The sequence below is a fragment of the Mycetocola sp. 2940 genome (assembly GCF_040548835.1).
Taxonomy (GTDB): domain Bacteria; phylum Actinomycetota; class Actinomycetes; order Actinomycetales; family Microbacteriaceae; genus Mycetocola_A.
Map to the genome: position 1 here is coordinate 57,453 of NZ_JBEPSK010000008.1, position 56,217 is coordinate 113,669.

Genomic DNA, 56,217 nt, shown 5'->3' on the forward strand with positions numbered 1-56,217 from the left:
TGTCGGGAGCCGGCGCGAACGGCACCTGGAGCGATGCAGAGATGCACGACGCGATGCAGACCTACTGGTCGCGGTTCTCGAACGCTCCGAAATGGTCGATGTGGGTGTTCTCGGCGGCACTGCACGACATGGGCGAGTCGCTCGGCGGGATCATGTTCGACGACATCGGACCGAATCACCGCCAGGGCACGGCGATCTTCACCGAGGCATTCATCAGCGTCGCACCTTCCGCTGACCCGGCACCAGCCGCCTGGGTGCGGCGGATGCGGTTCTGGACCACGGCACACGAGATGGGCCACGCGTTCAACCTGGCTCACTCCTGGCAGAAATCGCTCGGGACCGCCTGGATCCCGCTCGTGGACGAGCCTGAGGCTCGATCGTTCATGAACTACCCCTACGCGGTCAGCGGAGGAGAAGCCGCCTTCTTCGCCACCTTCGACTACCGGTTCAGCAACGCGGAACTGCTGTTCCTGCGGCACGCCCCGGCCCGGTTCGTGCAGATGGGGAACGCGAACTGGTTCGACAATCACGGCTTTGAATCCCCGGATGCCGCACTGCAGGCCGCGGAGTACCGGCTCGAAGTGCGCGCGAACCGGGAACGCGCTGAATTCGAGTTCCTCGAGCCCGTCGTTCTGGAGGTGAAGCTCACCAATGAAGGGCGCGACCCGAAGATCGTCGATTCGACGACCCTCGACTCGGCCGGGCTCGTCGTGATCATCAAACCGGACGGGAAACCCGCCCGTCAGTGGATTCCCTACGCCACCGCCTGCGTCGAACCGAGGGCGGAGGTCCTGGAACCGGGATTGTCTTCGTACGAGTCGCTGCCCCTGTTCGCCGGGCTGAACGGCTGGGACGTCGCAGAGCCGGGCGTTTACGACGTCCACGTCGCCGCGGCGGTGGACGGGGCGATCGTCTTCAGCACCCCGCTCCGTCTTCGGATCGCTGCTCCGCAGAACGCAGAGGAGGAACGTCTGGCTGGAGAGTTCTTCACCGAGGACGTCGGGCGGGCGCTGACGTTTTCCGGCACCGTCGCTCTTGTTGACGCGAATGAGACCCTCCGGAAAACGGTGGACCGGCTCCCGTCGAGCGCCGCCGCCGTCCACGCGGCGGTCGCGCTTGCCCAGCCGCTGGCGCGGGACTTCAAGTCCCTGACGATTCCCGAGACCGATGTCCCGATGACATCCGTCGCTGACGCCGACGGGTCGGTGGCCCTCCGCCGCGCGAAACCGGACCAGGCGCTCAGCGTGATGTCTACCGCGACCAGCGCATCATCGGTCGATGCCGCAGCCGAGACCCTCGGGCACATCGGGTTCCGCCGCGAAGTCGAACAGTTCGCCGTCGCCCTCTCGGATGCGGGAGACTCGGCGGGCGCGGCCTCACTGCAGACCGACCTCGCGAAGGTCCTCTCGGACCGCGGGGTTCTGCCGCGGGTCGTGGACGAAGTCGCAGAAAAAGCGGGTACGTTCGCCGGGCCGAAGTCGAAGCGCTCGGCATCGACGAAGTCCGCCGGCGCGACGTCGGCAAGAGGTGGCCGAACCAAGCCGGCCGGAAAGTGATCTCGTGAGCATCCTGCACGTCGAATTTCAGGAAGGGTGGACCGGTGAGCCCGTCGCCCTGGTGGTGAACGGGGAGGTCCGCTTTCACGGATCTCCCCGAACCCGAACGCAGATCGGGTTCGCCGAGTCGGTCACGGTCGAGGCCGATGAGGCAGCGGTGCTCGAACTCGAGGGCCCGGAGGGCACGCGGACCGAGCTCCCGGTTCACGAGCCGGGCGAGGCATGGCTGGGGCTGTCCCGGGAGGACGACGGATCGATTCGCGTGATCGAGCAATCGACGCCGTTCGGGTACGTGTAGCCCCACACAGGGCGAGACGTTCCACGGTGCGGATGCCGGCGCTGGCGTCGGGCGCGTGCGATCGTTCCTAGGATGAATACGTGATCACCCACCCGTTGCAGGACCCAGCCCGGAGAAACCGGTGATGGCCTCAGCCGAAACGGTGCCGCAGGAGTCCGGGCGCAAGCGCGACGAGATGAAGGCGGCGGCCCGGAAGGCGAACCGTGACCCCAAGGTGCGTGGCTTCGGCCGTGCCGGCCTGATCGCGAACGGCATCATCCACGTGCTCATCGGAGGTATCGCGATCGGGGTGGCCTGGGGCAGCAAGGGTGAAGCGGACCAGTCGGGCGCGCTGCGCGCGGTCGCAGACACCCCCGGGGGAGTGTTCCTGCTCTGGGCGGCCACACTCGCGCTGTTCGGTCTCGCCCTCCTGCAGTGGACGGAGGCCTCCCAGGTCGAGTCGGCCAAGCGCCGCCTTGTGCTCATGCGCCGGATGACCAATGTCGCCAAGGCGCTCGGCTACGCGGCCATCGGAGTCGTCGTGGGGTTCTACGCCCTCGGCGGGCGCTCGGATGCATCGGAGACCTGGCAGGGCTTCAGCAAAGCGTTGCTCGGAACCCCCGGTGGGGTGTTCGCCCTCGCCGCCGTCGGCGTTCTCGTCGGGACCGTCGGGGGAACCCTCGTGTTCCGGGGCGTCACCCGCAACTTCCGGGAAGAGCTCGAACCGCTGGAGGGGGGCTTGTCCTGGTTCGTCGGGGCGCTCGGTGTCGCCGGCCACGTCGCCAAGGGACTGGCCATGGTCGTGACCGGTGCCCTGTTCCTCGCCTCGGCCGCGTTCACCGACCCCGGACCGGCCCGCGGACTCGACGGAGCCCTCAAATGGGTGGAGAGCCTGCCGTTCGGCGGCGCCCTGCTACTCACGATGGCTGGCGGGTTCATCGCCTACGGCTGTTACCTCTTCGCCCGCGCCCGGTTCCTGCGCAAGGGCCCGATGGTGGTGACCTCCGTTAACGAGCGGTGACGAGGCATCCGCTCGCAGGCATGGACGTGGCCCGGTCTCCGCAAAGGCAGCGGAGCCGGGCCACGGGTGAAGTCGCGTTACTTGAACGCGTCCTTCACGTTTTCGCCGGCCTGCTTGAGGTTGGCCTTGGCCTGGTCATCCTGACCTTCGGCCTGAAGTCGTTCATTGTCGGTCGCTTTGCCGATGCCTTCTTTGGCCTTACCAGCAGCTTCTTGAGCGGCGTTCCCGATCTTGTCATCGAGTCCCATATGGTCCCTCGCTTTCTGTGTTTGCGACCCGCGGAAGTCCGCGGCCGAACAAGTCAAGGCTAGGCAGGCCCCCTAAACGGCTCAAGGCCCTTGACAATCACCGTGGCCTCGAGAAGGTGACTTAGAGACCACCCTGGCGGAACCGCTCGTCCGCGAGCTGGGTCGACCCCGTCCCGTCCGGGTCGAGCGGCGGAATCGTCTCGTCCTCGCCTGAGCCCTCCACCGGGTCCTGCGACGTGCCGCCGCCGGTTGCTGTGCTGCCCGGGCCGAGCAGCGCCTCATCAGGGGCATCCGCATTCTGGTCGATCGGGTCACTCATGCCATCTCCTTCGGTCGGACGCTCAGTCTGCCCGCGCGCGTCGCGCCGGTCAAGTCGTGTCGGCTGAGGCAAACCGCAAGGCCGTGACCGGCTCAGCGCGTCGCCGGTCACGCTGTCAGGGCTCGGCGTCGCCTCCTGCTCAGCGGTGACTCCCTGAGCACATTCAGGGCAACGGTGACGACGCCGCGCATCACCCGGCGGCCCATCGCCTGCCCGCCGGCGAAGGGGCGCGCCGACACCGCGACGTGCAGTGCCGGCTCGAACAGCACCGTCATGCCGGGCTGGAACTGAAAGCTCAGGTCGAGGTCGTCGTGCACATCGAGCCGGTCGAGGTGGGCGGTTTCCCGAACGACGAGCCAGGCCTCAGACCGGATCGCATAGTTGGATCCGAATAGCGGAGGATGACCGAGCAGCATCCCCATCGCGCTGAAGTAGGCAGGCAGGTAACACGAGCGGCCGAACCAGCGTTGCACCCTGTTGCCGCCGTAGAAGTCCGCCGTCCCAGTCACGGCGGATGCTTCCGGATGCGCGCCGAACGAGGCCTCCACCTGGTGCAGCCAGTCCTCCGCGGGTATGGAGTCCGCGTCAAGCCGGGCGAGGATTGCACCCGGCGCGGCATCGAAACCGGCGCTCGTGGCTGCCGCGATACCGCGCACGGGCTCGGTGACCACGCGGGCGCCGGCCGCGTGGGCGACCTGCGCGGAGGCATCCGTGCTTGCGTTGTCGACGACGATGATGTCGTCGGCGGGGCGGGTCTGCCGTGCGAGGGCGTCGAGGCAGACGGCAAGCTCCGCAGCGTCGTTGTAGACGGGGATGATGACGGAGAGGCGGGCCACGAGATCAGGATAGAAGGTCCTCCTGCGTGGCTGGAGGGGTTGCGCAGCGAGGGAAGTTCGGGGTGCGCGGGCAAGCCCCTAGCTCCATTTCGCGGCCGAGGAATATGGTGAACAACATGGCTGATCAGACTGGCGTCACGATGACGCTCCCCACCGACCGCCGCGAGCGCGCGGAAGGTATGGGCGAGCAGGTGCGGAACCTGAACCTGGAAGAGATCCGGGAGGACCTGGCGTCGACGGTGGGGGAGATCCGGCGGCGGGTGTCGATGGGCATGGTGATCGCCGTCGTGGCCTGCTTCGTCGGAATCCTCATCGCCTCGATCGTCGCCGTCGCAACGGGCGACCACGGCGCGGACGGCCACCATGGCTCGCGATAGCGTCGACACCGACCGCGACGAGGAAGCGAGGAACGCCGAGGACACCGCCGTCGCCGGTGCGCCCTCGGATGTCGAGCTGGCAGAGGAGGCGCCGTCGGAAGCCGAAGTCCGCACACCTCCCCACCTGCGCGGCAAGGATTACCTGACGGTGTACCGCCGGGCGCTGCGGGAGTTCGGTAAGGACCAGTCGACCGACATCGCCGCGGGGCTGACCTATTTCGCGGTTCTGGCGCTGTTCCCCGCGCTCCTGGCGATCGTCTCACTCCTCTCGCTCGTCAACCAGGACTCGAACGTGACCGAGCAGTTGCTCGCCCTGTTCTCGTCGATCGCCCCTGCGGACACTGTCGAAGCGCTCGAAGGTCCCATCGAGGACCTCACCGCCACCCCCGCCGCCGGTCTCGGGTTCGTCATCGGTCTCGTCGGCGCCATCTGGTCGGCATCCGGCTTCGTCGGCGCTTTCTCGCGCGGCATGAACCGGATCTACGGGGTGAAGGAGGGCCGCCCGTACCTGAAGTTCCAGCCGGTGATCCTGCTCGTGACCGTCATCGCCCTGATCACCCTCACCACGATGGCGCTCATCATCGTCCTGAGCGGAGACGTCGCCGAAGCCGTCGGCAGGCTCGTCGGGATCGAGGAGACGACCATTCTCGTCTGGAACATCGCCAAGTGGCCGCTGGCTGCCGCCCTCGCGGTGCTGATCCTCGCCATGCTCTACTACTTCACCCCGAACGTGAAGCAGCACAAGTTTCGCTGGCTGACGGTCGGGTCGGTGACCGCGCTTGTCGTCTGGGCGGCAGCGACCTTCGGCTTCTTCTTCTACGTCTCCAACTTCGGCAACTACGACGAGACGTACGGCACCCTCGGTGGCGTGATCGTTTTCCTGTTGTGGTTGTACATCAGCAACATGGCGCTCCTGTACGGCGCCGAGGTCGACTCCGAGATCGAGCGGGTGCGTGAACTGAGGGCCGGTATCAAAGCGGAGTACTCGGTTCAGTTGCCGCTTCGGGGCTCCGCACGGATCGACGCGGCGATCGAAGCCGAGGCGAAGGCCGTGCTGGAGGCGAAGCAGTTGCGCCAGGAGCACTGAAGCCGGCGGGCCGTGTGTCGCCGCCGCCCTCGTCGCTCGGTCACAAAGGGTTGTTCCGACCTGCGTGGCCAAAACGGCTGGAGTTCTCGCGGCGAGACGCGGCCTTTCTTGGCGGCGCAACGATGCCGTGGTCGCTGCCGCGGCATCCATCAGGCGGCGGCGGCCTCCCGGGCAAGTAGCGATTTCTTCACGTCGACGCCCCAGGCGAAGCCGCCGAGGGTGCCGTCGGTGCGGAGCACCCGGTGGCACGGCACGAACAGGGCCGGCGCGTTGGTGGCACAGACGCTCGCCGCCGCCCGCACCGCCCGCGGATTGCCGATCGCCGCAGCGAACTCGGTGTAACTCTGCGGGTGGCCGGGGCGGATGCGACGCAGCTCGGCCCATCCGCGCATCCGGAACTCCCCGCCATGCTGGGCGACCGGGACGGCGTCGATCGCCGCCAGGTCGCCGTCATAGTACGCGCAGACGGCGTCGGCCGCTGCGGAGTGACCGGGCTCGAGGGCCGCAGGGCGCAGGTCCGGCGCGATCCGGGCGAGCAGGGTGTCGACGGATGCCGTCCAGCCCGACGCGAGGACGGCCCCGTCGGCGCGGGTCACGATGCTGAACGGACCGTCGGGGGTGGCCACTGTCTCGTGGGTGGCCATTGTGCGGGTGGTCATGGGATCTCCTGGGGGATCGGGGCCTGCTGGGCCGGCGGAAGAGTCGTGGGGGGCAACCCGGCGGCGCGCCAGAGGTGCAGGCACAGGTAAGACCGCCAGGGCGAGAGCCCCGCGGCGTAGACGGTGAGCGGCCGGGGATCGGCCGGCAGGCCGAGGGCGCGCGCTCCGGATCGGACGGCGACATCGCCGGGCAGGAAGACGTCCGGGTTGCCGAGGACGCGCATCCCGACATACCCGGCGGTCCAGTCGCCGATGCCTGCGATCGCGGTCAGCCGGGCATGTTGTCCGGCCGGGTCGTCGCCGAGGCCGAGGCTGAGTTCCCCGGCGGCGAGGGCCTCGGCCACGCGCATCACAGTGTCGATCTTCGCTCGCGGCCCGACGAGCACATCGCGGCCGGTGGCGGCGATCTGGGCGGCGGTGGGGAACAGGCGGGTGAGCTCGCGCCTGGCGCCCGACGGCTCGAGGTCGGTGCTGCAGGCCGCAGCGAGCCGGTTGAGCTGGGTGCGCGCAGCAGCGACCGTGATCTGCTGACCGACGATGGCACGGAACAGCATCTCCTCGGCATCCACGGCGCCGGGAAGACGGATGCCGGGAACCGCCGCAACGCGCGGAGCCAGCGCCGGGTCGGCGCTGAGGGCGGTGTCGACGGCGACGGGGTCGGCGTCGAGGTCGAACAACCGTCGCACCCGCGAGGTCAGCACGGGAAGGTCGCCGAGGTGCGTCAGCTCGGCATCCAGGCGCAGCGCGCTGCCGTCGAAACGCACTTCGAACCGGGCCGGGCCACCCGGCAGCTGCAGGGTGCGGGCGTAGGAGTCCGCCGCCGCGATCTCCACGCCGGACACCGCGCGCGGGGCGAGCCAGCCGAACACCCCGGCGGCGTCGAACGGCGCCCGGAACGGAAGGGAGAGCGAGAGGGAGCCCGGTGCGGAGGATCGCCGCGACCCTCTCGACCGGATCTGCCCGGGCGTGAGCTCGAACACTTCGGCGATGGTGTCGTTGAACTGGCGGATGCTCGCGAACCCGGCCGCGAAAGCAATGTCGGCGACGGGCAGGTCGGTCGAGGTGAGAAGCGTCCTGGCCGTCTGCGCCCGGTGAGCCCGCGACAGAGCGAGCGGACCGGCCCCGAGCTCGTCATGCAGCACGCGGGTCAGGTGCCGCGATGAGTAGCCGAGCCGGCCGGCCAGCCCGGGTACACCCTCGCGTTCGACGACGCCGTCGCCGATCAGCCGCATCGCCCGTGAGGCGAGGTCGTTGCGCAGGTTCCAGGCCGGGGTGCCCGGTACGGCTTCGGGCAGGCAGCGTTTGCACGCGCGGTAGCCGGCTTCGTGCGCGGCAGCGCTGGTCGCGTAGAAGGTGACGTTCTCCGGCTTCGGCGTCCGGGCCGGGCACGAGGGGCGGCAGTAGATGCCCGTCGAGCGCACCGCAGTGATGAACTGCCCGTCGAAGCGGGAGTCCTTCGCCTGGATGACGCGGTACCGCTCGGTGAAGTCCATGCGTTCAGCCTGACACAGCGGATCACAGTCGGCTAGCGGAAATCGGACATAGCGGTCCAGGGGTGAGGTGGCTGGGGATCGCCGTCGCGTCCCGCAGATTTCCGGGTCAGGGCTGCCGCCTTTCACGTGGCTGGCGCCACGTGCCCTCGGCACATCATGCGGTCGCCCGCCTCGTGTCGTAAGCGTCAGCAGGAGATAAGGAAAAAGGCGCGACGTAAGGATGAAAAGTGCCCGATCGTCCTTGCCCGGCGCTTTCTTCCTTGCCCCGGGTCGAACGCGGGAGTGCTCAGACCTGGACGGGAGCGGCGTGCGGATCCGGGCCGGGGCACAACATCAGCACGGCATAAGGAAATAGGCGCGAGGTAAGGATGAAAAGTGCCCGATCGTCCTTGCCCGGCGCTTTCTTCCTTATCCGGGGGTCGATGCGGGAGGGCTCAGTCCGCGACCGGAACGGGGTGCGCTTCGTGGGTCGGACGCAGCTTCGACGTCAGGTGGGCGAGCTGACGGAGCTCGTCATCGCTCAGCGCAGCGCCCATCAGTTCCGTGATGGCATCCATGTGCAGCCGCGCGACGTCCCGGTACTGGGCGAAGCCGGCATCCGTGATCGCTACGATCGTGCCGCGTCTGTCGGTGGGATCCGGATGCTTCGACACGAGACCGCGGGCGACGAGCCGGTCGATGAGGCGGCTGACACTGGGCTGGCTCAGCAACACGAGCTGGTTGATGTCGCGCAACCGGGCACGGTTGCCCGGCTGGAGCGACAGGTTGAACAGCACGTCGTACTCATTGAGCGACATCGTGCGGGTGGGGAATTCGGCGGCGAGCACCCGGATGACGCCGACCTGCGCACGAAACAGCGACTCCCACGCTGTTACCGCCAGTTCACGATCCGTCATCGGGGCCTCCTTGAGCATTCAGCCTAGGGGTTCCTGTTCCTGATACCCGTCTCCTGACCGGGGCGCGTCACGCCGCGGTAGATCAGGACCAGGCCGGTGATGTTGATGCCGATGCCGACCAGCGCGACGAGTAATCCCAGCAAGATGTTCACCGGGCTGGCGGTGACTAACCCCGTGGCGGTCAGAACGACACCGCCGGCGACGGCCAGCAGCCCGACGGCGAAGCAGACGACGCCGAGCAGCGTGGCGCGGGAGAACATGTGGGGAGGATGCGGCGGGGGCGCGGCGTCCGAATTCTCGGAGCTCATCCTCACAGGCTAGCGGCCCGGCGTCGAGTTGCCGGTTAACGGATTGAAGGCCGGTCGTAGAGGCTTACGACCGGCCTTCCCCTTGCACCAAGAGTGTCCTGCAATCACATTCCGCGGTAGCTGCCACAGCAAACAACTAACGCTCTATGAATATATAACGGAAAGGTAACGGCGTCTAGTTATCCAAACGTTATTTTCGGAATTGTTTTTCAGAGCGAGCACCGCGAAGGCAACGCCCCTCCGGTGTTCAGGTCCCGCACCTAGGGTGGGGATGGTGTCGACTTCACTGCAGGACCCCGCCCCCGTACACTTCGAAGCCCCTGGAGACGGATTCGTCCGGGTGAGGGGAGCCCGTGAAAACAACCTCAAGAACGTCGACGTCGACGTTCCGCGTGGCAGCATCGTCGCTTTTACCGGGGTGTCCGGGTCGGGCAAGTCGTCGCTGGCATTCGGCACCATCTTCGCCGAAGCGCAGCGCCGCTTCCTCGAATCCGTCGCGCCGTACGCCCGCCGGCTCATCGCCCAGGGCCACACGCCGCACGTCGACGCGATCACCGGGCTGCCTCCCGCTGTCGCGCTGCAGCAGCGTCGCGGCGCACCGAGCTCCCGGTCGACGGTGGGAACACTGACCACGCTGTCGAACTCGATGCGGATGCTGTTCTCGCGCGCCGGCACCTACCCGGCCGGCGCCACCCGACTGGAGTCCGATTCGTTCTCGTCGAACACGGCCATCGGCGCGTGCCCGGGCTGTTCCGGCCTCGGCATCGCCCACACGGTGACCGAGTCGTCGGCCGTGCACGACGCGTCGCTGAGCATCCGCGATGGAGCGATCACCGCGTGGCCCGGCGCATGGCAGGGAAAGAACCTGCGCGATATCGTCGCGGAACTCGGCCACGACATCGATCTTCCGTGGCGCGACCTTCCTCGCGCCACCCGGTCCTGGCTCGTTTCCACCGACGAACAGCCGGTCGTTGAGGTGACGCCGCAGCGCGACCGGGTCGCGAAACCGTACAAGGGGAGGTTCTGGAGCGCAAAGAGCTACATCCTCCATACCCTCGCCGACTCGAAGAGCGAGACGGCTCGAACGCGCGCGCTGCGGTTCGTCGACACCGGCCCGTGCGAGCTGTGCGGCGGCAGCGGCCACACCCGGGCGGCGCTCGCCGTCACCTTCGCCGGCCACACGATCGCCGCTCTCAATGGGATGCCGCTCAGCGACCTCGCCGACATCCTCCGGCCGACTGCCCGGCTGGCCACCGCGACCGCCGCCGTGTCGTCTGCGGCATCCGGCGAGGTCACCGAAGTCGCCGTCACGCTCGCGGCTGATCTCCTCGCCCGCATCGAGGTGCTTCGCGGCCTGGGGCTCGGCTACCTCAGCCTCGCCCGCAAGACCCCGACGCTGTCTCCGGGCGAGATGCAGCGGCTGCGCATCGCCACCCAGTTGCGCTCCGGGCTGTTCGGCGTGGTCTACGTGCTCGACGAGCCGTCCGCGGGCCTGCACCCCGCCGATGCGGAGCCGCTCCTCGTCGTGCTCGAACAGCTCAAGGCGTCGGGCAACACGGTCTTCGTCGTCGAACACAACATGGACGTCGTCCGCCATGCGGACTGGCTCGTCGACGTCGGGCCGGGCGCCGGTTCGAGTGGTGGACGGGTGCTCTACAGCGGGCCGGTGGCGGGACTCGCCGAGGTCGAAGCCTCCGTCACCCGGCCGTTTCTTGCCCGCGACGGGCGCCGCGCCGCGCGCCCGGTTCCCCGGCCGGTCGGGGACCTGCTCGAGCTCACCGGCGTGAGCCTCCACAACCTCCGCGACCTCGACGTGGCCGTCCCCCTCGGCGTGCTGACCGTCGTGACCGGGGTGTCAGGGTCCGGCAAGTCGACGCTGGTCAGCCGGGTCCTGGCCGACACCGTGCGGGCGGGGTTGCACGACCGCGGTTCCGCTGCGGGGAGCGTGCCGGCGGCGACCGGCGAGAGTGAGGCAACCGGTGCCGACGATGCTTCCGGGCTCCCGGCCGCCACCGTCGCGGGGATGACCGGGCTTGCTTCGGTCGACCGCCTGGTGCGGGTCGACCAGCGGCCGATCGGCCGCACGCCCCGCTCGAACCTCGCCACCTACACCGGACTGTTCGACGCCGTTCGCGCCACGTTCGCGGCGACTCCGGATGCTGCCGGTCGCGGCTACGACGCCGGCCGGTTCTCGTTCAACGTGGCCGGCGGTCGCTGCGACACGTGCCTCGGCGAAGGATTCGTCACCGTCGAACTCCTGTTTCTGCCGGGCAGCTATGCGCCGTGCCCGGCCTGCGACGGGGCGCGCTACAACGCGGAGACGCTCGAGATCCGGTACCGCGACCGGAACATCGCCGAGGTGCTCCGGATGACCGTCGACGACGCCGCGGCGTTCCTCGCCGACGTTCCCGCGGCCGCACGCAGCCTCACGACACTGCGCGACGTGGGACTCGGTTACCTGCGGCTCGGCCAGCCCGCCACCGAGCTGTCCGGCGGAGAGGCGCAGCGGATCAAGCTGGCCACGGAACTGCAGCGCGCGCGCCGGGGGCACACCCTCTACCTGCTCGACGAACCGACCACCGGGCTGCACCCGGCCGACGTGCGACTGCTGATGGCCCAGCTCAACCGGCTCGTCGATTCAGGCAACACCGTTGTGCTCGTTGAGCACGATATGGGCGTGGCGGCCGCAGCCGACTGGGTCATCGACATGGGCCCATCGGGTGGGAACGCCGGTGGGCGCATCCTGGCGGCCGGTGTCCCCGCGACGGTGGCGGAGCATCCGGAAAGCCGGACGGCACCGTACCTCGCGGCCCGCCTCGTGGACTTCGCGACCTGAGCCCATGGCGGCCCATCCGACCCGGTGAACGCGCCAAGGGCCGGCCGTCTCTCGACGACCGGCCCTTGGCGTCCGCGTACCCGACGGACTGGTGGCTCCTGCTTTCAGACCGCTCAGTGTGCGTGAGGCGTGGTGTCCTTGAGGTACTGGTACGGGTTCGTGAGAATCTCGACCTCAGGAATCTCCGGGTTCATTCCGGAGTGCCAGGTTTCTTCGCCCATTTCTGAGCGAAGGTACTCGACGGTGTTCTCCAGCTTGGTGCGCACCGAGGGCAGGTCGCCCGCGACGAGCTTGCCGTTGAACTTGACGGCTTCTCCTCCGACGAGCACGGTGTGAACATCGCCCCGGCCGCTCTGGTAGACGACATGTCCGTAGGGATTGATGATCGGGGTCATGGTGGGGGAGTCGTCATTCTTGATGAGGACGATGTCCGCCAACTTGCCGGCCTCGAGGCTGCCGACCTCGTCCCATTTTCCGAGAGCCTTGGCGCCTCCGCGGGTTGCCCAGTCGACGACATCCTCGACGCGGAGCGACGCATGAGTAACCGTGTCGCCCTTCTGGTGCGCGAGCATGTGTTCGAACGAACGGTCTGCTCCGATCGTCGAGCGCATCGAGGCGAACATGTCAGCACTGAACCACACGCTGGTGTCGACCGAGAGGGACGCCTGGATGCCGTGCTTGCGCAGGGCGTGAGCGGGCGGATAGCCCTGCCCGCAGGTCTGTTCGCTCTCGGTCGAGAGTGAAACGGTTCCGCCCGTTGCGGCGATCATCTGGTACGACTCGTCGCTCAGGGTGGCAGCGTGCACGTACACATTGCCGGGGTCCATCACCCCGTTCTCGTACATCAGGCGGATGCCCGTATCGTTCGTCGCGCCCCAGACTCCTGCGTGGGTGGTGACCTTCACGCCGAGTTCGCGGGCGGCCTGGAACGCGGCGAGCTCAGGGAACCCCTCCTCGCCGGGCACGTCGAAGGCGAGTTGAGCGCCGAAGAGTCGTGAGTCGTCGCGCGCGCGTTCGATCACGCGCCGCACGGCGGCATCCTGCGTCCACTCCCACGGCGCACCGGCGAGGTTTCCGTAGGCGAACACGAACCGGCCGGGGGAGCTGGCCAGGGCCTCGAGTGCTGCTTCGGCGTGGTCCACCGTGCGGAGCCCGTGTGACCAGTCGACGCTTGTCGTCACACCGGACTCGACGGCATCGAGTGCTGATACGAGGTTGCCCGCCTCGATGTCTTCGGGCCGGAACTTCATTCCGTGCTCGAGGTAGTACCAGACGAAGTACTGCGTGAGCGTCCAGTCCGAACCGTAAGCGCGCATCGCGGTCTGCCACATGTGGCGATGCGTGTCGATCATGCCCGGGAGAAGGATTCCGCCCTTCGCGTCGATCTCGAACGCGCCCTCCGGTGCCGGCAGGTCGCGCCCGACCTGGGCGATCTTGCCGTCGATGACAAGAACGTCGCCATCAGGGATGACGGTGTGGGAGTCGTTCATGGTGAGAACGATTCCGTTGCGAAAAACGATGGGCTGGCCTGGCCTGGGCTTCTGGATGTCGGGCATGTGACGCTTATCCTCCTTGACTTGCGATGGGTCTCACTCGGGTACACCTGCATCTGCGCGCCGCCACCGGTGCTTGACTTTTGATGGGACGGCAGACTTGACTCAGGTTAAGCAATGCTGCACACGTTGTCCAGTGTTACTTTGTTTCCATCCCTCGGTCACCGGTTGGTCCGGACAGCGGCGCGAGGCACATTCTCACCGGAAGGTACGCAACATTGAGCGAGCGGACGATCATTGTCATCGGCGGCACATCAGGCATCGGGTTGGAAATTGCGAGGGACTGCATCGCGCGCGGTGACCGTGTCGTCATCACGGGGCGGGACCAGGCACGCAGCGAGGAGATCGCCGCATCGCTGGGCCCGACGGCGAGTGCGGTCGCCCTCGACATCTCGGAGCCGGAGACCATCGCAGAGCAGTTGAAGCCGGTCGGCCAGATTCACGGCCTCGTGCTCGCGGCGATCGAGCGCGACCAGAACACGATCCGGGACTACAACATCCAGCGTGCCGTTCGGCTGGTGACCCTGAAGCTCGTCGGCTACGCCGAGACGGTCCACACGCTGCTCGACCGGCTCGATCCCTCGGTCGACACGGGCATCGTGCTGTTCGGCGGGCGCGCAAAGGACCTGCCATACCCCGGATCAACGACCGTGTCGTCGATCAACGGTGGCGTGACAGGTCTCGTCAACACGCTCGCTCTCGAGCTGGCGCCGATTCGCGTCAATGCGCTCCACCCCGGGATCATCGGAGACAGTCCGTTCTGGGCAGGGAAGCCGGACGGTGTTCTTGAGCAGTACGAGAAGCGCACTCCCGGCGGGCAACTCGCCACGATGGAGGATGTTGTGGGAGCCACCCAGTTCCTGCTGCGAAACCGGGGCGTGTCGGCCGTGAACCTGTACGTCGACCGAGGCTGGGCCATCACCTGATCGGGCGATCGCCTCGCCGGGGGATTTCGGAATCCGGGAACACTCGCGAATTGTTAGATTGTATGATGGACTTACGAACTTAGGGATGAGAGTCGCTCGAGTCCTCGGAGCCTTTTCAACGACGAAGGGAACACCATGACAGACACCCGCACGGTAAGCGCGCTGCGGACACGCGAGGACGAGATCGCTCTCGAAGACCGCCTCGTTCAGGCGGCGCGGGACATGCGCGATGAGATCGTGGCGAGCTCTGAGGAGGCAGGAGAGCTCACCCACATCCCGCGGGCGATCCACGAGAAGTTCGAGCAGGCCGGGTTCTACAAAATGTACATCCCGCGCGCTCACGGCGGTCTCGAGGTGCCTCCGGTGACCTTCTTCAAGGTCGTGCAGGAGATCGCGCGGGCTGACATGGGAGTCGCCTGGTGCTTCTGCCTCTCGGCCAACCATGCACTCATGTTCGCCAACTGGTTCCCCGCCGAGATCCACGAAGAGGTCTACGACGGTGGCAACTTCAAGGCAGCGTCGATGTACGCCCCGACCGTCAAGGCAACTCCGGTCGAGGGGGGCTGGGAGATGAACGGCGTCGTCAATTACTGCTCAGGGATCCCCTACTCGAGCTATTTCATCGGGCAGGCGATCCTGCCGGGCAAGGCCGAGAACGGTGGCCCGCGGTTCGGCCTGTATGTCGCTCCCAAGAGCACCTTCGAGATCATCGATGACTGGGGCAACATGATCGGCCTCAGCGCCTCCGGATCGAACAGCATCCGTTTCGACGGCACCCTGCTCGAGTCCCGCTTCATGGTGGAGGACGCAAACCTTATAGATTATGCCTTTGTCGGCGACAGCCCGGGATCGGCGGCGTACGGCAATTCCATGTACTCGGGCCGCCACATGAGCTCCTTCGGCCTCGCGCTGGCCGTACTGTGTCTCGGCGGCGCCTACGGCGCCCTCGACGAGTACGCCGAGCTGATGACGACTCGCAAGACGACTGTCCCGCCTTTCAGCCCGCGCAGCGAGGACCCCGATTTCCTGCGCTACTTCGGTGGCGCGATCGTCAAACTTGCAACCGGTGAGGCTGCCACTTTCAAGGCGCTGGAAATGTGGCAGGATGCCGCGCGCGACAACGTAGCGGGCGTCGAGCCGTTCACGCCCGCCAAGGACAACATCCTGGGCGCCATCGGACGCGAAGTGCTGCTGCAGGCGTGGGAGGTCGTCGAGAAGGACCTCTACCGCACCATCGGCGCGTCCGCCTCGAAGAAGGGCGAGCGTTTCGAGCGTGTGTTCCGCGACATGGCCCAGGCCGCCGGTCACCGCAACCCGCAGCTGCGGGACTTCGCGTTCCAGCTCATCGGGCGCGAGAGCCTCGGCCTCGCATGAGCGCGGCCGCAACGCTACCCGAGGAATTCGCGCACTATCCCATGCGCGCCGTTCGCCGCGGTCACTTCTGGATCGCTGGGGAACGGGTCGAGAGTGCACGGGGCACGGTCCAGCGAGCGCCCATGTTCGTTGAATGGGAGGCGCCAGAAGAGATCACCCGACCGTATCCGCTCATCCTTGTGCATGGCGGCGGTGGTCAACTCACCGACTGGCGCGGTACGCCGGACGGGCGGCCGGGATGGGCGGACCTCTTCGTCGATGCGGGCTACCTCGTCTACCTGGTGGACCGGCCGGCACACGGGCGCTCCTGGGCGCATCCGGATGTCGTCGGCGCGCCGGGGGATCAGTTCAGCTACGAGATGGCCATCGGGCTTTTCGACACTCCCATCCCAGGCCACGACCAGTCCGCCTGGGGCGGTGGCATCGGGGACCCGGGGCTCGACCAGCTGATCGCCGGGATGGGATTCCTCCCGCAGGATCTCGCCGAGTCGCAGCGCCTGGACCAGGACCGCATCGCGAGGCTTCTTGACCGTACCGGGCCCGCCGTTCTCGTGACGCACTCCGCCGGCGGACCGGCCGGCTGGCTGGCGGCGGACGCGCGACCTGACCTCGTCAAGGCGCATGTCGCCATCGAACCGATGGGCCCACCGTTCTTCGAATTCGGCCCGGGGGTTCGCCTCGACTGGGGCCTCGCCGCCGCTCCGCTCCAGTACTCGCCCACCGTCGAGCACCCCAGCGCGCTCGAGGAGGACCCGAGCGCGTATTCCCTGCCGTCCCTCCAGGGATTGCCCGTCGTCGTCGTGGTGGGTGAGACGTCTCCCTTCACCGAGTGGGAGGAGCAGGTCGTGAACTACGTCAACGCTGCCGGCGGGTCAGCCGAATTGCTCAACCTCGGCGACGAAGGGCCACGCGGTAACGGTCACGCGATGATGCTCGAGCGAAACTCGGACGAGGCCATCGTTCCTATCCTGGACTGGATTGCCCGCGTTTCGTAGGCGAATGAATCGGTCAGGAGGCCAGCCCGTCGCGACGCGACCGGCTGGCCTCCTCTTTTACATCGTGAGAGGTTGCCCGAGCAGGACGCGGCCGAGGGAGGCGAGCAGCACGTCGTGCTGTGCGCCGATGTGCGTGCGGTACATCGCGGCGTCCAGGTAATACTTGCCCAGCTTCGTGCCCGCGAGACCGGCCGACGTCGTACCGGCAGTGGAGAATGCGACCTCGATGGCCTCCTGCGCGAGCCGGGCGGCCTGCACGATCTGCCCGCGGACTCGAACATCGTCAGCCGTCGTGAACTCCGCACCCCCGTCGACCCAGGCCTGATTGCGCTCCTCGAACTCGTGGATGGCTCCGAGCAGCAGCGTCTGGGACGCCTCGGCGAGCGAGACCACCTTGCCGTACCAGAGTTGGTACTCCGGCGACTCCGCACGCGGGACGCGGGGAGGGAAGCTGGAGCCGCGCTCCATGAGCCGCTCGTATTCGTCCATGGAGGCGAGAGCTGCTCCGACCATGGTCTGTGTGAGGCCGGCGATGAAGATCGAAGAGGTGCGACCGAGGTAGAGCGGATTCTCATGGAGCTGGTAGCCGGGCGTGCCGTCGGTGCCCCACTCGATGTCCTTGAAGTTAAAGGGAACGACGTTGTATGCGGGCACGAACGCATTCTCGATCTCGATCGAATTCGAGCTGGAGGCGTGCAGTCCGATGGTGCGGCCCTCGCCCCAGTCGTCGATGATCGTGAAGTCCTTGCGAGGAAGGATGAACATGTAGGGCTTCTTGCTGCCGTCCTCCTGCGTGATCAGTGCGACGGGCATGAAATGCGTACTGTAGGTGCATCCTGAGTTGTAATCCCAGCGCCCCGTCAGCCAGTAGCCGCCGTCGGCTTCGGTGACGTCTGCCTTCTGAGGGAATGCCCGGGAAGCGGAGACGAATGGCGCCGACGCGAATGCCTCGTCCTGTGCGCGCTCGGGGAAGTGCGAACTGAACTGGTATGCGTGGCTGGATCCGAGTTCCCACGACCAGCCGACCGCAGGGTCGCCGCGAGAGATCTCGATGGCGACGCGGAAGTAGGCCTCGAGGCTCAGTTCCAGTCCGCCGTACTTTTTCGGCCTCAGGATGTCGTAGAGCCCAGCGTCGGTGAACGCTTCGTGGATCTCGGGCGAGTAGGTGCCCAGCTTCGCGTGCTCCGGTTGCAGCTCCCGAAGCCGTTCACGAAGGGCGCGGGCACGGCCGACGAGTTCGTCGCTTGTGGGAGCCTCGGTCGCCGAGGTCTGCTGTGTCAGGGACATGGGTTGGTCTCCGGTTTCGCGTCGTTGCGGGTGCGGTGTCGGCCTGGCCGATGCAAGGTGTTTATACGTACTATAACAATATGGGCTTCAGGCGTCTTTCGCAAGGCGCGGGTGCGGCCGCGGCGGTAGACTTCACAGGTGCCTGGGACATCGAATCGCGCCGACCTGCTGGGGCAGCTCGGCGAACACATCATCGATTCGTTCCGGTACCTCCAGCGCGAGGTCACAGTGCCGCGCGAGGGCCTCATTCACGTCACCCGGTCTGAGGCGGACATCATGCGCATCCTCATGGAAGAGCCGGGCACGACGGTGACGGAGATCGCCCGCACCTTCGGTCAGCACAAGAGCAACACCAGCACACGGATCGCTGCTTTGGTGGAGAAGGGACTCGCGAAGAAGGTCTCCGCCGTCGATGACGGCCGCGAAGTCCGCGTCTATCCGACCCAGGCGGCGCTCGACAACCTGGCCGGCTACCGACACGTCTGGGCTCAGCAACTCGACGGCCTGTCGACACAGGATGAGGAACGGCTCACGGTTGCGGTCGCGGTGATGAGCGAACTGGCCGAAGGTCTCGCTGCCAAGTCCCGGGACCCCCTGGAATCTGCGGGGAAATAGCCGCTGGGTCAGAACGACGTGAACACGCCGGTGACGTCCTCGAGAAGCATCGACCGTGAGAGCACCTCGGAGATCTCGTCGAGTCCGTATTCCCGAGTCACGAAAGCTGAGGCGTCAAGCTCGCCCCGCTCGAGCATGCCCAGCCACCGCGGAATATCGACGTCGGGTGTGATCTGGCCGTTCTGGCAGCCAACGATCCGCTTGCCGTGCACCGTGAGCTGGAGCTGCGGCAGAACCACTTCGGTGGCGGCGTCCGCGACCCCGGTGAGGACGACCGTGCCCGCCCGGCGTGCCATGAGCACCGCCTGTCGCGTAGCCAGCCCGGGGCCGGCTGCCTCGATGACGACGTCGGCTCCACGATCGCTCGTGAGGGTACGGACTGCTGCCACGGCATCGACGCTCGACGAGTCGATCACGTCGCTCGCACCGAGGTCAGCCGCAAGGGCCCGGCGCTTCGGATGCCCGTCGATGGCGATAATTCGCTCCGCCCCCGCCAGCCGGGCTCCCTGAACGGCCCAGAGCCCGAGGTGCCCGAGCCCGAGGATGGCGACGGACTGGCCCGGCTGCACCTCACCGATGGTGAAGACGGCGCCCAAGGCGGTCGTGATCCCGCAACCGACCAGGCTCGCTGTTGAATCGGGGATCGAGTCCGGCAGCCGGTGCACCTGAATGCGGTCGACGAGCAAGCGTTCGGAATAGGCGCCGACCCGGCCCGCCGCCCGCACCTCCCTGCCGTCCGGGAGGGTGGCGACCACGGGGTCGCTGCCGTCCATCAGCACTGAACACTGGTCTGGCCGTCCGGCGGTGCAGTAGAAGCAGCTCCCGCACTGAGGTGTCCCTGACACGATCACACGATCGCCGACGGTGAGGTCGCTGACCGCTGACCCGACCGCCTCGACCCGGCCGACGGCGGTATGGCCGAGGATGACGGGAGGGGTTTTGCGCCGCATGCCCTTCCACCCCATCCAATCGGTGGAGCAGAACGGCGCGGCGCTGGTGCGAACAAGAAGCTGGTTGGCGTCCGGCGCGCGGAGCTGAACGGGCCCGACGGCGAACGGGCTGTCGAACTGGGTGAGTACGGCCGCCCGCGTCTCGAACGTCGGCATGGTCAGGATCAGCCCTCGGGTGTTCCGCCGTGCACCAGGCGGGCGACGCGGCTCCGCAGGTGCACGAAGTCCGGGTTCTCGCGGGTGGTGATCTGGTCCCGCGGCTCCGGCAGCTCGATGCGAAGGTCCTCGACGATGTGAGCCGGCGGGCGGGAGAGAACAAGCACGCGATTGGCGAGGTAGACGCTCTCGTCGATGTCATGGGTGACGAAGAGGATCGTCATGTCGTAGCGGTCGCGGATCTGCAGTACGAGGTCCTCGAGACCCTCCCGGGTCTGGGCGTCGACTGACGCGAACGGCTCGTCCATGAGCAGCAGCTTCGGCCGATAGGCAAGTGCTCGGGCGATCGCCACCCGCTGCTGCATCCCGCCGGAGAGCTGCCACGGGTAGCGCTTGCCGAAGCCGTCGAGGCCGACCGCCTCCAGGGATTCGCGAACGATCTCGTGGCGTTCCGCCGTTGAGTGCTTCGAGCCGCCGAGCGGAAACGCGACATTCTTCTCCACCGAAAGCCACGGCAGAAGGGAGCGGCTGTAGTCCTGGAAGACCATGGCCATGTCGTCAGGAACGCCCGAGATCCGCTTCCCTTCGACCCACACACCGCCGGAGCTCGGGCTGAGGAGGCCGGCCAACGTGCGCAACAGCGTTGTTTTGCCGGCTCCGGAGGGCCCCACGATGGACACGAACTCGCGGGGCTGTACCGAGAAGGCAAGGTTCCGGATGGCGTTGTGGGCGGTGGAGCCGCTGCCGTAGGTGTGGGAGACGTTGTCGACCACAACGAGGGCGCCGGGGTCCCCGGGGACGGCGTGGGTCGATTTCGGCTGTACGTCGGTCATGTCGATACCGTTTCTCAGATTCGTGCGCGAGAGAGCTTGTGCCAGGAGAGCACACGCCCCTCGACGTAGTCGAGCAGTGAGTTGATGAGAAGGCCGAGGATCGCGAGGGCGAGCATCCAGGACCACATGGTGAGCAGTTGGAAGCGCCCCTGCGCCTGGATGAGCTGGAATCCGATCCCGTTGGTCGCGAGGATGAACTCCGACACGATCGCAAGCAGAAGGGCGGCGGTGCTCGCAATGCGGATGCCGGCGAAAATTTTCGGCATCGCGGCAGGGAGCACGATCGTGAAAAGCTGCCGAGTCCTCGAGACCTTGAAGACCTGCCCGAGGTCGAGCATCGTCTTGTGGATCGACCCGACGCCGGCGGCGGTGTTGATGAGCACGAACCACGAGACCCCGTAGGCGATGAAGACGACTCGCATGTCGTCGCCGCCGCCGAGCAGGATGATGAAGAGCGGGAGCGTCGCCGTCGCGGGGATCGACCGCAGGAGTTCGACGATGGGGGTGACGGTCTCCCGTGCAGCCCGGCTGCGGCCCATGATGGTGCCCACCACGATGCCCCACGCTGTGCCGATGGCGAAGCCTGCGAGCATCCGGCCGACCGTGGTGAGGAAGTCGGTGAAGAAGAGTTCCGTGACGAGGGCGTCGCCGCCGAAGAGGAGCTTCCACAGGTTTTCGGCGATCGCGAGCGGCGGGGGGAAAAACGGTGACGGGTTGAGGGTGGTCGCGAGCTGCCAGAGCGAGACGAGCACGACGAGCGGAATGACGAAGTAGCCGAGGCTGATGAGCGCCTTCCTGCTTCGACGTGGTCGTCGTGCGATCGGGATGCCGTGGGTCTCAAGCGATCGTGTTGGCGTGGGCATCAGATACTCCCTCGGGTGGTGGCTTCCCAGCCGAAGTAGCGTCGCTCGACCCACCCGATGACCAGGTTGATGAGGAGCCCGAGAAGGCCGGCGGTGAGCGTCGCAGCCAGCACCGCAAGGTAGGACTCCGAATCGCCGTACGCGCGTTCCCGGGAGATGAAGGCGCCGATCCCGGCGGCGCCACCCGCGATGAGTTCCACCGTGATGATCACAATGAGCGCGATCGATGAGGCGATCCGGATGCCGGTCATGACGAACGGGGCAGCAGACGGCACCACGATTCGCCGGACCACGCCCGAACGGCCGACGCCGAAGCTGCGTGCCATCTCTTTCGTAGCGGGATCCACGTCGTGCACGCCGTAGAGGGTGTTGAACATGATCGGCCATACCGCGGCGAACACGACGATGACGAGCTTCATCTCGATCCCTGCGCCGAGGACGAGAAGCACCAGGGGCACGAGCGCGACCGGAGGGATGGGCCGCATGAGTTCGACGATGGCCCGCGACGCGCGGTAGGCGGGGCGGGACATGCCGAGGAGGACGCCGAGTGGGATCGCGATCGCGATCGAGATCAGCATGCCCAAGACGTAGGTGAGGAGGGTGGCGAGGACATCCGTGCGGAAGACCGGATCCCCCCACAGGAGAACGGCCTCGGTGATGACCGCGGAGAAGGGCGGGAGGAAGGCGGAACTGACGATCCCGGCCCTCGACACCACCTCGAGGATCAGGGCGAGACCGAGGACCCCGCCGATTCCGCGCCAGATGGCTGTGTTTCGACCCTTCGGGCGGGAGCGCGCCGGCCCTGTGGGCGGGGACGTCGGCCTGGGGCGGGCGGGTGTGGCGATGGCCAAGCTCGGCTCCTTGAGTGAGTGTGGCGAGTGTGTGGAAAGGAGACCGGGGTGTTCCTGCGGAGCCGCAGGAACACCCCGGTCCGCGGGGTCAGCAGCTCTCGGGTGCCGGGATCACGAACTCGGAAAAGTCGAACTCTTCCGTGAGCCGACCGCTCGAGAAGTAGATGTCGGCATTCCGCTGAATCTCCGACTCCCGGTTCTCGGTCTGGTAGTCGAGCATGACTTCCTGGGCAGCGACGGCGGGCGGCGCTCCGAGGAACGCGGTGAACTGCTCCTCGAAGAACGCCCGGTCCTCGACGAGCGCACCCTGCGCCGCGAAGATCTCGCACTGGATCGCGGCGATCGTGTTGGGGTTCTTCTCCACGAAGGACCGCGAGGCCACCCAGCCGGACTCGGCCATGCCTTCATACGGCTCGTCGCCGTAGTCGAAGACGGGGGCGCTGCCCAGGCCGCGTACCGCGGCCAGCGTGGGCCCGACCGCGCTGGAGGCGTCAACCGTGCCCTGCTCGAGTGCTGCGGCCACTTCGCCGTACGGCAGCTCCACCCAGTCGACGGCGTCGGGGTCGAGGTCTTCCGCCAGCATGGCGTCGCGGAGCTTGATGGCGTGGCTGCTCGTCAGCGAGATGACGTTGACGGTCTTGCCCTCCAGGTCTTCGAGACCCTCGATTCCCGACGCGGGCAGGGCCTCGAGGGAACTGGTCTTCGGCGTGCTCGCCCATCCTTCCGCGATGACGACGAGGTCGAGCCCCTCGTTGATCGCGTCGATGACACCGAAATAGCTTGTATTTGCTGCTGCGGCATCACCGGAGATCACCGACGTCACCGCGATGCCGCTGTTGTCGACGAAGAACGGGGAGATCGTGAGGTCCTCGATTGTTCCGTTGTCTGCTGCAACCTGCAGCGGGATGGTGCCAGGACCCTTGATGCCCGCGAGTTTGACTTCGCTGACCTCAGGGGCCGACGGATCGCCGCCCTCGAGTTCTTTAGCGGCGTCGGGCTCGGCTCCCGCCCCTGAGCCGCAGCCTGTCAGCAGTACCGTGAAGGTGAGCGCTGCTCCGGCCAGAAGGGTTCGGGTTGATCTCCGGCGGTGCTGTGTGTGGACAATCATGATGTATTCCTCTCCGTTGAGATACGAATCATGTGTTTGTCGGACAGTATTATGATCTGACGGCTGGGTCAAGTCGAATACCGGAGTTGGACATCTACTCCGGTGCGTCGGAGCCTTCCGCTTCACGAAGGTTCTTGAGTGCCGTCTGCGCCGCGTTCCGAACGTGCAGTGCACACAGGCGGGCTGCCTCAGCGGCGTCCCGCTCGCGGGCTGCTGCGACCATGAGCCGCAGCTCTGCTGCGGCTACCTCGGCGCGACCGGGCTCCCCCATGCTCGTCGCCCTGAGGATCCGAACGCGAGCCTGGATTCCTTCGATGATGTTTTTGAGGGCCGGGCTTGCCGCGCCTTCGATGAGAACCTCGTACAGCACGTCCTTCGAATCGAGGACGACCCGGATGTCTTTCGAGCGTGCGCTCGTCTCAGCGAAGTGCTCCACGGCGTCGCCCAGGCGGTCGATCTGGGCGTCGGTCGCACGCAGCACGAAGCGCTCGACGAGGATCGATTCGAGCACGGCGCGGATCTCGTAGAGATCCTCCGCCTCCGCAAGCGAAGGCGCGCTCACTACAGCGCCGCGCTGGGGCACGACGGTCACCAGGCCTTCGCTCGTGAGTTCGCGAAGTGCCTCGCGCACGGTCGTGCGCGAAACCCCCAGTTGCTCGATGAGTTCGCGCTCCACGAGCCGCTGTCCCGGCCGCAGCTGGAAGTTTAAGATTGCTGTACGGAGCGCAGTGATGACCTGTTCGCGCAGCGGTGCGGCTACGCGCTCCATCGGATCGCTCGCCCACGCGCCGGCGAGAGTGTTGGTTGTCGTCATTGTCAATCCTTACTGCTCGAATGGAACCGATCTTAGTGCCGCACCGAGGCCCTCCCCGGTGGGAGGTCGACTCACGCGCTTGTGCTGGCCGAGTCGCCCCTGCGGTCGAATGTGTGTAATACTGTCCGACAATTCTTATTCCAGTCTACCCCGAAGCGAAGGCGCGTGGGGCTGGCTCGCCGCGGTAAAACGAAGGGTGGAACAATGACGTACACGGGAATCGACGGGAAAGTAGCGGTTGTCACCGGGGGGACCGGTGGCATCGGATCGGCCGTCGTGCAGACCCTCTCCAGGGCCGGGGCGAGGCTGGTCGTCGTCGACCTTGACGAAGACCGTGCCCGGGCAGCGGCTGAGGCCCTTCCGGGGCCGGCGATCGGCATCGGCGCCGATGTCTCCACCGAATCAGGTGTCGAGAGTTACATGGACGCCGCGATCTCTGAATTCGGATCCGTCGACCTGCACCATCTGAACGCCGGCATCGCAGGCAAGCCAGGACAGCAGCTCACCGAGGCGTCGGTGGACGAGTGGGATGCCGTCATGGGCGTCAACCTCCGGGGGCCGTTCCTCGGCGTCCGGAGCGCCATGCGGCATTTCGTGGCGAGAGGAACGCCAGGTTCCATCGTCGTCACGGCGTCGATCGCCAGCCTCAGGGGAGCGGCGGACCTGCTCGCTTACACGACGTCGAAGCACGGGGTCGTCGGGCTCGTGCACGGCGCCGCGGTATACGGGGGTCCCATCGGCGTGCGCGTCAACGCGGTCGCTCCCGGCATCGTCCCCACGCCGATATTCGGCGAGGCGGGCATGCAGGACATGCGCAAGCGCGCCAGCACCTCACCTCTCCGGCGCGCCGGCGAGGCGGACGAGGTGGCTGCGGCGGTGGCGTTTCTGCTGAGCGATGACGCTTCCTACATCACGGGCGAGATCCTCTCCGTGGACGGGGGCGCCAGCATTCAGAACACGAATCGCTACGGCGGAGGCGCCGGGCTCTGGGACACCGCCGGAGTCGACGCGGACCTTCTCAACGCATTCCGCGGGGACTAAGCACCCACGGATTGTCATACAGTATTGACATCATACGATCCGCAGAACAGCATAGGAACGCGCTGTAACCAGAGCGGCAAGAGTTTCAAAGGAGAAGCTACATGATCATTGTGACCGGAGTGGGCGGCTATGTCGCCGGAAAAACCGCCGAGCGTCTGCTCGCTGACGTCGGACCGGACGAACTCATCGTCACGAGCCGCAACGAGGAACGGCTTGCCCAGTGGCGCGACCGGGGGGTCGATGCGCGCAAAGCCGACTACGAAGACGACGTGCAGGCGCTCACGGAGGCATTCCGGGGCGGAACCCGCCTGTTCATGGTCTCCGCCATGGAGGCCGGACCGAATCGCCAGCGCCAGCATCGCAACGCCGTTGCGGCGGCACAAGCAGCGGGTATCGAGCACATCGTCTACACCTCCTTCATCGGCGCCGAGAAGTCGGACGTGAATTCCTTCGAGATCGCCGACCACAAGTTCACCGAGTCGCTCATCATCGAGAGCGGCATGTCATGGACCTTCCTCCGTAACAACCAGTACGCGGATGCCATGGCGGAGAACCAGGCAGCCATCGCCCTGACCTCGGGCCGCAGCATCGGAAACACCGGCGACGGGCAAGTCGCCTTCGTTGCCCGTGACGATGTGGCCGCCGTCGCAGCGAAAGTCCTCCTCGGCGAAGGCGAGCGCAACACCGCGTATGAGGTGACCGGTCCCGATCTGCTGACCTATCGCGAGGTGGGCACCATGATCGCAGATCTGAGTGGCGCCCCGATCGAGATCATCGATCTGACCGACGAGCAGATGTACGAGATGTGGGACGCACTCGGCGTTCCTCGCCAGGCGACCGGAGACTTCTCCCATTCCCCCGTGCCGTGGTGCAGCGACGGCATGGTGACTTTCGGTCAGCTCGTGCGCTCGGGAAACATGGCGAAAGTGACGGATGTCGTCGAGCGGTTCACCGGGCAGAAGCCACGTTCGCTTCGCGACCTGATGATCGAGCGGCGGCATACCTGGCCTGTGGTCGCACCGGGACAGTGATGGCCGACGAATACGAGCTCGTCATCGTTAAGTACGGTACGCGACAGGGCCACCGCTCGGAGGTCTACCTCAATTACGAGATCTACAGGCAACCTGACGGACCGATCGGCATGGATTACTTCGTCTGGATCCTCAGGAATGCTGAGCGGACGATTCTCGTCGACACCGGCTTCTCCCCGGCCGGCGGTGCGAATCGCAATCGAACCTTCGTCAAGGACCTGCCCGCGATCTACGAGGCACTCGACATCGACCTGTCCGGTGATCACACCATCGTCGTCACGCATGCCCACTACGACCACATCGGCAATCTCTCCCTCTTCCCCAACGCGAATATCGTGATATCGCAGTCGGAGTACGACTTCTGGACCAGCGAGATGGCTGCGCGTGCGCAGTTCCGCTGGTCCACCGAGCGCGAGGAACTCGATGCGCTGAGGAAAGCACATGACGAGGGCCGCGTGCGTACATTTACGGGTGCGATGGACCTGACACCGGGAGTCGAACTGCTCGAACTCGGGGGTCACACTCCCGGCCAGTCGGTCGTGCGCGTCGCGACGTCCGACGGTGATGTGCTCGTGGCATCCGACGCGGTGCATTACTACGAGGAGTACGAGGACGACCTACCGTTCGCCTTCGTGGCCGACCTGCCGCAGATGTACGCCGGATTCGACCGGATCCGGGACCTCATGGCGTCCGGGGTTCAGCATCTCGTCTCGGGGCACGATCCGGACACACTCAATCGTTTCCGGCGGGTCGAGGACGGGCCCCTCGCGGGCATCGCGGCGACCATCGGAACGCCACATCAGAGGAGAGCATGACATGAACGACCGCATCGGGTTCATCGGACTCGGCAACATGGGCGGGCGGATGACGCGTCGGATCGTCGACGGTGGCACCGACGTCCTCGGCTTCGACATGAACAGCGCAGCTGTCACCGATGCGGGAGCCGTGCCGGCTGCATCAGGCAGGGCCGTCCTCGAGTCGACTGACATCGTTTTCCTGTCGCTTCCCGACAGTCGCGTCGTCGAGAAGGTCGTTCTCGGCGACCCCGACTTCATCCCGGCGTTGCGGCGCGGAATGATCATCGTGGACCTGAGCACGGCCGCGCCGAGTTCGACGCAGCGGATCCACGAGCGGCTCGCTGAGGTCGGTGTCGAGTATCTCGACGCCGGGATTTCAGGCGGGGCCGCGGCCGCAGAGGTCGGCACACTTACTCTCATGGTCGGTGGTTCAGCAGCCGCGCTCGAGCGCGTGCAGCCGGTGCTTGCTCACTTCGCGACGAAAGTGTTCCACATGGGCGCACCGGGCGCCGGGCACAGCACGAAGCTTCTGAACAACTTCCTCAATGCCATCAGTCTTTCGGCCACGGCCGAAGTCATGGTGGCGGCGAAGAAGGCGAACCTCGACCTCGCGACCGTGCTCGACGTGCTGAATGCGAGTTCGGGAGTCAACTTCGCCACTCTCAACCGGTTCCCCAAAATCATTCATGGCGACTACCTCAAAGGGGGCCTGACGAACGCGCTCATGATGAAAGACGTCGTGTTGTACGTCGACCACCTCCGCGAACTCGGCGTCGCGTCGCTCAACGCGCCTGCGCCGCTCGCCAGCTTCGGCCTGGCCAGGGCGCTGGGTTACTCCGACGAGATCAGCAACACCGTCGTCGACGCGATCGGCGACGTCTCAGGGAGCGTCCGGCTCCATCAGCCGGTCGCGGTTGACGACGCGCAGTGACCCGCCAGAACTTGACAGCACGACCACAGAACAAGGGGACATCAGCTATGAGTAACGACATCACCAGACAGCAGACCTATGACGACGGACTCCGTGTGCGACGCGACGTGCTCGGTACGGCGCACGTCGACCGGTCGCTCGGACAGGTCTCCGAGTTCTCGCGGCCCGTTCAGGAATTTGTGACGGAGTATTGCTGGGGTGCGGTGTGGAACAGGGACGGTCTTGATCGCCGCACGAGGAGCCTTCTCAACATCGTCATGCTCACCGCGCTCAACCGCATGCACGAGCTCAGCGTCCACGTTCGGGGTGCCGTCCGAAACGGTGTGACCGTCGAGGAGATCCAGGAGGCGCTGCTCCAGGCGGCCGTCTACGTCGGCGTACCTGCATCGCTCGAGTCATTCCGTGTGGCCGAGGCCAAGATCGAAGAGATGAAGGCGGCAGGCGAACTGTGAGCCTCAATCACACGGTCGCCTTCGTGGGGCTGGGCAACATGGGTCTTCCGATGGCTGGACGTCTGGTCGCGGCCGGTGCAACGGTCGCCGGGTTCGACGTCTCCGAATCAGCCAGGAGAAGCCTCGAGTCCGCTGGCGGAACGACAACCGAGACGGCTGTCCTTGCGGCACGCGACGCCGACATCGTCATCCTCATGCTGCCGAACTCCGACATTGTCGACGCGGTCCTCACCGGCGAGAACGGGCTGCTCGGCGGCATCCGCCCCGGCACCATCATCCTCGACATGAGCTCCTCGGAACCGCTTCGCACCCGGGCGCTCGCCGAGACCGTCGAGGCTGCTGGTGCGCGGCTCGTTGACGCGCCGGTTTCCGGCGGCGTCAAGGGCGCCCAGAACGGCACCCTCACCATCATGGTCGGCGGCGCCGATACAGATTTCCACCGGGTCGAGGACCTGCTGAAGGCGCTCGGGAACCCAGCCCACGTGGGTGCCATCGGTGCCGGACACGCCCTCAAGTCCATCAACAACCTGATGTCCGCCGCCCACCTCTGGGTCACGAGCGAGGCCATGCTCACCGGCATCGCTTTCGGCCTCGAGCCCGAAACGATGCTCGCGGCGATCAACCGGTCGAGCGGACGGAGCGGCTCGACTGAGCACAAATGGCCGAACTTCATCGTGCCAGGCACGTACGACTCGGGGTTTGCCCTCAGCCTCATGCTCAAGGACATGCGTATCGCCACCGGCCTGGCCGAGCGACTCGGCGTGCCGCACACGCTCAGCGACGAGGTGGTGGCGCACTGGGGTGCGGCGAGTGCAGACCTCGGCCCCACGGCGGATCACACCGAAGTGGCCCGCTGGCTGACCCTCGCCGAGAACAAGAAGGAGGGGAACGCGGCATGAATGACGACTCCCGCCGCGCCGCCATCCGTCTCGAATACGAGCAGGCCCATGGCGAATGGGACCACAAACTGCAGGCCGTGCTCGACCTGGACGCCGACTTCCTCGCGGCGTACTCGAAGCTGGCCGCTGTGCCCGCCCGCACGCGTGCGCTCCCCGAGAAGGTGCAGCACTTCATCCGCCTCGCTGTCGCAGTGAACTCGACGCACCTCTATCTTCCCCCGGCGCGCGGGCACATCCGGCGCGCGCTGGACGCCGGAGCGACGCCGGCCGAAATCATGGAGGTCCTCGAGTGCTGTGCGACGCTCGGGATCCACTCCATGAACATCGGGGTTCCGATCCTCGTCGATGTGCTCGAGAAAGCAGGTCTCCGCAGTGAAGCTGCGCCGCTCGACGAATACCAGGAGCGGCTCAAGGCAGAGTTCACCCAGAAGCGCGGCTACTGGCACGCATTCTGGAACGAGATCCTCGAGCTCGCTCCGGAGTTCTTCGACGCCTATACCGAGTTCTCATCGGTGCCATGGGTGAGCGGACCGCTCGAGCCGAAGGTGAAGGAATTCATCTACATCGCTTTCGATACGGCCGCCACCCATCTCTACACGTCGGGGCTTCGGCTCCACATCGAAAACGCCGTCGGGTACGGAGCGACGGCAGCGGAGCTCGTCGAGGTCATGGAGATCGCGGCGACGCTCGGCATCCACGGGGTCCTCGAAGCGGCTCCCATCCTCAAGGAAGAGATGACGGCTGGAAAATGACTGACAACACCATGACGGACAACACGATCACAGATAACTCAGGTGCCTACATCCTGTCCCCTGAGATCGAGAGCCGATTCCGGGACGTGCTCGACGAGGGAGCTGTCATCGTCGACCGGGAGGGACGAAACGACTTCCGCGATCCGTACTGGTTCCAGGACGACCTGACCTACGACTCCTCGGCGGTGCTTCTGCCATCGTCGACCGAACAGGTGCAGGCGGTGGTGCGCATCGCGAACGAGTTCGGTGTTCCCCTGTGGACATCCTCGCTCGGCAAGAACAACGGATACGGCGGTCCGTCCCCTCGCGTCGCCGGGTCGGTGCTGCTGAGCCTGCGACGCATGAACCGCGTGATCGAGATCAACCCGACACTCGCCTACGCGGTCGTCGAACCAGGAGTCTCCTGGCTGGACCTGCACCAGGCGCTTCAGGACGGAGGTCACGACGACCTGCTTGTCTCCGTTCCCGACCTCGGGTGGGGCTCCGTCATCGGCAACACCCTCGACAGCGGCGTGACCTACCTTCCCTTGGGGACCGATTTCCAGGCGCCGACGGGTATGGAGGTGGTTCTCGCCGACGGCACGCTCCTGCGGACCGGTATGGGAGGGATCCCCGGCTCGAAGGCATGGCACGTCTACAAACGCGGGCTCGGCCCGGTGCTCGACCCGCTCTTCGTGCAGTCGAACTTCGGAATCGTCACACAGATGGGCTACTGGCTCATGCGCAAGCCGGAGGCGTACGCACCACTCTTCCTCACTGTTCCGCAGGACTCGCAGCTCGAGCAGGCCATCGACATTCTCCGTGAACTTCGGCTGAGCGGCATCATCCGCGGAGTTCCGGTCATGCAGAACACCATCACCCTCGCCTCGCACTTTCCGGAACTCCTCGGCAAGATGCAAGGGTCGAGCGGAACGTTCAGCGACGATCAGCTGCAGGAGCTCGCCGACGCTTCGGGAGTCGGGCGCTGGGGAATGCGCACCGCGGTCTGGGGTGACGAGGTCGTCGTGCAGCATCATGTGGACCGCATCACGGCCGCATGGTCGGCGATCGAGGGCAGCCGGGTGGATCACGCCCGAACCTACCTCAGCGGGGAGTGGGACGAGATCGTCCATTTCGTCGACAAGGTTCAGGCCGGCATCCCGAGCCTTGACATGCTCGACGCGCTACCGGAACACGTCGGCCACGTCGGGTTCTCACCCGCCGTGCCTCTCGTCGGCGAGAACGTCAGAGAGGTCGTCGACCTGCTGGAGAGCATCGTCGTTTCGCAGGCCCAGGTCAACTTCGTGGCGGGGATCTGCGTCGCGAGCGAGCGCAGCGCTCTCATCGTGAGCGGACTCGCGTTCGACACCACCGACGAGCAGCAGACGAAAACAGCCTTCGACACCGTCAAGACCATGGTGCGCGAAGCAGGCAAGCTCGGCTACGGCGAATACCGTGCCCATCTCGACTTCATGGAACTCGCAGCCGAACAGTACTCCTTCGGCGACCACGCCTACCGCCGCTTCGTGGAGAAGATCAAGGATGCCGTCGACCCCGCCGGCATCCTCTCGCCAGGGCGACACGGAATCTGGCCGGCGAATCGCAGAGAACGATGAACGGGTCGCACCAGAACGATCCGGCGAACACTGAAGAAAAGGGAATGTGATGCCAGTACTCTCCGAATCCGTCGTGACGACGCTCCGCTCTTCCCTGACCGGCCCGGTGTACGCGCGGGGGGACGACGGATACCAGGCCGAGATCGACGGCTTCAACTCCCTCTCGCCGATGGCTCCTGACTACGTGGTCGGTGCGGCAACCCCGGAGGACGTTCAGCTCGCTGTGCGCTTCGCCGCGGATCATGATCTCGAGGTCGTCGTGCAGGCGACCGGGCATGGCTCGTACCGTCCGGTTCGCGATGGTCTCCTCATCCGCACCCAGCGCCTCGACGCCGTCCTGGTCGATCCCGAGGCGCGGACCGTCACAGTCGGGTGCGGTGCCCAGTGGATGGGTATCCTTCCCGCCCTTGCTGAGCACGGTCTCACAGCCGTCACCGGATCGTCCCCCAGTGTCAGCGCGGTTGGCCTGACCCTCGGCGGTGGCGCGGGTCCGCTCAGCCGCACGCTCGGCTGGGCGGCGGATCGAGCCGTGTCCTACCGGGTCGTGATCGCTGACGGCTCGGTGATCGGTGTCTCGGCCGACGAGCATCCGGATCTCTTCTGGGCGCTCAAGGGCGGCAAGGTCGGCCTGGGCGTCGTCACCGAGATGACCCTCGAAGCCCTGCCGATCGCCGTGGTTTACGGCGGTGGGCTGTTCTTCGAGCAGGAGCACATCGAGGCGGTCCACCGTGCGTGGCTGGACTGGACGGCCACCCTGCCGGAGGAGGCCAACACCTCCATCGCCATCCTGCGTCTGCCTCCCGTGGGCGTGCCCGAGCCGCTTGCCGGACGCACGCTCGCTCATCTTCGATTCGCCTGGGTCGAGCCCGGGGTGGACGCCGAGCAACTGGCCGAGCGGGGTGAGGCGTACCTCGCGACGATGCGCGGGGTGGCTCCGGTGTACCTCGACGGAGTCGGCGTCCTGCCGACCCACGAGGTCGGCACAATCCACGCTGAACCGTTCGGTCCACTGCCCGTCTGGGAGCGCGGAGAGTTTCTCGACCAGATCGACCAGGATTTCGTCAGCGCGATACTCGAACACTCCGGTGCCGACGCCGATTCACCGATGGCGAACGTCGAGACGCGATTCCTCGGTGGAGCCCTTGGGCGGGAACCGGACTTGCCGAGCGCGATCGGGGGACGTTCGGCGGCGTTCTCGCTGCTGGCAATCGCTGCCGTCATCCCCGGGCTCAATGACCATCTGCTGCCGACATCCGGCCCGGCACTCTTCGATGCGGTATCGCGATATGCGCACCGGGAAGTGAACTATAACTGGGCCGGGCACCCGAGCCCCGAGGTCTTCGACCGGCTGTGGCCGAAAGAGACCGCCAGGAAACTGACACAGGTTCGCGCTCAGTACGATCCGCGGGGCATCTTCGCGTTCGGCAACTGACGACAGACAACCACCACAAGAGAGGTCACACATGACGAACATCGAGGGACGAGTGGCCGTGGTCACCGGTGGCGCATCGGGTATCGGGCGAGGAATCGCCGAGCAGCTCATCGCCGAGGGGGCGAGGGTCGTCATCGCCGACGTGCAGCGAGACGTCCTCGAGAGCACCGCGGCTGAAATCGGCGCGGTTCCGGTCTACGCAGATGTGACGGATGCCGCGAGCGTCGACGCGCTGGCGACGACGGTGCTCGACCGCTTCGGTTCGATCGGAATCGTCGTCAACAACGCCGGGGTCGGACCCCTCGCGCGAGTCGCTGACATGACGCTTGCCGACTGGCGCTGGCTCATCGACGTCAACCTGTGGGGAGTCATCCACGGCGTCACGACCTTCCTGCCGATTCTCCAGGCCAATGCGGACGGCGGTCACCTGGTGAACACCGGATCGATGGCGTCGTTCTCACCGATGGCCGGCGCGGGTGGCTATGCGGTGACCAAGTATGGCGTGGCCGCACTGACGGAGGCGCTGGCGCTCGAGCTCGAGGAGGACGGCTCGAACGTGCATGTCACCCTTCTGGCGCCGGGTACCGTGCGCTCGAACATCAAGAACAGCTCCCGCAATCGCCCAGACGGTTCGACCGGGGCGCTTGCCGACGTGGACATCTCCGAAGGGCCGGGCGCCGGTCTGCGCTGGATCGATCCCATCGATGCCGGCCGGGTCCTGACCAGGGCGATCCGCGACAACGACCTGTACGCGCTCACGCATCCGGACTGGTGGCACATCGTGGAGAGCAGGCATGACGCGGTGCGGGCCGCCTTTGGCAAGTCGGTCGAGGACTCACCGTGACCGTGCGCGGCAAGGCGGGCGTGCTTCGCGCCATCGGCGAACCCTTCTCGATCGAGGCCGTCGACATGCTCGCCCTCGATCCGAAGCGGGTGCTGGTCAGGACACATGCGAGCCCGTTCTGCTCCACCGACGTCAAGAACTGGAAGGGACAGCTGTACAAGATCCCGCCCACCATCCTCGGTCACGCGTCGATCGGAGAGGTCGTCGAGGTCGGATCCGCCGTCGACCAGGTCCGGGTCGGCCAGCGGGTGGTCGTGCCGGGAACCCCGGAATGCGGCCGCTGCTACTACTGTGCGATCGGTGAGCCCTGGCAATGCGGCGAACTGTTCGATCTCGGCGGCATCTACCCGGACGTCGCCAGGGGAGACGACGGCGCGCTCATCTCGTGTGCCGGGTGTGTCGGGGGCTATGCCGAGTACATGTCCATCTCCGAGAACCAGGTGTTCCCCATCGAGTCCGACCTTCCGTCGGAGACGCTCTCCATGCTGGGCTGTGGCATCACGACCGGCGTCGGTTCGGTGTTCAACATCGCGAAGGTGCAACCGGGCGAGTCCGTGACGATCGTCGGCGCAGGCCACGTCGGGTTGTGGATCGTGCAGGCCCTGCGTCTCGCAGGCGCAGGCACGGTGATCGTGGTGGAACCGAACGCCGCCCGGCGGGAACTCGCGGGCAGCCTCGGCGCCGATCACCTTCTGGATCCCGCTGTGGACGATTCGCTCGTCCGGGTGCGTGAACTCACCGGCGGGCGGGGCGCCGATGTGGCGTTCGAGGCCGCAGGGCCGGCAGCGTCGCAGGAGCTCGCCGTACGGGCGGTGCGACGTGGTGGCCGAACCGTGCTGAGCGGCTTCGAAATCGGCGGCGCCGAACTCGTGCTGCCGCAGGTGGAGACCGCACTGCAGAGCCGTCGCATCCTCAGCTCGCAGAACGGGCAGGTGCACATGCGCAGCGACCTGCAACGCTACGCAGGGATGCTCGAGCGCGGTCTTCTCGACGGCGCCCCGATCCTGACCAACACCTACCCGCTCGAACAGCTCGACCTGGCGAGGGAACGGTCAGGAAGCTACACCGACGTCTGCGGCGTCATCGTCTTCGACCACTGAAACGAAGAACGGGGGCCTGCGGCTGTGCCGCAGGCCCCCGAGTTCCGGGCGATGCGCGCGAACGCATGTCCCGAGCATCCCTTCTATTTCTCGCGGTACTTCGCCGGCCAGACCCCGTGTCGACCGGGTGAGAGGATGCCCTTCGGGTCGACGGCGTCCTTGATGGCTTCAGTGAAGCGCCGGTAGGCGTGGTCGCCGAACGAATACTGGTCGGATGCGAGGTCCATGACGTCGAGATGCGCGCGGTACTCTCCGTAGCCTTGCTCGCCGAGTTCGACGATGAGCTGCCGGACGGTGTCGAACGTTGCCTTGACGTGCGCCTCATTGTTCTTGTCGAAACTCATGGCGCTCACGATCATGGCGCTGCGGTCGTTGGTCGGGAAGATCGCGCACACGAAGTTCGCACCCGTCTGCTCGATCACCCGGGCCTTGATCTGTTCGACGACCTCGACGACCTGACGTCCGGTGAGGGGGACGATCGGCGAGAAGCCGACATGGCCGACCCAGTCGGGCATCTGCTCCATCATGTCGAGGCTGGGCACGCCGGCGGAGATCTTCTCCATAAAGCTCGACAGCTCGCCCCAGTTCTCTGACGTGAAGGTGCCGAGATCGTCGACGCGGCTCCCTTCAATTTGCGCCCAGTCCTCCCGGATCCTGGCGACCTGGAGACGAAGAACGTCCGGGTCACCCCACAGTGCTGTGCGAACCCCCCACCGCCCGATGCCCGTGTCGTCTGCGAGGGCGTCCAGGCGGTCCTCCGACCAGGTGGCGTCAGCGCCGGGGAACATGCCCATGTGCTCCGGGAACTGCGTGCCCATGGTGATGAGGTTCTGGATGTTCGGCACGCCCCGGATCACGCCGTCGAGGCGGAGCTCACGGATGATGTCGATGGCCTGACCGAGCTGGTTCTCGCGGGGGATGGAGAGATAGAGGGGCGTGTATGCGCGCGGGCGGCGCATCAGCCAGACGCCCATCCGCGTCACGATGCCGTAGTTCGACTGCATGAAGAGCGGGTCGAGCACCGGGCCCAGACCCCGCTTGTAGATGTGCCAGGACGGGTTGTCCGGGATGGCGCCCATGCCGGTCCGCAGAAGCGACCCGTCAGCGAGCACAACCTCAAGCCCACACGGGGCGGCGAAGTCGGCTCCGAGCGGCAGGTACGTCATGCCGTTGTCGAGCGAGTTGCCGATGACGGAGCCCCACCCGATGTCCGGAACAGACAGGAGCAGTTCGTCGCCCAATTCGTGCAGCGCGTCATAGAGGTCGAGCCAGCGCACTCCTGGTTCAACCACGGCGTAGGCGAGTTCGGTGTTGATCTCGAGAATCTTGTTCATGCGGCGCAAGCTGACGAGGACGGAACCGGCTACGCGGGCAGAGGGGCCGCCGTAGCCGTTGTTACGGCCCTGCGACGACGTCCAGATCGGGATTTCATGATCGTTCGCGATGCGCACGACGGCCTGCAGCTCGTCGACATCCCCGGGGAATACCACAGCGGAGGAGTCGTAGCTCCGGTCGTCCTTGAACCAATATGGATCGCGGTAGGTGTCGCGCTCGTCCTCTGTGACCAGGACATGGTCACGGCCGACGACGGCGATGAGTTCATCCCGCGCCGAGTCTGAGAGTGCGAATGGGGCGGGATTCGGGAAATCGCTCACGGTTTCAGGCCTTCGCTTTCGCGTAGTCCTCGTCGCTGACCTCTTCGAGCCAGACCGTCTCACCGAGGGTGATGGCAGTGTGCCCCATCAGCGAGTCGGTGGTGCCTCCGTGCCAGTGGCGCTCGCCCGGCTCGATCCACACGGTGTCGCCTTCACTGATGGTGCGGGGCTCACCGTCGCCCCCGCACACAAAGCCTTTGCCGCGGAACACCTGCAGGATCTGGCCGTTCTCGTGGTGATGCCAGTAGGTGCGCGCGCACGGCGTGAAGATCACGTTGTTGATCTTGACGTCCGGGCTGTCGGTGAGAACCCCATCCATCCAGACCTCGCCGGTGAATGTGTTACGTGCGGTGCTCGATGACGAGCCTGCACGACCAGAAATAACCCGCATTTGTTGCCTCTTTCTGAACTTCATCGTCCTGTGGATTGTCTGACAATACTATAACCGTCCCCCCGCCAAAACGGCTCGAAATTAGTTGTAAGACATGTAACTACCTGTTAGCATCGGTTCACGCACGGAGCTCCTGCTCCGACGAGCGGATCGCAAAGGGGCGAAAATGACTACAACAGACTTGACCACTGAAGGTCCTTCCAAGTGGGAGTTCCGCGACGTCATGGGACGATTCGCAAGTGGAGTCACTGTGATCACAACACATGTGGACGGAACGGATTTCGGCGCCGCGGCGAGCGCTGTGAGCTCGCTCTCCGACGAACCACCCATGCTGCTCATCTGCCTCAATGTCACGTCGAGCACTGCCCAGGCGATCGTTAAAGCAGGGACTTTCGCCGTCAACGTCCTCGCTGAGGACTCCGCACCCATCGCGCAGCGGTTCGCCAGCAAGGCGCCGGACAAATTCGCCACGGTGGCCTTCGAACGTGGACACGGTGACGCCCCGTTGATCTCGGGATCCATCGCCCAGTTCGAGTGCGTGGTCGAGGAGACCGTCCGCGGCGGAACTCACCTGGTGTTCCTGGCCCGGGCGGTCCACGTCACGTCGCACCCGGGCAACCCGCTCGCCTACTACCGCGGGTCGTTCGGCCGGATGGAGACCGCCCCCGACGCGGCAGCTCTGCACGCGGTGCGCGACTACGTCGTCGGCGCTGTGAGCGACGTCTCGGTCCCCCTGGACGCCGACCGCATCTCAGCCGAGCTCGACGTCGAAGTCGGCCGCACCTACCAGGCCCTTGTCGCCCTGGCCAACGAGGGGCTGGTCCGTCGCTCCGGAGCGAGCTTCGAGGTGGAACCCGTACCGGACCAGGTCATCTTCGACTACTACGCGGCGAAGCTCGCTGTCGAAATCGGCGCAGCCGCCCAGACGGTTGGCAAGGTCGGCCAGGACGAACTTGCGGAACTCCGCCGTCTCATGGAGTCGACACTCGAGTACGTGCACGGCGAAGAGTTCAGCGACCCCGAGGGGTGGATCCGGTCGAACGCTGCCTTCCACGAATACCTCGTGGGGCTCGCCGGCAGCGTCATCCTCAACGAGACCTATAAGGGCCTGCGTCTGCCCGCTCTCGAGATCCGCAGCATCACGCAGTCAACGAAGGCCACGGGCAAGTTGCTGGACGACCACGCTGCGATCGTCGAGGGTTACGAAGCGGGCAACCTCGAGGGGGTCCTGCGTACGCTCGTCGCGCACGCCAGTCGCCCCCAGGAGACCCGCGCCGCCTCTGCAGCGGGGTGAGGCGGCTCAGCGGGACGGTGTTTCCCGGTGATCCTGCATCGCGCTCGGCCATACGCCCTGCTTCCCGGGTGCGAGAACGCCGTGGGGGTCGAGCGCGTCTTTCAGCCTTGTGTGCAGGCGTCCGAGGGCACCGTCGTTCCAGTCGAAGGTCCCGGCGATCCGGTCCATGAACGCCACGTGCCCGCGGTATTCGCCGTAGCCGTCGTCCGCCACGGTCCCGATCAGGTCGCGAACCAGCGTCCGGCCGCGAGCGACCTGCTCGGCATCGTCACGGTCGAAGAGCACCTCGGTCACGTGGACCATCGAACGGCCGGTGATGGTGAAGGCGCCGCAGTAGTCGAAGCCGGCCGCATTGAAACGCTCCTGCAGTTCGCGCACCTGGGCGAGGGCCTTGGCGCCGTCGATCGGCAGCACGGGTGCGAACGAGACGTGCCCGCCGCGGCCTCCGAACCAGTAGGAGAGCTTCTCCGCGTACATCCCGGGTATGCCCGCACGGACGCGGTGGTGGGGAGCGATGTCGTCGGTGGAGGCATCCCCGGCGTAGTTCGTGACGGTCACGGTGGCCAGAGGGAGGCTTGCCGAGAAGGCGCGCCGTACCGCGGCGACTCTCGCGGCGACGAGTTCGTCGTCGCCGTAGACGGCGAACGTCATGGTCCAGCGGCCGACCCCGTAGTGCGCCATGATGCGCTCCTGCACACCGGGGGCAAGAGTGCCGTGATCCTCCTGCCACGTCGATCGTGGCCCGGAGAAGGCGGCGACGCCGATCGGATCGCCGATCACGACCGTGCTCTGTATGGTGCCGTTGAATTTGAGGGGTCGTACGGTATCGATGAGCTGTTCGAGGTCGTCGAACTCGCTGACGCCGATGTCAACGGCCGCCCACGCCTGCGGGGCGGGCATGAGCCAGAGGCCCATTTTTGTGACGATGCCGAGATTGGACTGCGCGAAGATTCCATCGACGGCGGGTCCGAAGCCGCCGCGATAAAGCTGCCAGGTGCGGCTGCCACTCATCGCGCCCATGCCGGTGCGCACGACTTCGCCGTCCGCGAGCACGACCTCCATGCCGCAGACCTGGGAGTTGTGGTCGCCGTACTCGGTGTATCCCAGGCCGCGCTCGAGGGCGTTGCCGATCACGCTCCCCCAGGACAGGTCGGGAACGGAGGCCCAGAACGGCGCCCCGCTCGCACGAAGAGCCTCGGCGAATTCGGCAAAGCTCACACCCGGCTCGACCAGGGCGGTTCCGCCGACCGGGTCGATCTCGAGCACCCGGTTCATGCGGGACAGGTCGATCACCACTGAACCCGGTGTGCGGGGGCTGCGACCGCCGTATCCGTTATTGCGCCCCCGTGATATCGGCCACAGGTGGATGCCGTGTTCTCCGGCGCTGCGCACGATCTGGCTTACTTCTTCGACGGAGCCCGGGCGGACCACCGCGGCGGTGGCGAATTCGTCGGGGTCACCGACCGGAAAGGGATCAGTGTACTCGTCAAGGTGCCCACGGGAGAGGACCGCGTCCTCGCCGACGATCGCGATGGCTGCGGCGGAGAATGCCTCGAGGTCGGGTTGGGTGCGGCTCATGCTCACATCACCATCCCGCCATTGACGTTGACCGTCTGGCCGGTGATGAACTGGGCTTCGTCGGTGCAGAGGTAGACGATGGTGGCCGCCATTTCCGATGGCGGCACGATGCGGGGGATTGGCTGCAGAAGCACCATGGATGCGAGCAGCTGTTCGTCGTCGGGCAACATTGCGGTCTGGGTGGCGGCCGGCGCCACCGCGTTCACACGAATATTCTCCTTCCCCAACAGTGCGGCGATCGCCCGCGTCATCCCGAGCACGCCCGCCTTCGACGCAGGGTAGGCGGCAGCGAGCGGGTAGGGCGCGAGGGCTCCGACGCTCGAGATAGTGACTATCGCGCCGCCGCGCGGCCCCGCCTTGCGCAGCAGCGGGATCGCTGCGCGCACGCAGTAGAAGGTGCCTGTCAAGTTGACCCGGATGACCAGATCCCACGCCTCGTCATCGATGGTCGCCGGGTCCGGGTCGCTGTTCATCTCGCTGAGTCGCCACGGCGCGTCGGAGATGCCCGCCGCGGTGACGACCGCGTCGATGTGACCATGATCGGCGTCGACGCGCGCAAAGGCAGCGTTGACCTGGGCGCTGTCCGCGACGTCGGCGCCGATCGGCACCGCCCGTTCGACGCCACGCCATACCGACTCGAGTTGCTCGAGCGACCGGTCCAGCACGTAGACGGTGGCTCCCTCGGCGATGAGGCGCTCTGCGGTTGCGCGCCCAATGCCCGACGCAGCACCGGTGACCAAAGCCACGCGATTCTCGAACCGGCGGGCGCCATAGGTCTCGACGGCGGCCACGCCGACCAGCCCGGGTGCACGTGTGTTGGAATCCGGCATCGTCGTTCCGCCCCGGACGCTGCATTGCGCCCTTGTGTATATGTACGATTGTCGTACGATAATTGCACCAACGGTACTACGATCGCACATGAACCCGCAGCAATACTCCGGGACGCGGCGTTGATAGCCGGATTTCAAAGGAGAGATCGATCGTGCATACCTTCCCACGGCCGCAATCACAGCGGCTCTACGTCGACCGAGAAGCGGTCCAGGATGCCCAGTGCCCCGAATGCAAGGGCAGCACCATCAGGGCCTACCGCGTGCTGAGCGAGGGCGGCTGGTGGCACGTCACCAAGTGTCAGGACTGCCTGAACTCGCTCGAGCGCTCTCCAGCGTCCCCGCTCGGGTCGTTCGTGCCGCTCGGATCAACGGTCTAGGCGAGAGAGGTACAGCTGTGATCGGAGTAGATGTCGGCGGGACGTTCACGGACGTCGTGGCCATCAGGAACGGACAAGTCGAGGTCACCAAGGTGCCGAGTAGCCGGGTCGATCCGGCCGGCTCCGTCATCGAGGGGGCGCGCCGACTCGGTGTCGAGGGTAGCGCCGTGTTCAATCACGCGAGCACGATGGGTCTCAATGCCGTCCTCGAGCGGAGGCTGCCCAAGGTCGCCTTCCTCACGACGGAAGGATTCCGTGACGTTCTCGACCGCGGTTCGGTGCACCGTCCTCTGGACGCGCAGACCGACCCCGCCTGGCGTCGCACCTTCGGGGACGCCGCAAAACCGCTGGTTCCCCGTTATCTCCGGCGCGGGATCGTCGAGCGAAAGACCGCTGAGGGCGGAACGCTCATCCCGCTCGACGAGGCCCAGGCCCGCCACGAACTCGGCATTCTGGGACGTTGCGGCGTCGAGGGAGTCGCCATCTGCCTCATCAACGCGTATGTGGATGACGAACATGAGCTGCGTCTGCGCGAATTGGTGCGGGAGGTGCTCGGGAACGAGGTCCAAGTGTCCATCTCGTCGGCCACCTCCCCGCTCGCGAAGGAGTACGAGCGCGCCTCGACAACGGTCATCGATGTGATCATGAAGCTGCTCTTCACCGGCTACGCGACGGAGATCAACTCCGACCTCGTCGGCCTCGGTTTCACTGGTCAGCTCAATTTCGCCGACTGCGCCGCCAACCTGCTCCCGTGGGAGGAGGCGCTCGAAAGACCGTTCCGCATCCTCTTCGCCGGTCCCGCGGCCGGGACCGTGTCGAGCGGGCACCTCGGTGCCGCGATCGGACGGCCGAACCTGCTGTGCGCCGACGTCGGCGGCACCTCGACCGATGTGTCCATCATCGTGGGTGGCGCTCCCTTCGTGCAGAACACCTTCGAAATCGAGCACGACCTCATCATCAACGCCCTGTCGACCGAGGTCTCGAGCGTCGGAGCCGGTGGTGGGAGTCTCGTCACCGTCGCCTCGTCCGGCGGAATCCTGGTCGGACCAGGCAGTGCCGGCGCGGAGCCCGGCCCGGCCTGCTACGGGCGAGGCGGCACGCAACCCACCGTCACCGACGCGGCGCTGCTGATCGGCATCCTCGATGGCGAAGGATTCGCCGGCGGGGCGATCGCACTCGACCGGGGCGCCGCCGAGCGCGCCTTCGAGTCGCTCGACAGTCCGGTGTCGTTCGACGAACGAGTGCGCACCGCATACCGCCTGGCGGCGGCCCACATGGCCGAGGAAATCCTCAACGTTGCCGTCCGCCACGGCGTCGACATCCGCGACTTCAGCCTGATGGCTTACGGGGCGGCCGGCGGGATGCTCCTGCCATCCGTGCTCGACTTGCTCCCGCTCAGGGAGATCATCATTCCGCCCCACCCGGGGCTGTTCTCCGCACTGGGGCTGCTCTCCGCCGATCAGGTGTACTACGAGTCGGAGAGCGCCTACGTCGTCTTCAGCGGGACATCCGCAGCCGAGATCGACGCCGTTTACTCCGTCATGGAGGAGCGGTTGCGCGAACGCCTCGGCGAGGCAGCGAACGGCCTGCCCGTGAGACGCAGCTTCGACGGCCGTCTCGTCGGACAGAGCTGGGAAACGCCGTTCGTCCAGATCCCGGATGGCCCGATCACCTCGGAGAGCATGACGCAGGTAGTCGAGACGTTCCACGACGCTTACGAACTGCGCAACGGCAACCGCTTCGACTCCTTCCCGGTTGAGGGCGTCACTTACCGCGTCGAGCTGGTGGTGCCGGCCGAGAAGGTCGCATACACCCCGGCCGGTCAGGTCGAGGCGTTCGCCGCGGTGCCCGAAGGCACGCTTACCCTGCGATACCTCTTCGACGAGCCAGTCAGCGCCGAATGGTTTCACCGCAAGAACCTCTCGCCCGGTGCCACGGTCGCCGGGCCCGCGGTCATCCGCGAAGAACTCAGCACCACCTTCGTCGCGAGCGGCCAGCTGGCCAGGGTCGGCCTGTGCGGAGAGATTCTCATCACCTCAGGGAGCGAAGAATGAGCACAACCGAGATCGCCGCACCGCGCCGCCGCCTGATCCGAGACCTCGACGACGGTGCCTTCCGCGACCTGTACGACTGCGACCGGTACACGGCGACGGTGCTGGGCAACCGCTTTGACTATCTCGTCGAGCACATGAGCGCGCGGCTCCTCACGGGGGCGTTCTCCCCGGTGTTGCGCGACTTCTACGACCTTGCGTGCACCTTGGCGGGGCCGCCGGCACTGGGGTACCCCGTGCCGGCGGCGAGCAACGGGATCGTTCTCATGGCGGGCACCACCATCGACGCCGTTCCCAACATGGTGGGCGAGTTCGGCATCCAGCGGCTGCACCCCGGTGACGTGCTCATCGCCAACGACCCGTATCGAACCGGCAACCACAACAACGACCTGGTATTCACACGGCCCGTGTTCGTTGGCGGGGAGATAGCAGCCTTCGTCACCCTCAACGCCCACCAGCTCGACATGGGCGGGACGGTGCCTGGGGGGTTCAGCGCGACCAAGCAGAACGTGTTCGAGAACGGCCTGGTGCTCTCGCCGCGTCTGCTCGTCAGTCAGGGCGAGAACGTGCGCGAGACCTGGAACGTCATCTTCGACAATGTGCGCATGGCCGAGGTCCTGTACCCGGACATGAAGACTGTCTGCTCGAGCCTCGAACTGGGCGAAAGTCTCGTTCTGGAATCGATCGATCGCTACGGTTTGGCCGCGTTCCATGGGGCGATGCGCTACGCGACGGATGCGGCGGCGGAGCGCATGGCGCAAGGCATGGCCGAGCTTCCGGACGGTGATTGGGAGGCCGAGCACGGAGTTGATTGCGACGGCATCGACGACACGGAGACCTACCCCGTGCACGTCGCCATCCGCAAACGCGGCGACCGCATTGAGGTCGACTTCTCGGGCACGCACCGCCAGGCTCGCACCTCGATCAACGCGACGGTCTGGGAGGTGAAGACCGCGATCGGTGTCGCACTCAAGTACAACTTCGACCCGCGCGGGCGCTTCAACTCAGGGTTGTTCCGCAACATTGACATCGTCATCCCTGAAGGCTCCGTCGTCTCGGCGCTTCCGCCCGACGGTGCGGTCTTCCTGTACTTCGAACAGAGCCAGGTCATCCTCGCCACGGTGCTCATGGCGCTGGAGAAGGCGATGGGGGAGCGTGCGATCGCGGGCGACCGCGCCGGCACCAACCTCCATACGGCCTTCGGCGCCTGGTCTGACGGGCGGCCGTGGGTCTCCGCCATGCAGTGCGGCGGAGAGATCGGACCGTTCGGCGCCAACCGCCACGGCGACGCCGACACACAGTGCATGTCGTACCTCGCCAACGGTGTCGCGCCCTCGGTCGAGGCGGTCGAGAAGGACAGCCCCGTCGTCATGCTTCGGCACGAACCGGTGCCTGACTCAGCGGGACCTGGCTTCCATCGCGGCGGAAACGCCATGCTGCGCGACACCCTGTGGTTGACGGACGCCGCACACTCCATCATCGAACTGCGGCACAAGTCTGTGACGGGCTTCGGCGTCTACGGCGGCGGCTCGGGAATCAACGGTGGCGTGTGGATCTTCCCGCCCGGCGACGACGGTGCACCTGTCATTCCCACGACGGACCGCTCGTCGTTCGCGAGCGGAACCGCGTGGGCCGGTGTCATCGATCCAGAGAGCAATGCCCCCTCCTCAGACGGCGTCTACCGCTACCCGTTCGCGAATTCCAACGTCAGCGCCGAGCAGTCCGTGCTTCGCTACATCACGAATGGCGCGGGCGGCTGGGGCAACGCCCTTGACCGCGACCCGGATCGGGTGCGTATCGACGTGCGCGACGAGTACGTGACCATCGAGGGCGCTGCTCGCCTGTACGGCGTCGTCGTGACAGGTGACCCCCACGACGATCCGGAGGGCGTCGCGGTCGACATCGGGGCGACCCGGACGCTGCGGGAGCGCATGTCTCGAGGCGGACGGTGAGCGCGGGCGAGGACCGTCAGGAGGCCTTCCTCACGGCGGCGGCCACCCTGCTCGGTGCGGAGCACGTTTCGCTCGGTGATGATGTCGAGGATTACCTCGACGCCTACGCGCTGGGCGACGCGCGCAAATTTCTTCCCGCAGGAGCCGTCCGGCCCGCCGAAGTTCCCGAGGTGCAGGCGCTCGTGCGGCTGGCGAACGAACACGCGGTCGCGCTGTGGCCCATCGGCAGGGGCAAGAACCTCGGCTACGGGGGCCCTGCTCCGCGGCTTCCTGGCAGCGTCGTCATCGACCTGGGAAGAATGAACCGCGTGGTGACGGTCGACGACGAGACGGCGTACGCGATCGTCGAGCCCGGCGTGAGCTTCTTCGACCTTCATGAGGAGTTGCAGGTCCGCACGTCGCGTTTGTGGGCGTCGGTGCCCGACCTGGGCTGGGGCAGTGTCGTCGGCAATGCGCTCGAGCGAGGCTACGGCTACACCGCACACGGCGACCATCAGCAGTATGTGTGCGGGCTGGAGGTGGTGCTGCCGACCGGTGAGCTCATCCGCACCGGGATGGGCGCATTGCCGGGTTCCGAAGTGTGGGCACTGTACAAGGGCGGCTTCGGGCCTGGCTTTGAAGGTATGTTCATGCAGTCCAACCTCGGGATCGTCACCAAGATGGGCGTATGGCTCATGCCGCGACCCGAGCGGTTCTCTGCATGCCGGATAACAATCGACTCCGAGGCGGCGCTGCCTCAACTCGTCGACGCTATGCGTGAGCTCAAACTCGACGGCACGATCGACGGCGTCGTCAACGCGGCGAACGCTGTCGGCGTGGCGGCGGGGCAGTCGCCACGCGAGCGCTGGTACGCCGGCTCGGGCGTGGTGCCCGACGACGTTGTCGACACGATCGCGGGCGATCTCGGCATCGGCCGGTGGAACGTGAAATGCTCGCTCTACGGCTCCGAGGCCCTGCTCGACGTCAAGCTCGCACGACTGCGCGAGGTCGTCGGTCGGATCCCGGGCAGTCGCGTCGTGGAGAACCGCTACGACGGCGACACGGCCGCGGACGACATCCCACCCGGCGACCACTTCGCCGCCGGCATCCCCGGTATGCTGCTCGCCGGCGGTGTCCGATGGCGTGCCAACGGGCCATCGGGGGCGCACATCGGACTGTGCCCGCTCTCGCCGCTCACCGGGGAGCATGTGGTCGCGGCATCCCGGATCATGAGGGAGCACATCGAGGCTGCCGGCTTCGATTACATCGGCGGCTGGCTGGGCACCGCCCGGCACGCGGTCAACGTGCTCATGATCTTTTTCGACGCCGCAGATCCGGTCGAGTCGCAGAAGGTTGCGACGGCATTCACCGAACTCGTGGTGAAGCTCGCCGAGCACGGGTACGGGGAGTACCGTGCGCACATCGAGTTCATGGACCTGGTCGCGGCACAGTTCACCTACAACGACAGCTCGCTGCTCGAGTTCACGCGCAGGCTGAAGGGCGCGCTCGATCCCAACGGAATCCTGGCGCCCGGAAAACAGGGCGTCTGGCCGAGCCATGCTCCCACTCCCGTCCAGGGACCCGCTTCATGACCGACCCCGTGATCGTCATCGCAACCGCGACCCCGCTGCCGGGGAGGGCTGCTGAGATCGTCGACGCCCTCGGCCGTCTCATTCCTCGAGTGCACGCCGAACCGGGCTGTTTGCTGTACACGCTCAACCAGGCAGAGTCCGGTCAGCTCGTCTTCATCGAAAAGTGGGCGTCTCAGGCCGACGCTGACCGGCACGCGTCGTCGAGCGCGATCATGCCCGAGCTCATCGAGCAGGTACTGCCTCTCCTGGTCGGCCCACCTGTCGTGGTCGCACACAGTGCGCTGCCCATGGGGGAGGCAGTGAAGGGAACGCTGTGAGCGCCATGCCCGCCGTGGCGTGACAGCGCACAGTCGTGGCATCCTCTGCGCCTGCGAACACTCGGAGGAGCCGAGACCAGCAGAAAACCGCCCCAGCTGCGGACTGCTGTCGAGGAAAGGCGCGTTCAGCAGAACTGAACATTTTTTTGAAATGCCTCTCGCGAAATCCGGCGACATGTGTATGATTGCGTTATTGTCCGACAATCGGCGTCGGTGATCATGGCAACGAAGCCACCAGAAAGCGAGCACTCACATGCCACTACGCACGAAAAACGCTTTGACCACAGCCGCACTCTTCGCATCCATATCGCTTGTCGCGGCGGGCTGTGCGGCGGGCCCGGCAGCCTCCGGTGGGGGCGGCGACGGTGGTGGAGGAAGCGAAGAGGGAACGCTGACCTACCAGGCGGCTGACGGCACCTGCGACGTTGAACCCGCTGAGGGTGTCGATTACGACGCGGCTGACGCCATGATCAAATCCTTCCAGAAGCCGTCCACCGGCCTCATCCAGACCGAGCCGCTCCCCGAGCCTGCTGGGCCGGAGACCACCGTCGCCTTCCTGAACAATGACACCGCGGTAGCGGGCATCATGTATGCCTCGATGGAACTGGCCGCCGCTGCGGCCGGCGTCACGCTTGTGAACGTCAGCACCGGCACCGACGCGCAGAGCATCAACTCGGCGCTCAACTCGGTCGTCGAGCTCGACCCCGACGTCGTGATCTCGGTCGCCGTCGATGCGACCTTCTACCAGGACCAGCTGCAGCAGCTGAAGGACAACGACGTCGCAGTCGTCTACGCCTCCCAGCCGAACGCCGAGGATTTCGAGTTGGAGGACTCGCTCGGCGGCCTCAACGGATCGCTCGTCAACGGCAAGGTGCTCGCGGCCGGGGCGATCGCCTTCACCTGCGGAACGGGCGATGAGTTCGTGTTCTACAACATTCCCGAACTCGGGTTTTCCGCCATTCAGCTCACTGCCACCGAGGAATACCTTGCTGAACTGTGCGCTGACTGCACGCTGCGCGTCGTCGACATTTCGATCGCCGATCCCAGCCCGGCCGACAAGATCATGAGCGACCTTCAGTCGCACCCGGAGACCGACTACTTCGTCACCCCGGGCGACCAGTTCCAGATCGGTCTGGCAGACAAGGCCGAACTCGCCGGTCTGACCAACGCAAAGGGCTTCGGCCAGTCGTCGCTCCCGCCGAACATCCAGCAGCTCGCCGACGATCTGCAGTCCGCTGGGTTCGGGGTCGACCTCAACATGTTCATGTGGCTCCTGCTCGACGAGGGACTGCGCAAGGCGCAGGGCGTGTGGACGCCGTACTCCGACTGGGAGGAAGTGAACAAGTCGGTATCGCTCGTGCTCACCCCGACCAACGCATCCGAGTACGTCGACGGTTTCGTCGCGTATCCCGGTATGGAGGCCGACTTCAAGGCGCTGTGGGGCAAGTAGCCCCGGAACACCCCTGCCGCCGGCTCCACGGGGAGCCGGCGGCACACCATGACAGACAATGACGTTTCTGAAAGCGAGCAAGCACATGCAACGACGCATCACCAACACCCTGCGAGGCGCAGCGGTCTTCGCCTCCCTGGGTCTCCTCGCCACCGGCTGTTCTACGGCGGCCAGTGAAGGTTCCGAGGCTGGGGACGAAGCATCCCTCTCCTACATGGCCGACGACGGCACCTGCGAGTCGAGTCCCATCGACGGCATCGACTGGGATGCCGCTCACAAGTTCGTCGCCCCCTTCGACGAGCCGGCCACCGACGTCCTCGCGACTGAGCCGCTCGCCGAGCCGATATCTCCCGACACAACCTTCGCCTTTCTCAACAACGGCACCCCGATTGCCGGCATCTTCCGCGAGGGCCTCGAGCAGGCCGCCAACGCCGCCGGCGTCAAATTCATCAACGTCGACACCGGTACCGACGCACAGAGCATCAATGCGGCGATGAACTCCGTGGTCGAACTGGCCCCAGACGTGTTGCTCGACCAGTCGGTCGACGCGATGTTCTTCCAGGACCAGCTTGAGCAGCTGAAGGATAACGGAACAGTCATCGTCTACGGCGGCCAGCTCAACGCCGAGGAGTTCGGTCTCATCGATTCCCTCGGGGGTGCCGGCAGCGTCCAGGTCAACAGCGAGGTGCTCAGCGCGAGCGCGATCGACCTCACCTGCGGCACGGCGACGGAGTTCGTCTTCTACAGCGTTCCCGAACTGCCGTCGGCGACGCTGCAAACGGAAGCCATCGAGACCAGCCTCGCTGAGCTGTGTGCTGAGTGCACTCTGCGCGTGGTCGACATCTCGATCCTCGACCCGAGCCCGGCTGACAAGATCATCAGTGATCTGCAGGCGCACCCGGAGACGCAGTTCTTCATCAGCATGGCCGACCAGTTCCAGATCGGGCTCCACGAGAAGGCGGAACTTTCCGGAGTCGAGAACGCTCGCGGAATCGGTCAGTCGTCGCTTCCCACGAACTTCCAGCAGATCGCCGACGGGCAGCAGGTTGCCGGATACGCCGTCGACTTCGGATTGTTCATGTGGTTGCAGATCGATGAAGGTCTGCGCCGCGTTCAGGGCATGGACGTGCCATACCTGGGTGACTGGGAGAACGTGGCACAGACGATCTCGCACTCCATCACGATCCGCAACGCCGACGAATACCTCGGTGGCTACGTGGCCTACCCCGGCATGGAAGACGAATTCAAGCGGATGTGGGGCAAGTAGCACCATGACTATCGAGTCGCCGCCACGCCGCGAGGCGACGTCCCCGGGTTCGCCGCTCGTGACGATCGAGGGCATCGTCAAGGACTTCCCGGGCAATCGCGCCCTGGACGATGTCTCTCTTTCCGTCCACAGCGGCGAGGTCGTCGCCGTCGTCGGCCACAATGGCTCAGGCAAGTCGACACTGGTCAAGATCCTTGCGGGCGTGTACACATCCGACGGAGGAACGGTCGAACTGTCCGGTGACGACGGGCAGCAGACGGGGCTGCATATCATCCACCAGGACCTGGGCCTCGCCTCCGAGCTCAACGGGATCGAGAACCTCGGCATCGTCAAATATCACGGTGCCTCGGCCTTCGCCCCGTTCAAGCGCAAGCAGGAGCGTGAGCACGCCATCGAACTCATCAGCCGTTTCGGCGACCCGTTCGACGTCGAAGTGCCCATCGGCACACTCGCTCCGGCGCAGCGCTCGATCATCGCGATAGCCAGGGCCCTCGACGGCTGGGAGCATCCTCGAAACGTGCTGATCCTGGATGAACCAACCGAGGCTCTGCATGCGAGTGAGGTGCGCGTCCTGTTCGATGCGGTCAAGAAGCTCGCCGCGGAGGGCGCGGGGGTCATCTTCATCTCCCATCGTCTCGACGAGGTGCTGGAGATCGCAGACCGGGTGATCATCCTCCGCGACGGGAGGAAGGTCGCCGACGAACTGAGCTCCACACTCGACCATGACAAGCTCGTCTCGTACGTCACCGGTGTTCCCATCGGCGTGGCCGAAGTCGGCAGCTCCCGTCGTCCGCGCGGCGAGGTGGCGCTGCAGGTCGAGGGTCTCGTGGGCGGCGCCCTCGACGGCATCGACCTCACTCTCTATGCAGGAGAGGTGGTCGGCGTTGCCGGCGTGCTCGGATCGGGGCGCGAGGCACTGCCCGCGTGTCTGTTCGGCGCCACACCCGCCACGGCAACGGCTTTCACCCTTGATGGTAAGCGCTACGAGAACCGCGCCCCACGAGAGAGTATCCGCCGGGGCATGGCTTTCGTCCCTGGCGACCGGGCCAAGTTCGGATCGGTGCGCCCGCTCACCGCGCGGGAGAACGTCACACTGCCCGAGTTGAAGTCGCTCACGACGAGATTCGGCGCGCTCAACCTGACAGAGGAGCGCGCAGTCACGGCCGACCTCATCGACCGGTACGGCGTCAAGCCTCCCCGCGCGGAGCAGGTGTTCTCGCAGTTCAGCGGCGGCAACCAGCAGAAGCTCGTCTTCGCCAAGTGGCTGCGCAATCGGCCAACGGTGATCCTCCTCGAGGAGCCAACGCAGGGGGTCGACATCGGTGCGAAGCAGGCGTTGTACGACGCGATCGACGAAGCGGCATCCACCGGTGCGGCCGTGCTGGTCTGCTCGTCGGAAGCCAAGGAGCTGGTGCGCGTGTGCGACCGGGTGCTCGTGCTGAGGAATGGCCGAATCTCGGCCGAATTTTCTGGTGACCAGCTCACGGAAACGCGACTGGTCATGGAAGGCTACGGATTTGCGAATGAGGGAGAATTGTGAAAACGACTGAGGCAATACCGACGATCGCCGAAGGGCGCAAGCCCGCAGCCGGAGGGCCAGCGGCCACGGGTAGTCGCTGGTCGACCCTGCTGGGGTTCCGCAACATCAGTGCGATCTACATTTTTGTTCTGCTGTTCGCGATCTTCGCCATCGTCACCCCGCGCACCTTCCTGACGCCGGGAACCTGGCTCGTGCTGCTTGACGCGCAATCCATTACGGTGCTCGCGGCGATAGCGGTGCTCATCCCCCTGGTTACGGGTGTCTTCAACCTCGCCATCGGCGCGGAGGTCGGCTTCGCCGTCATCCTCGTCGCGGTTCTTCAAACGAAGCTCCAACTGCCGTATGAGATTGCGATTCCGCTCGCGATGGCGGTCGGCGGACTGATTGGCCTCATTTCCGGGCTCATCATCACCAAGGGAAAGATCGATTCGTTCATCGCGACCCTGGGTATGAGCTCGATTCTGCTCGCCGGGCTGTCTTTCCTTTCGGAGAACCGCCAGATCATTGGCTTGCAGGAGGGCTTCCGCCAGTTCGCCACAGGTGGGCTGCCGCTGTCACTGGACAACCCGAACTTCAAAATCACCAACCCGGTATTCATCATGCTGTTCGTCGCGTTCGTGGTCTGGTACGTGCTCGAGCGCACCCCGGTCGGGCGCAGGATGTACGCCGCGGGGTACAACGCTGACGGCGCGCGCCTGTCAGGCGTCAACGTGTCGCGACTGCAGGTTGCCTCCCTCATGGCCGGTGGCGTCATCGCCGCTCTCGCTGGCGTGCTGCTTGCTTCGCGCATCAACGCCGGCGACCCGACCGTGGGCCCTGGGCTGCTGCTGCCGGCGCTCACGGCCGTGTTCCTGGGATCGACCCAGTTCAAGGGCGGGCGCTTCAACATCTGGGGAACGGTCATCTCGGTGTACGTGCTCGCGGTCGGCATCAAGGGGCTGCAACTGCTCGGAGCGCAGAACTGGGTGAGCGACCTCTTCAACGGGGTCGCGCTGCTCGCCGCCGTGGGGCTGTCGCGCTGGGAGGGCAGCTCACAGCGCGGAAGCGCCATCCGCCGGGCTCTGCCCTTCGGCAAGAAGAAGGAACCGTCCGCTCGGTGAACCGGAATCGCCGCGCAGCTCGTGAAGAGCTGCGCGGCGATTTCGTGCGTGACGGCTTCAGCCCAGGTTGCGGCGTGTGACCTCCGCGATGGCGCTCCAGTCGTAATTCCGAAGCTCAGGGTCCGCCAGTGCGCGGTCGAAGACCGAGATCAGGGCCGGCATCGTCGCGGGCGTCACGCCGCCTGCCGCAGCAACTTCCTCGGCCAGTGCAAGATCCTTGCGACCCAGCGCGATGTGGAAGCCGGGAGGCGAGTACTCGCCCTTCGCGATCATCTGCCCGTAGCCCGTGTAGACCACCCCGCCGAAGAGCGTGCTGGAGAGGAGCTCGGCGAACTGCTCAGGGTCGACGCCCAGGCGCTCCGTCATGACGATCGACTCACCGAGTGCCTGCATGGCGTGGATGATGTTGTAGTTGACGGATGCCTTGACCGCGTTCGCGACGGACTGCCGCTCTCCGAGCCGCCAGGTGCGCTTGCCCATCGTGGCGAGATAGGGCTCCGCGGCGTCCACGGCCTGCCCTGGGCCGGCGGCGAGGATGTTCAGCTGGCCGGCCTGCGCCACCGCGGGCCGCCCCAGTACCGGGGCGGCGACATAGTCCACGCCTGCGCCGGCCATCCGCTCGGCGATGCGGTCGGCCAGCGACGGGCTGATCGAGGCCATTACGACGTGAAGCCTGCCGCTCGCCGCCGCGAGTGCCTCGGCGGTGAGCACGGCCTCGACGGCTTCGTCATTGGCGAGCATCGAGAACGACACCTCGGCCGCCAGGGCGTCCGCCGGGTCGTCGGCGCGCCGGGCGCCCGCAGCCACCGCGCGGTCAACCGCCTCCTGGGAGCGATTCCAGACGAGCACGTCGTGCCCGGCGTCGACGAGGCGTTGGGCCATCGCGGACCCCATCGAGCCCAGGCCGAGGAACCCGACCGTGGTCATGCTTCTCCGCGCCCCCACGTTGTGTTGAGGTGCGACTGGGAATCGCGCTTGAGGTCGAGGGGACCGTCGATTGTGAAGTAGCGCTTACCGGCGACGATGAGTTCCTCTGCCGGGAACTTCGTGATGACCTCACAGCCGGTGGCGGTCACGACGACCTCCTCTTCGATGCGGGCAGCGCCCCAACCATCGGCAGACGGCCAGTACGTCTCGAGGGCGAAGACCATGCCCTCCTCGATGAGTTCGGGGTGGTCGAACGAGGTCAGGCGGGAGAAGATCGGCTTCTCCCAGATCGACAGGCCGACGCCGTGGCCGTACTGGAGGGCGAAGGCGGCTTCCTCGTTGGCGAAGCCGAATTCCTCCGCCTTCGGCCAGACTGCCACGATGTCCGCCGTCGTCGCCCCAGGCTTGACGAGGGCGATCGCCCGGTCCATGTACTCGCGCGCGCGGGTGTACGCGTCGCGCTGGGCGGAGCTCGCCGAACCGACCGCGAAGGTGCGGTAGTAGCAGGTGCGGTAGCCGTTGTAGCTGTGCAGGATGTCGAAGAACGCAGGATCACCCGGACGGATGAGACGGTCGGAGAAGACGTGCGGGTGCGGGGAGCACCGCTCGCCGGAGATCGCGTTCACGCCTTCGACATACTCGGAACCGAGGTCGTACAGGGTCTTGGCGACGACGCCGACGGCCTCGTTCTCACGAACGCCCGGGCGCAGGAATTCATAGAGGTTCTCGTACGCGGCATCCACCATGCTTGCGGCCTGGGTCAGGAGCCGGATTTCGTCATAGGTCTTGATGCGACGGGCCTCCATGAACACCTGCTGGCCGTCGACGACCTCGATGCCTTCTTTCTGGAGGGCGAACAGAATCGGAAGCTCGATGACGTCGACACCGAGCGGCTGATTGGCCAGGCCGAACTTCTCCAGCTCGCGCTTGATCTTTCGGGCGAGCTCCTCCGCGATTCCGGCGTCAGGCGGAAACGCGCCGCGGAGTGTGGAAATGCCCGCCCGCGCCCCGCCCTCGAGGCGCGGGCGCCTCGCGCCCTCGTGCGGTGCATTCGGATCGGCGTCCATTTCCGCACTCGTCGTGTCGAGCCAGGGGTTGTACAGCTGGTGGTGTTTGGCGGCGGAGCCGAAGTCCCACACGATCGGGTCCGTGTTCCGGGTCAGCAAAGCGAACCGGATGAGCTTGTCCATGGCCCACGTGCCGATGTGCGTCGCACTCATGTACCGGATATTGGAGAAGTCGAAGGCAAGGACGGCGCCCAGATCCGACCGGTTGAGCTCTGCCTTGAGGCGGGCGAGACGCTCGTCCCGAAGCCGGTCGAAGTTGACCCGGTCCTCCCAGTCGACGGCGTTCGTTCCGGTCGTTCCCGTGCTCTTCATGCGGTCCTCCTGTGTCGCGACAGTTACTGCCGCAGTACACGGCGTAAAGTAATACTTAACAATACAGGGGGCTCGACCGCCCCCACAAGAAATCCGTCGGCGGCTATCAGCGTCGAGCGCAGGCCCACCACGCCGGCGCGCCGAGCGGAATCAGGTTGGAGAAGGATGCCAGAACAACTCGGTGCGCGCCTGCGTGAGGCACGAATGAAGCAGGGCCTGAGCCTCCGGAGCCTCGCGCAGTCGATCGGCGTGTCGGCGAGTCTCGTGTCCCAGGTCGAAGTGGGCAAAACCCAGCCGTCGGTGGCGACGCTCTTCGCTTTGGCGAGCCGACTCTCCGTCTCGTTCGACGAATTGCTCGGGATGTCCCGACCGGGCGACCCCGTGTCGAGCGGTGCCCCGTCCAGAGCGGACGCCGAACCGCCCGCACGCCAGAAGCCCGGCGTGATCCAGAGGGCGATCGACAACCCCGTCATCGAGATGGAAGACGGGGTTCGGTGGGAGCATCTCGCGGCCGGCCCCAACGACCCCGCTGACGCGATGCTGGTCACGTACCAGCCGGGCGCAACCAGTTCGGTCGAGGGCAAATTCATGAAGCACAGGGGAATCGAGTACGCGTACCTGCTGGAGGGCGAGCTCACCCTCCACCTGGGCGACGAAACCTACGTGCTTCACGGCGGTGACTCGATTCAATTCGATTCCGCGCTCGCCCACCTCTACTCGAACAGGGGCGACGCGGTCGTTCGAGGCGTCTGGTTCCTCGCCGGCCGCCGTCCGCAGGCCGACGGCGGCTCCCTGGCCTAACCTGCCTCTCGGGTGCGCTCGTGGCTGGCGCGTCGAGGCTCGCTGATCCAGGGGTCGACGAGTGTCTTGATCTGCGACCCATGCCCTTCGAGGAGCGGCCGGAGTGCCTGTTCGGCGACGAGATCGAGCGGGATGACGTCCCTCGCGATATCGGACCAGTCCGGACGGGTGCCCAGGAGGCGGACGGCTTCGGGAAAATCGTCGGCAAACACGTGAGCGACGGTGCCGACGATGGTGTACTCGTTGAGCGTCCACCGACCGAGGGGAAGCTCCGGTTCGCCCCTCTGGATGCCGACGGGAACAATCGTCGCGCCCGGCCGGGCGGCGTCGAGCACGGAACGAAGGCCGGCGCCGGAACCGCTCACCTCGAAGAAGACGTCGACATCCATTCCCAGTTCGTCGAGGCGCTCCGGGAGGGGGCCGGCGCCGGCGTTCAGCGTTGCCGTCGCTCCGAGCGCCCGTGCGAGTTCCAGCCGGTCGTCGTTGAGGTCGACGACCAGGACGCGTGCGCCCGTTGCCGCCGCCGCAACGGTGATGAAAGCCCCGATTCCGCCGGCGCCGATGATCACGGCGTCCTGGCCGGCGCTCAGGCCACTCCGACGCACGGCGTGCACGGCGATCGCCA

At 66.1% G+C, this 56,217-nt stretch carries 53 protein-coding genes (2 of these 53 running past the window's edge); 31 read left to right on the top strand and 22 right to left on the bottom strand.

Going from position 1 to position 56,217, the window contains the following annotated elements; all coding sequences use genetic code 11:
* The 3 genes from ABIE24_RS12260 to ABIE24_RS12270 form a co-directional block, all read left to right on the top strand.
* Positions 1–1,556, top strand: the 3' portion of a protein-coding gene (locus ABIE24_RS12260) for a zinc metalloprotease (protein ID WP_354500050.1). Its footprint begins 775 nt before the window's first position; the window shows 1,556 of its 2,331 coding nt (coding positions 776–2,331); its start codon lies beyond the left edge, outside the window; it ends in the stop codon at positions 1,554–1,556.
* A gap of 4 nt (positions 1,557–1,560) precedes the next feature.
* Positions 1,561–1,854, top strand: a complete 294-nt coding sequence (locus tag ABIE24_RS12265) for a hypothetical protein (RefSeq protein ID WP_354500051.1) — start codon at positions 1,561–1,563, stop codon at positions 1,852–1,854.
* 124 nt (positions 1,855–1,978) lie between these two features.
* Positions 1,979–2,854, top strand: a complete 876-nt coding sequence (locus tag ABIE24_RS12270) for a DUF1206 domain-containing protein (protein WP_354500053.1) — start codon at positions 1,979–1,981, stop codon at positions 2,852–2,854.
* Between the two features lie 77 nt (positions 2,855–2,931).
* Here the strand turns inward: ABIE24_RS12270 and ABIE24_RS12275 are convergent, their stop codons facing one another.
* From ABIE24_RS12275 to ABIE24_RS12285, 3 genes are all read right to left on the bottom strand, one after another.
* Positions 2,932–3,102, bottom strand: a complete 171-nt coding sequence (locus tag ABIE24_RS12275; protein ID WP_354500055.1) for a CsbD family protein — start codon at positions 3,100–3,102, stop codon at positions 2,932–2,934.
* 121 nt (positions 3,103–3,223) lie between these two features.
* Positions 3,224–3,421, bottom strand: a complete 198-nt coding sequence (locus ABIE24_RS12280; protein ID WP_354500057.1) for a hypothetical protein — start codon at positions 3,419–3,421, stop codon at positions 3,224–3,226.
* 107 nt (positions 3,422–3,528) lie between these two features.
* Positions 3,529–4,257 (bottom strand): glycosyltransferase family 2 protein, encoded by a 729-nt coding sequence (locus ABIE24_RS12285; RefSeq protein ID WP_354500059.1) that lies wholly within the window; start codon positions 4,255–4,257, stop codon positions 3,529–3,531.
* Between the two features lie 116 nt (positions 4,258–4,373).
* Here ABIE24_RS12285 and ABIE24_RS12290 point away from each other — a divergent pair, with 116 nt between their 5' ends.
* Positions 4,374–4,634, top strand: coding sequence for a hypothetical protein (locus ABIE24_RS12290; protein WP_354500061.1), 261 nt, complete (start codon positions 4,374–4,376; stop codon positions 4,632–4,634).
* The gene (locus ABIE24_RS12295; protein ID WP_354500062.1) at positions 4,621–5,721 is read left to right on the top strand and encodes a YihY/virulence factor BrkB family protein; all 1,101 of its coding nucleotides are present in this window, start codon (positions 4,621–4,623) and stop codon (positions 5,719–5,721) included. The genes ABIE24_RS12290 and ABIE24_RS12295 overlap by 14 nt, the downstream gene beginning before the upstream one ends.
* A 149-nt stretch (positions 5,722–5,870) precedes the next feature.
* Here ABIE24_RS12295 and ABIE24_RS12300 read toward each other — a convergent pair whose 3' ends face one another.
* From ABIE24_RS12300 to ABIE24_RS12315, 4 genes are all read right to left on the bottom strand, one after another.
* The gene (locus ABIE24_RS12300) at positions 5,871–6,380 is read right to left on the bottom strand and encodes a methylated-DNA--[protein]-cysteine S-methyltransferase (protein ID WP_354500064.1); all 510 of its coding nucleotides are present in this window, start codon (positions 6,378–6,380) and stop codon (positions 5,871–5,873) included.
* A complete protein-coding gene (locus tag ABIE24_RS12305) occupies positions 6,377–7,873 on the bottom strand; it encodes an AlkA N-terminal domain-containing protein (RefSeq protein WP_354500066.1) in 1,497 nt (498 codons plus the stop codon). The genes ABIE24_RS12300 and ABIE24_RS12305 overlap by 4 nt, the downstream gene beginning before the upstream one ends.
* A gap of 434 nt (positions 7,874–8,307) precedes the next feature.
* A complete protein-coding gene (locus ABIE24_RS12310) occupies positions 8,308–8,769 on the bottom strand; it encodes a MarR family winged helix-turn-helix transcriptional regulator (RefSeq protein WP_354500068.1) in 462 nt (153 codons plus the stop codon).
* A gap of 23 nt (positions 8,770–8,792) precedes the next feature.
* A complete protein-coding gene (locus ABIE24_RS12315) occupies positions 8,793–9,077 on the bottom strand; it encodes a hypothetical protein (protein WP_354500070.1) in 285 nt (94 codons plus the stop codon).
* A gap of 271 nt (positions 9,078–9,348) precedes the next feature.
* Here ABIE24_RS12315 and ABIE24_RS12320 point away from each other — a divergent pair, with 271 nt between their 5' ends.
* Positions 9,349–11,913, top strand: a complete 2,565-nt coding sequence (locus ABIE24_RS12320; RefSeq protein WP_502916278.1) for an excinuclease ABC subunit UvrA — start codon at positions 9,349–9,351, stop codon at positions 11,911–11,913.
* A gap of 113 nt (positions 11,914–12,026) precedes the next feature.
* Here ABIE24_RS12320 and ABIE24_RS12325 read toward each other — a convergent pair whose 3' ends face one another.
* Entirely contained in the window at positions 12,027–13,469 is a 1,443-nt protein-coding gene (locus tag ABIE24_RS12325) for an amidohydrolase family protein (protein ID WP_354500074.1), read from the bottom strand.
* Between the two features lie 215 nt (positions 13,470–13,684).
* Between ABIE24_RS12325 and ABIE24_RS12330 the strand changes: the two genes are divergently transcribed.
* The 3 genes from ABIE24_RS12330 to ABIE24_RS12340 all read left to right on the top strand — a co-directional run bounded on the left by ABIE24_RS12330 (position 13,685) and on the right by ABIE24_RS12340 (position 16,761).
* Positions 13,685–14,392 (top strand): SDR family NAD(P)-dependent oxidoreductase, encoded by a 708-nt coding sequence (locus ABIE24_RS12330; protein ID WP_354500076.1) that lies wholly within the window; start codon positions 13,685–13,687, stop codon positions 14,390–14,392.
* Positions 14,393–14,527: 135 nt separating this feature from the next.
* Positions 14,528–15,766, top strand: coding sequence for an acyl-CoA dehydrogenase family protein (locus ABIE24_RS12335; RefSeq protein WP_354500078.1), 1,239 nt, complete (start codon positions 14,528–14,530; stop codon positions 15,764–15,766).
* Between the two features lie 122 nt (positions 15,767–15,888).
* On the top strand, positions 15,889–16,761 hold the full coding sequence (locus tag ABIE24_RS12340) for an alpha/beta fold hydrolase (protein ID WP_354500080.1): 873 nt from the start codon (positions 15,889–15,891) through the stop codon (positions 16,759–16,761).
* A 57-nt stretch (positions 16,762–16,818) separates the two neighbouring features.
* On the opposite strand, the gene ABIE24_RS12345 is transcribed toward ABIE24_RS12340, so the two are convergent.
* Complete coding sequence (locus ABIE24_RS12345) at positions 16,819–18,048, bottom strand: acyl-CoA dehydrogenase family protein (protein ID WP_354500082.1); 1,230 nt, start codon at positions 18,046–18,048, stop codon at positions 16,819–16,821.
* A gap of 138 nt (positions 18,049–18,186) precedes the next feature.
* Here ABIE24_RS12345 and ABIE24_RS12350 point away from each other — a divergent pair, with 138 nt between their 5' ends.
* Positions 18,187–18,663, top strand: coding sequence for a MarR family winged helix-turn-helix transcriptional regulator (locus ABIE24_RS12350; protein WP_354500084.1), 477 nt, complete (start codon positions 18,187–18,189; stop codon positions 18,661–18,663).
* An 8-nt stretch (positions 18,664–18,671) separates the two neighbouring features.
* On the opposite strand, the gene ABIE24_RS12355 is transcribed toward ABIE24_RS12350, so the two are convergent.
* The 6 genes from ABIE24_RS12355 to ABIE24_RS12380 all read right to left on the bottom strand — a co-directional run bounded on the left by ABIE24_RS12355 (position 18,672) and on the right by ABIE24_RS12380 (position 24,238).
* Positions 18,672–19,769 carry a zinc-binding dehydrogenase gene (locus ABIE24_RS12355; protein WP_354500086.1) on the bottom strand — a complete coding sequence of 366 codons (1,098 nt, stop codon included), beginning with the start codon at positions 19,767–19,769 and terminating at the stop codon, positions 18,672–18,674.
* A gap of 8 nt (positions 19,770–19,777) precedes the next feature.
* Positions 19,778–20,602 (bottom strand): ABC transporter ATP-binding protein, encoded by an 825-nt coding sequence (locus ABIE24_RS12360; protein ID WP_354500088.1) that lies wholly within the window; start codon positions 20,600–20,602, stop codon positions 19,778–19,780.
* A gap of 14 nt (positions 20,603–20,616) precedes the next feature.
* Positions 20,617–21,465 (bottom strand): ABC transporter permease, encoded by an 849-nt coding sequence (locus ABIE24_RS12365; RefSeq protein WP_354500090.1) that lies wholly within the window; start codon positions 21,463–21,465, stop codon positions 20,617–20,619.
* Positions 21,465–22,316, bottom strand: a complete 852-nt coding sequence (locus tag ABIE24_RS12370; protein ID WP_354500092.1) for an ABC transporter permease — start codon at positions 22,314–22,316, stop codon at positions 21,465–21,467. The genes ABIE24_RS12365 and ABIE24_RS12370 overlap by 1 nt, the downstream gene beginning before the upstream one ends.
* A gap of 88 nt (positions 22,317–22,404) precedes the next feature.
* The gene (locus ABIE24_RS12375) at positions 22,405–23,424 is read right to left on the bottom strand and encodes an ABC transporter substrate-binding protein (RefSeq protein WP_354500094.1); all 1,020 of its coding nucleotides are present in this window, start codon (positions 23,422–23,424) and stop codon (positions 22,405–22,407) included.
* A 94-nt stretch (positions 23,425–23,518) separates the two neighbouring features.
* Positions 23,519–24,238, bottom strand: coding sequence for a GntR family transcriptional regulator (locus ABIE24_RS12380; RefSeq protein WP_354500096.1), 720 nt, complete (start codon positions 24,236–24,238; stop codon positions 23,519–23,521).
* Between the two features lie 204 nt (positions 24,239–24,442).
* Between ABIE24_RS12380 and ABIE24_RS12385 the strand changes: the two genes are divergently transcribed.
* From ABIE24_RS12385 to ABIE24_RS12435, 11 genes are all read left to right on the top strand, one after another.
* On the top strand, positions 24,443–25,279 hold the full coding sequence (locus tag ABIE24_RS12385; protein WP_354500097.1) for an SDR family NAD(P)-dependent oxidoreductase: 837 nt from the start codon (positions 24,443–24,445) through the stop codon (positions 25,277–25,279).
* A 101-nt stretch (positions 25,280–25,380) separates the two neighbouring features.
* Positions 25,381–26,310, top strand: a complete 930-nt coding sequence (locus ABIE24_RS12390; RefSeq protein WP_354500099.1) for an NAD(P)H-binding protein — start codon at positions 25,381–25,383, stop codon at positions 26,308–26,310.
* On the top strand, positions 26,310–27,125 hold the full coding sequence (locus ABIE24_RS12395; RefSeq protein WP_354500101.1) for an N-acyl homoserine lactonase family protein: 816 nt from the start codon (positions 26,310–26,312) through the stop codon (positions 27,123–27,125). Before ABIE24_RS12390 ends, ABIE24_RS12395 begins: the two co-directional genes overlap by 1 nt.
* A gap of 1 nt (position 27,126) precedes the next feature.
* A complete protein-coding gene (locus ABIE24_RS12400; RefSeq protein ID WP_354500103.1) occupies positions 27,127–28,038 on the top strand; it encodes an NAD(P)-dependent oxidoreductase in 912 nt (303 codons plus the stop codon).
* A 47-nt stretch (positions 28,039–28,085) separates the two neighbouring features.
* Complete coding sequence (locus tag ABIE24_RS12405) at positions 28,086–28,490, top strand: carboxymuconolactone decarboxylase family protein (protein WP_502916279.1); 405 nt, start codon at positions 28,086–28,088, stop codon at positions 28,488–28,490.
* The gene (locus ABIE24_RS12410; RefSeq protein WP_354500105.1) at positions 28,487–29,389 is read left to right on the top strand and encodes an NAD(P)-dependent oxidoreductase; all 903 of its coding nucleotides are present in this window, start codon (positions 28,487–28,489) and stop codon (positions 29,387–29,389) included. The genes ABIE24_RS12405 and ABIE24_RS12410 overlap by 4 nt, the downstream gene beginning before the upstream one ends.
* The gene (locus ABIE24_RS12415; protein ID WP_354500106.1) at positions 29,386–30,141 is read left to right on the top strand and encodes a carboxymuconolactone decarboxylase family protein; all 756 of its coding nucleotides are present in this window, start codon (positions 29,386–29,388) and stop codon (positions 30,139–30,141) included. Before ABIE24_RS12410 ends, ABIE24_RS12415 begins: the two co-directional genes overlap by 4 nt.
* Positions 30,138–31,736 (top strand): FAD-binding oxidoreductase, encoded by a 1,599-nt coding sequence (locus tag ABIE24_RS12420; RefSeq protein WP_354500108.1) that lies wholly within the window; start codon positions 30,138–30,140, stop codon positions 31,734–31,736. The genes ABIE24_RS12415 and ABIE24_RS12420 overlap by 4 nt, the downstream gene beginning before the upstream one ends.
* Before the next feature lie 49 nt (positions 31,737–31,785).
* Complete coding sequence (locus ABIE24_RS12425) at positions 31,786–33,168, top strand: FAD-binding oxidoreductase (RefSeq protein ID WP_354500110.1); 1,383 nt, start codon at positions 31,786–31,788, stop codon at positions 33,166–33,168.
* 31 nt (positions 33,169–33,199) lie between these two features.
* On the top strand, positions 33,200–34,012 hold the full coding sequence (locus tag ABIE24_RS12430) for an SDR family oxidoreductase (RefSeq protein ID WP_354500113.1): 813 nt from the start codon (positions 33,200–33,202) through the stop codon (positions 34,010–34,012).
* Entirely contained in the window at positions 34,009–35,112 is a 1,104-nt protein-coding gene (locus ABIE24_RS12435) for a zinc-binding dehydrogenase (RefSeq protein WP_354500115.1), read from the top strand. Before ABIE24_RS12430 ends, ABIE24_RS12435 begins: the two co-directional genes overlap by 4 nt.
* 83 nt (positions 35,113–35,195) lie before the next feature.
* On the opposite strand, the gene ABIE24_RS12440 is transcribed toward ABIE24_RS12435, so the two are convergent.
* Both ABIE24_RS12440 and ABIE24_RS12445 read right to left on the bottom strand, forming a co-directional pair.
* Positions 35,196–36,767, bottom strand: coding sequence for an FAD-binding oxidoreductase (locus ABIE24_RS12440; RefSeq protein WP_354500117.1), 1,572 nt, complete (start codon positions 36,765–36,767; stop codon positions 35,196–35,198).
* A gap of 4 nt (positions 36,768–36,771) precedes the next feature.
* Positions 36,772–37,086 (bottom strand): cupin domain-containing protein, encoded by a 315-nt coding sequence (locus ABIE24_RS12445; RefSeq protein ID WP_354500119.1) that lies wholly within the window; start codon positions 37,084–37,086, stop codon positions 36,772–36,774.
* A 238-nt stretch (positions 37,087–37,324) separates the two neighbouring features.
* On the opposite strand from ABIE24_RS12445, the gene ABIE24_RS12450 reads away from it, so the two are divergent.
* Positions 37,325–38,452 (top strand): flavin reductase, encoded by a 1,128-nt coding sequence (locus ABIE24_RS12450; RefSeq protein WP_354500121.1) that lies wholly within the window; start codon positions 37,325–37,327, stop codon positions 38,450–38,452.
* A 6-nt stretch (positions 38,453–38,458) separates the two neighbouring features.
* Here the strand turns inward: ABIE24_RS12450 and ABIE24_RS12455 are convergent, their stop codons facing one another.
* Both ABIE24_RS12455 and ABIE24_RS12460 read right to left on the bottom strand, forming a co-directional pair.
* The gene (locus ABIE24_RS12455) at positions 38,459–40,030 is read right to left on the bottom strand and encodes an FAD-binding oxidoreductase (protein ID WP_354500123.1); all 1,572 of its coding nucleotides are present in this window, start codon (positions 40,028–40,030) and stop codon (positions 38,459–38,461) included.
* A 2-nt stretch (positions 40,031–40,032) separates the two neighbouring features.
* On the bottom strand, positions 40,033–40,860 hold the full coding sequence (locus tag ABIE24_RS12460) for an SDR family NAD(P)-dependent oxidoreductase (RefSeq protein WP_354500125.1): 828 nt from the start codon (positions 40,858–40,860) through the stop codon (positions 40,033–40,035).
* A gap of 394 nt (positions 40,861–41,254) precedes the next feature.
* Here ABIE24_RS12460 and ABIE24_RS12465 point away from each other — a divergent pair, with 394 nt between their 5' ends.
* The 8 genes from ABIE24_RS12465 (at position 41,255) to ABIE24_RS12500 (ending at position 52,485) form a co-directional block, all read left to right on the top strand.
* Complete coding sequence (locus tag ABIE24_RS12465; protein WP_354500127.1) at positions 41,255–43,291, top strand: hydantoinase/oxoprolinase family protein; 2,037 nt, start codon at positions 41,255–41,257, stop codon at positions 43,289–43,291.
* The gene (locus tag ABIE24_RS12470; protein ID WP_354500129.1) at positions 43,288–45,240 is read left to right on the top strand and encodes a hydantoinase B/oxoprolinase family protein; all 1,953 of its coding nucleotides are present in this window, start codon (positions 43,288–43,290) and stop codon (positions 45,238–45,240) included. The genes ABIE24_RS12465 and ABIE24_RS12470 overlap by 4 nt, the downstream gene beginning before the upstream one ends.
* Positions 45,237–46,811 (top strand): FAD-binding oxidoreductase, encoded by a 1,575-nt coding sequence (locus ABIE24_RS12475; protein WP_354500131.1) that lies wholly within the window; start codon positions 45,237–45,239, stop codon positions 46,809–46,811. The genes ABIE24_RS12470 and ABIE24_RS12475 overlap by 4 nt, the downstream gene beginning before the upstream one ends.
* Positions 46,808–47,128 carry a putative quinol monooxygenase gene (locus tag ABIE24_RS12480; protein ID WP_354500133.1) on the top strand — a complete coding sequence of 107 codons (321 nt, stop codon included), beginning with the start codon at positions 46,808–46,810 and terminating at the stop codon, positions 47,126–47,128. Before ABIE24_RS12475 ends, ABIE24_RS12480 begins: the two co-directional genes overlap by 4 nt.
* A 277-nt stretch (positions 47,129–47,405) precedes the next feature.
* Positions 47,406–48,578 (top strand): substrate-binding domain-containing protein, encoded by a 1,173-nt coding sequence (locus tag ABIE24_RS12485; RefSeq protein ID WP_354500135.1) that lies wholly within the window; start codon positions 47,406–47,408, stop codon positions 48,576–48,578.
* Positions 48,579–48,636: 58 nt separating this feature from the next.
* On the top strand, positions 48,637–49,845 hold the full coding sequence (locus ABIE24_RS12490; RefSeq protein ID WP_354500137.1) for a substrate-binding domain-containing protein: 1,209 nt from the start codon (positions 48,637–48,639) through the stop codon (positions 49,843–49,845).
* A 4-nt stretch (positions 49,846–49,849) separates the two neighbouring features.
* Entirely contained in the window at positions 49,850–51,385 is a 1,536-nt protein-coding gene (locus ABIE24_RS12495) for a sugar ABC transporter ATP-binding protein (RefSeq protein WP_354500139.1), read from the top strand.
* The gene (locus ABIE24_RS12500; protein WP_354500141.1) at positions 51,382–52,485 is read left to right on the top strand and encodes an ABC transporter permease; all 1,104 of its coding nucleotides are present in this window, start codon (positions 51,382–51,384) and stop codon (positions 52,483–52,485) included. Before ABIE24_RS12495 ends, ABIE24_RS12500 begins: the two co-directional genes overlap by 4 nt.
* Before the next feature lie 57 nt (positions 52,486–52,542).
* Here ABIE24_RS12500 and ABIE24_RS12505 read toward each other — a convergent pair whose 3' ends face one another.
* Positions 52,543–53,412, bottom strand: coding sequence for an NAD(P)-dependent oxidoreductase (locus ABIE24_RS12505; protein ID WP_354500143.1), 870 nt, complete (start codon positions 53,410–53,412; stop codon positions 52,543–52,545).
* On the bottom strand, positions 53,409–54,791 hold the full coding sequence (locus ABIE24_RS12510) for a M24 family metallopeptidase (RefSeq protein WP_354500145.1): 1,383 nt from the start codon (positions 54,789–54,791) through the stop codon (positions 53,409–53,411). Before ABIE24_RS12510 ends, ABIE24_RS12505 begins: the two co-directional genes overlap by 4 nt.
* A gap of 165 nt (positions 54,792–54,956) precedes the next feature.
* Between ABIE24_RS12510 and ABIE24_RS12515 the strand changes: the two genes are divergently transcribed.
* Positions 54,957–55,592 (top strand): cupin domain-containing protein, encoded by a 636-nt coding sequence (locus ABIE24_RS12515; protein ID WP_354500147.1) that lies wholly within the window; start codon positions 54,957–54,959, stop codon positions 55,590–55,592.
* Here the strand turns inward: ABIE24_RS12515 and ABIE24_RS12520 are convergent.
* Positions 55,589–56,217, bottom strand: the 3' portion of a protein-coding gene (locus ABIE24_RS12520) for a zinc-dependent alcohol dehydrogenase (RefSeq protein WP_354500168.1). It continues 439 nt past the right edge of the window; the window shows 629 of its 1,068 coding nt (coding positions 440–1,068); its start codon lies off the right edge, out of view; its stop codon occupies positions 55,589–55,591. The genes ABIE24_RS12515 and ABIE24_RS12520 overlap by 4 nt on opposite strands.

What these genes read in the sequence shown, in the direction of transcription:
- ABIE24_RS12270 (WP_354500053.1), top strand. Translation starts at nt 1,979, where the DNA reads ATGGCCTCAGCCGAAACGGTGCCGCAGGAGTCCGGGCGCAAGCGCGAC.
- ABIE24_RS12275 (WP_354500055.1), bottom strand. Translation starts at nt 3,102, where the DNA reads ATGGGACTCGATGACAAGATCGGGAACGCCGCTCAAGAAGCTGCTGGT.
- ABIE24_RS12280 (WP_354500057.1), bottom strand. Translation starts at nt 3,421, where the DNA reads ATGAGTGACCCGATCGACCAGAATGCGGATGCCCCTGATGAGGCGCTG.
- ABIE24_RS12290 (WP_354500061.1), top strand. Translation starts at nt 4,374, where the DNA reads ATGGCTGATCAGACTGGCGTCACGATGACGCTCCCCACCGACCGCCGC.
- ABIE24_RS12295 (WP_354500062.1), top strand. Translation starts at nt 4,621, where the DNA reads ATGGCTCGCGATAGCGTCGACACCGACCGCGACGAGGAAGCGAGGAAC.
- ABIE24_RS12300 (WP_354500064.1), bottom strand. Translation starts at nt 6,380, where the DNA reads ATGACCACCCGCACAATGGCCACCCACGAGACAGTGGCCACCCCCGAC.
- ABIE24_RS12305 (WP_354500066.1), bottom strand. Translation starts at nt 7,873, where the DNA reads ATGGACTTCACCGAGCGGTACCGCGTCATCCAGGCGAAGGACTCCCGC.
- ABIE24_RS12310 (WP_354500068.1), bottom strand. Translation starts at nt 8,769, where the DNA reads ATGACGGATCGTGAACTGGCGGTAACAGCGTGGGAGTCGCTGTTTCGT.
- ABIE24_RS12315 (WP_354500070.1), bottom strand. Translation starts at nt 9,077, where the DNA reads ATGAGCTCCGAGAATTCGGACGCCGCGCCCCCGCCGCATCCTCCCCAC.
- ABIE24_RS12320 (WP_502916278.1), top strand. Translation starts at nt 9,349, where the DNA reads ATGGTGTCGACTTCACTGCAGGACCCCGCCCCCGTACACTTCGAAGCC.
- ABIE24_RS12325 (WP_354500074.1), bottom strand. Translation starts at nt 13,469, where the DNA reads ATGCCCGACATCCAGAAGCCCAGGCCAGGCCAGCCCATCGTTTTTCGC.
- ABIE24_RS12335 (WP_354500078.1), top strand. Translation starts at nt 14,528, where the DNA reads ATGACAGACACCCGCACGGTAAGCGCGCTGCGGACACGCGAGGACGAG.
- ABIE24_RS12340 (WP_354500080.1), top strand. Translation starts at nt 15,889, where the DNA reads ATGTTCGTTGAATGGGAGGCGCCAGAAGAGATCACCCGACCGTATCCG.
- ABIE24_RS12345 (WP_354500082.1), bottom strand. Translation starts at nt 18,048, where the DNA reads ATGTCCCTGACACAGCAGACCTCGGCGACCGAGGCTCCCACAAGCGAC.
- ABIE24_RS12355 (WP_354500086.1), bottom strand. Translation starts at nt 19,769, where the DNA reads ATGCCGACGTTCGAGACGCGGGCGGCCGTACTCACCCAGTTCGACAGC.
- ABIE24_RS12360 (WP_354500088.1), bottom strand. Translation starts at nt 20,602, where the DNA reads ATGACCGACGTACAGCCGAAATCGACCCACGCCGTCCCCGGGGACCCC.
- ABIE24_RS12365 (WP_354500090.1), bottom strand. Translation starts at nt 21,465, where the DNA reads ATGCCCACGCCAACACGATCGCTTGAGACCCACGGCATCCCGATCGCA.
- ABIE24_RS12375 (WP_354500094.1), bottom strand. Translation starts at nt 23,424, where the DNA reads ATGATTGTCCACACACAGCACCGCCGGAGATCAACCCGAACCCTTCTG.
- ABIE24_RS12380 (WP_354500096.1), bottom strand. Translation starts at nt 24,238, where the DNA reads ATGACGACAACCAACACTCTCGCCGGCGCGTGGGCGAGCGATCCGATG.
- ABIE24_RS12385 (WP_354500097.1), top strand. Translation starts at nt 24,443, where the DNA reads ATGACGTACACGGGAATCGACGGGAAAGTAGCGGTTGTCACCGGGGGG.
- ABIE24_RS12390 (WP_354500099.1), top strand. Translation starts at nt 25,381, where the DNA reads ATGATCATTGTGACCGGAGTGGGCGGCTATGTCGCCGGAAAAACCGCC.
- ABIE24_RS12395 (WP_354500101.1), top strand. Translation starts at nt 26,310, where the DNA reads ATGGCCGACGAATACGAGCTCGTCATCGTTAAGTACGGTACGCGACAG.
- ABIE24_RS12400 (WP_354500103.1), top strand. Translation starts at nt 27,127, where the DNA reads ATGAACGACCGCATCGGGTTCATCGGACTCGGCAACATGGGCGGGCGG.
- ABIE24_RS12405 (WP_502916279.1), top strand. Translation starts at nt 28,086, where the DNA reads ATGAGTAACGACATCACCAGACAGCAGACCTATGACGACGGACTCCGT.
- ABIE24_RS12415 (WP_354500106.1), top strand. Translation starts at nt 29,386, where the DNA reads ATGAATGACGACTCCCGCCGCGCCGCCATCCGTCTCGAATACGAGCAG.
- ABIE24_RS12420 (WP_354500108.1), top strand. Translation starts at nt 30,138, where the DNA reads ATGACTGACAACACCATGACGGACAACACGATCACAGATAACTCAGGT.
- ABIE24_RS12425 (WP_354500110.1), top strand. Translation starts at nt 31,786, where the DNA reads ATGCCAGTACTCTCCGAATCCGTCGTGACGACGCTCCGCTCTTCCCTG.
- ABIE24_RS12430 (WP_354500113.1), top strand. Translation starts at nt 33,200, where the DNA reads ATGACGAACATCGAGGGACGAGTGGCCGTGGTCACCGGTGGCGCATCG.
- ABIE24_RS12445 (WP_354500119.1), bottom strand. Translation starts at nt 37,086, where the DNA reads ATGGATGGGGTTCTCACCGACAGCCCGGACGTCAAGATCAACAACGTG.
- ABIE24_RS12450 (WP_354500121.1), top strand. Translation starts at nt 37,325, where the DNA reads ATGACTACAACAGACTTGACCACTGAAGGTCCTTCCAAGTGGGAGTTC.
- ABIE24_RS12455 (WP_354500123.1), bottom strand. Translation starts at nt 40,030, where the DNA reads ATGAGCCGCACCCAACCCGACCTCGAGGCATTCTCCGCCGCAGCCATC.
- ABIE24_RS12460 (WP_354500125.1), bottom strand. Translation starts at nt 40,860, where the DNA reads ATGCCGGATTCCAACACACGTGCACCCGGGCTGGTCGGCGTGGCCGCC.
- ABIE24_RS12470 (WP_354500129.1), top strand. Translation starts at nt 43,288, where the DNA reads ATGAGCACAACCGAGATCGCCGCACCGCGCCGCCGCCTGATCCGAGAC.
- ABIE24_RS12480 (WP_354500133.1), top strand. Translation starts at nt 46,808, where the DNA reads ATGACCGACCCCGTGATCGTCATCGCAACCGCGACCCCGCTGCCGGGG.
- ABIE24_RS12490 (WP_354500137.1), top strand. Translation starts at nt 48,637, where the DNA reads ATGACGTTTCTGAAAGCGAGCAAGCACATGCAACGACGCATCACCAAC.
- ABIE24_RS12495 (WP_354500139.1), top strand. Translation starts at nt 49,850, where the DNA reads ATGACTATCGAGTCGCCGCCACGCCGCGAGGCGACGTCCCCGGGTTCG.
- ABIE24_RS12505 (WP_354500143.1), bottom strand. Translation starts at nt 53,412, where the DNA reads ATGACCACGGTCGGGTTCCTCGGCCTGGGCTCGATGGGGTCCGCGATG.
- ABIE24_RS12510 (WP_354500145.1), bottom strand. Translation starts at nt 54,791, where the DNA reads ATGAAGAGCACGGGAACGACCGGAACGAACGCCGTCGACTGGGAGGAC.
- ABIE24_RS12515 (WP_354500147.1), top strand. Translation starts at nt 54,957, where the DNA reads ATGCCAGAACAACTCGGTGCGCGCCTGCGTGAGGCACGAATGAAGCAG.